The following is a 54971-nucleotide window of genomic DNA, read 5'->3' as shown; positions in this document are numbered from 1 at the left end:
CCAACCAAAACTACCTGTGTCCACTCTGTTGGTTAAGAATCGGATGATGTTTCTATTAGCTTGAGAAAACCCACTGTTCCAAGTAATAAAACATTCTGATCCAGAAGTAGCAACACTAACAGAGTCATCGGTGGCTAAGGCAATTAGTACAGTGCTGCTAATCGGCAGCGAAATATCTTTATAGTATTTATTGGAATCAAACCAAGTTAATCCCCACTGGATAGTGAAACCATTGGCGAACTTTACGAAACCAGCATTAGCATCGAGTTTAGATGCCACGATAGCCCCTTGCCCGATAAGATTTTTTATATCCTTCAATGTAGCAACTGGATTTTCTTGCCAGTTAGTTGCACCTAGGATTTTGGCAATCATAGCTGTAATCGCTGGATGAGATGAAATATCTGTGTTATGTTGTTTAACTGCTTCTGTTAACTGCTCACGTGTTACCAACGCACCCATATTAACAGTTAGCGATACATTTCCTGTATTACTAAATACCATTCCGATGGTTAATTCTTGAGATACAACTACCGAGCCACTTTCTGCCGGCATTCTGTCCGGTTCAGGGTCCGTAAGGTATGCATACAATATTTCGCCTTTATCAGGATCTTGTGCAAATAACCCAATTTCTGACATTCGGAAAGCTTCATGTATACCAGTATTAGTTATAACTGTATCAACACTTACAATTTTACCTTCTAGCTTAACTACAAAATTAGTAGTTTCCCACTTAGAGGAGATTACATCAGTTAATGCCAATGGATTCGTTGAATTAACACCACTGCCTACTTTGATTTTAGTGAATGTCAGATTAGTTTTGCCTGCATTCACCTTCGCTTGCAAATTCGCGCCAACATCAGTCATGGTTGCATTTGACCATTCTGCCATATATTCCTCCTATCTAACGCTATTATCTAGCACTACATTAATCTTAGTTTTCTTCGATTCAACAGTATAAGACGTTACATGGGTATTTAAATTAATGCGCCATACATTCGTGAAATCACACTTAATATTCACTTTCTTAGATACCCCACACCAACCGGCGAAATATTTATTAAAATTAATTCGTCGAATAAACTCAATACCATCTAGCCAGGACCGTACATTTTTAGCTGTATTAATTGCTCGTACTAGCTTAGCTATATCTGCTTCGCCGTTTAATGGAGCCGTAATTAGCGTAATCTTAAAATAGTAAGGCCTACCATCATACTCGAACCATTCTGCAATTTTCGAGTCAGAATATACTGTCTGTACAGCCCTCTCAACTGCGTAAGGTGTTCCCTTATGGCGGTGAATATCAATTGAATTCTTCACCAATTCACGCTTAGTTTCTATTGGTAATCCGCTATCATAATCATCAACATGAAGTTGATACGCTAAATGATCAATGACACTCTCTGGTTCACTATCAATAGATGACCACAATAACAGCGTATTCGTATTCATGAATTCGGCTAGTGTATCATCCCACGTTTTCGCTATGGCCTTGATTGGCTCTTTATCGATTGAGGAAGGAAGATGTTCTGCACTTGTATACTTACTATCACGTATCATTCTTCCTCACTTCCTGCGAACACTACGGCGATTGTATTGGCCACTGCCACACCGCTTTGTTCTGCAATCGGAGTAAATACAGGAGCAGTCACTTCAACGCGTTTAATTCCAGATACATCCATGAGCATTTGCACCAATCGGCTAGGTACTATATCACGGCCTAATTTAGATTTTTGCCAAATTACGTAGTCATTAACGGCTTTATCTGCCTTAGCTTTTACCACTGTTGCATCGGCGCCTTTTTCAATGTAGTACTTAGCATCGATGTTATATTGCGTAGTAGTAGGGGCTAATACAGTTAGCTTATCTGTTAACGGTCTACGTTTCTTATCGGATAAATAATCCGTAATAGTCTTAAGTAATTCTTGTCCTGGAATACCGCCACCAGATAGTAATGGATAGATATTAACTTCCCCAGGATGTGGAGAGGATACACCTACATCGGCCACAAGATGTGATGCTGATTTCGTGAAATACTCATATGCACCTTCAGGGCCAGCAACAGAAAATGATTCAGGCGCCTCATGAATACGTTCACGATAGGCTTCGTCATCCTCTTTATCGGAACCACCTTCTGATAATGTGGTGTTACTCATCGTATCCACGTACGCTATAGGGTCAATAATTGTACTTATTTCACCTGGTTTAAACCCATTACCTTGTGCGCCTGTACGTTGTGCTTCTGCTTTTACGGATCCATTAAGTTGTCCTGGTAAAATTACCAAATCCTCAACAGTAGCAAAATATTCGCCACCTTCTGTAGCAATTCTTGTACCTTTTGGAATAATAACAGAGTTCGTACGCACTGCTGACAATATAGCTTTGATAGTCGTAGTTGCTTTTGTTGCCTGTAGTCGCTCAACGGCAGCAGGAACCGCCCCAACGTGGTCTAAGTTATCACCTTCTGCATAGGCTAATAGATTTTGTTTAGCTGCATAATTGGCATCATTCAATAATCGGATAATAATTTCCGAAATTACATTTAAAAATAAAGTAACAGGGTCTCCCTCTCCCAAGGTTCGCCCTGTTATTGTTGTGTAAATATCAAATACCTTTTGTTGAACATGTTCTTTATCGGTGTTAAAGAATTCAACATTAGGTAAATCAGATAATCTCATACAGTCACCATCACTTTCGGAATCAACGCCCCATTTTGTGTGGCGGCAAATGATATATCACTAATTTTGGCACGTGGTTCGTACCTTTTAATTTGCTGGAATATGTCATTAGATAGATGCGCTTGTGCTTGATGGATAGGCATATCAATAATACGACCATCAATACCAAACTCCCTATCTAGTGGCACACTACCTCGAACAGTAGAAATAATCGTTTGCACATTCTGCAAAATCTCAGCGACTTCACTTTCAGGTGCTAGCGATATTCTATTGTCCGTAGTTGGTTTAATTTCATACGTTGCCGACATAGCTAGAACCTCCGTAATATCGTATTAACTTGGTTAAATTTATTACCATATTTGTTTAGAAGGGATTTTTCTTCTACGGTGTTCTTGTCCGGATATTCTTCAAGAGTTAAAGAAACCTCAATAGATTGTGTCTTACCATAGGCATCCGTAAATAAACTATCCTCACTCATAGACATGATAACGAAGTAGTTTTGACTAACAGGCTTACCACCGATAATAAACGGCAATACAGCCCCTGTATCACGATACTTTCTCAACTTTTTAACCGTACTATCGGGTGATTGTCCAAGTGATGCAGAAATAAGAATCTTACATGTAATTTGCTCCACGTCCGGGCCACTAAATTGTTTAACGGGCTTTTCTAACATTAGATTGTGCTTCTCCCATCTAGCACTACCCGAACGCGTAACATCTGATACAGTAAGAACATTATCTAATGCGGTATAAAAGACTATATCCGCTAAATAACCGATATACATCCATACCTCCTATTCTGGTCCTGATGTTGTAGAACCACCAGATACTACACCACCATGCACATGATGAACTAAGGAAATACCATTTACCACTACATCCCCATTACTTGAATTAATGGATAACGTACCTCCAACATTAAGAGTCATATCTCCAGGAACAGTGAGTACTCGTTTACCATTATCCGCGCCTTCTGGCGTCGGATCCGCAGTACTGAAGAATGTACCAATAATAAATCCATCAGAAAAGCCACGACCAGACCTATTTGGTAGCATAACGCACAATACCTGGTCATCGATAACTGGCATCCAATAATCTTTATCGTGTGCTGCACCTCTATTAATCACAGATAATGGAGCCGTAACAACACCTTCTCTGTCTAAACGTGTAACAACGGCTTTACCTTCTTCAGGAATTGTACTTGAAACATTCCCAATAAATATCATATCCGCTAATACAGATAATATAGAATCAGTAGCCATTTAAACACCTCCTTACATCAATCGACGTTGAATAATTGGCCCCTAGTGTATGTGTTGCTTTAGTAATTAAATAATTACCATCGAATACACCAAATCCTTCAAGCTTAACTGTAACAGATGCCATAATAAGAGGATTACCAGGGAAACTGAATGACATGGTATCAGCTTCTTTATTAGCTTCTCTAAGTTTCTTCTTAGCAAGTCTAGTCGCTTCAGCCTTGTCTTTTACTTGCTCATTAACCTCTAATACAGCAAGGTACGTATGTCCCTTACGGTCAGGATCTTCAAATGTATCCTCGATAACAGATTTCTTATCCTTATCTGTATATTTCACATGGCACGCTCTATATACCTCACGAGTTTTACTTTTGTATGAATAAGACAATGCCCTAGTAATAATCAAAGGTGGTTGTTCCCCTTCTTTAGTTTGTACAGGTTGATATTGGCCACCTGGCCTACGAATTATAACTTTAGGCTTTACATTTTCGTACTTATAATCGTCAAATATAATCAACTGCTCAGTGGACACCTTAAGAGAGAACCCCGCATCATTGCATAGCTTCTGCAAGAATGCGAGGTCTGATTCAGCACTTTGAGATGCATCTTTCAACGGCGGGTCAAAGTCCGCATCCCATACTAGCTTTAACTTATTATCTTTTGCTTTCTCAGTAGCAATCGCTTTGAGCGTTGTATCTTTCCACGATTTGTCTTTCTTTTTCTCCCGTAAGTCAGTACTACCGATAATAGCGACACCTTTGATTTTGACTACATCAGGAAGGCTACTTCCTTCGAATTCATCAATTTCAAATTTGCCGATTGGTAGCGTAAATTGTTCATCCCCTAATTTCTCCCATGCTACGGTATTAATAGCGACTTCTAGTAATGATCCTTTCACAGGATACCAATCACCAACCCATAGGCGGCCCCTATCTTCTAATGAAATAGCCACGTCATCTACAGTTCCTGAAAGGTTATCTGTAAAAGTTACATCAAGAAGGTACTTACTAATATCATCTGTAATGTCCTTTGACTCCTTACTCCCCCAATGTTGGTAACCAATTGTACACCATGCTCGCCGAGCTAGTTTCGTTTGTGGTGTTAAATCTTTCTTCCATTTTTGCACCTTGGCTAAACTCTTTTGTAAGCTCATGCACTATCGCCTCCATGGTGGTAAAAATTCTGGCAAGGAATCAGCAGGAACATCTGGGCATGTTAACACAACACCTGCGGAAAATATCGCCGTATTATGGTACTTTTGATTGGCTTCTAGCAATAAATTGATATATCGTTCGTTGCCATACACCTTATAGGCGATTAAATCCCACATATCCCCTTGTATTGTTGTATAACTAGTCATAACTTAATCTCCGTTGTCCGGCGGTATAACTGCGCATCATTTGTTCAAATTCACGCATTTTAGCATCCAATGCTGACATAATATCATCAGTTGAACTATTACTAGCATTAATGACAGGCGCGAATGTAATTTGTACAGGCGCTCCACTATTACTAGATGAGGGCGTCACAGGCACGCTAGGTGCTAATGATACAGTAGGTGCTACAGCAGTGTGTGCTCCGCTCACACCTAACATCCGTCCGGCCGTTTGCCATAAGTTCATAGCATTGGCACTACCATCAATAGGAACAATTACTTCAGGATATCCGGCTTCACCAATCAATGCAACTTCTGGCGATGTAATAACACCACCATTAGCATATGCATTACCGCCTGCAGCTTGAACACCTACTGTAAGGCCTCCACTAAATTGAGCCTTAATGCTATCCCATGCGCCTGAAATTGCATTAGATACAGCACTAGGAATTTGTTTAATCCAGTTCAATACAGCGTTATATGCATCACTTGCCCATTGTTCTGCAGCCGCTACAAATTCTGTTCCTGCATCAGCGCATGCACTAGGTAGGTTCATAATGAAACTAATAACATCGTTTACCAAACTACTAATCCATGATGTAGCCGTAGCATATGCTTCAGAGGCAAACGAGATAACCGCCGCTACGAATTCAGCACCTAATGTAATCATGTACGTAGGTAAATTAATTAAAAAATTATAAATCTCATCAACCATAGCCCCAAAAGTAGTAACGGCAAAGTTGTAGCATTTAGTAGCAAACGATACAACGGCAGATATAACTGCAGTACCAACTTGTACCATAATCGCAGGCAATCGTAAAATAATGCCTATAATAAATCCGACCGCCATACCAATATACGTTGGTAAGTTAAGCCATAAATTTACATAGGCTATTATTGCGCCCTTCAACGCATTGAATACGCTAAGGCCTAATGATAAGAACCCATTAATTACAGCCATAATACCTGATATAATGGCGCTCCAAGCAGAACTTAACGCTGAACATACGCTATCCCATATAGAACTTAGCCCGGAACATACGCTATCCCAAACAGATGTTAATGTAGCACAAATCGTATCCCAGTTAGTTACTAATAGATATATCGCTGCAATAATCGCCATAATAGCAATTACCCATGGGCCACCTATTAAAGCACTTGCCGCTTTGAAAGCACCCATTGCTGTTTCTACACCTTTAAATGCCGTAGTGATTGTGGTAATACCTGATGCCAGTTTTGTAGCCGTGCCATATAGTAATGCTAACTTTAATCCATTAGTTACTACAGCAGCAATAGCTTCCTTATTATCTCTCATGAACGTTACAACAGCTTGTAATACCGGTATCAGTGCCGGTAATATTTGCTGAGCGATTGGAATAAAGGCTTGTGCCAAGCCTAATGCAACCTGCGTAGCTTCCGCTTTCAGGATATTCATCTGTAGCCATATTTCATGAAGTGATTTAGGATCTATACCAACACCCTTTATTTGTGATGCGGCCGCTTGTGCATCTGCATAGTTCTCAAAAACTTTAGTAAGCTCCAGGCCTTTGGCGCCTAGCGTTTCAAGCATAAATTCTTGTCCTCGGCCTTGCGCTACCGCATTTTGGTAACCTTTAGCCATTGCGTCCAATTGTTGGTTCATAGGCAACAACTTGCCATTTGCATCAGTTAAAGATACACCAAATTGGCTGAGGTACCCCTGCAATGCTTCAGCATTTTTACCACCGCCCGCCAAAGTCTTATCCATTTTGGCAAAAGATTTGGCAGCTACTTCTACATCCACACCGCTTAAAGTCATAATCTTTTTAAATTGCGATGTTTCAGCAGTTGTCATATGTAATTTATTGGATAGTTGATAAAGTGCTTCACCGGCATTAACTACATTATCTATAATGGCACCAATACCAAAACCTCCAGCTGCGACCATAGCAAAACTTGCAAGCTTTCCTGTAATACCACTTACCGCAGCACTAGCTCCTTGCGCAGCTGATGCAGCACCTGCTAAAGGGCTTGCACCCCCCATTTTACTGATTGCGTTTTGATGTGCTGTCTGACTCGCAATATTAGACCGTAACTGGGCCTGTCTTTGTAGCATAGAATTTAGCTTTTGCTCAGCTGCAATTGCTGCGTTTCTATCACTAACATTACCAGTCTTTTGCGATATAGCTTGTAATTTCCTATACTGCGCCTGTTGATCCTTGATTGCATTAGATAATTTGTTGAGTTCCTGAGATGCTTTTGATACAGAGGAGGATAACCCGCCATCGAGCTTACCTTTAATGGCAATCGCCATTTCTAAGACTTTATTGGCCATTATTTTCTCCCTTTCATTGCTTTATTCTCACGCTCGATACCATCACTAATGAGCTGAACGTGGACTATGAACTCATCCACGTCTAGCTCCCGAATAAAGTAATCCATTGCCGTGCTTGTGTATTTACTACACGTAATCGCACACTCTGTAAAATACCTTTCTAGGTTAGTTATTTTTCGGAATTGAGCAAAAAATTCTGTACCTCTAAGCACACTCTAGTAAAATCAGCAGCCGGAAGACTATAAATATCATCCACTTTACAACCGCATGCAGCAGCTGCTACATGTGCTTGATACGTCATGGATAATGCTGGAACTGTGATAGTTCTATCTTCATTCTTTGCAGACTTCTCACATTTAATTAATGTATAACCGCTGATTCCTTCAAATTGTAAGGAATTACCTGCTTTTACTAATTCAATACCAGTTGTTTCGTTCATAGTGTTATGTTTACTCATTAGTGATCGTCCTTTCTACAGACTAAATACCGAGTGCAGCACGAACATCACCAAGGAAATCCGTACCATCAGAAATAGAATCCTTATATGCGTATTTATCGATTTCACGAACTACCTTACCATCTTGTTCAAGTTTCAAGTATGTTGTTTCAATTGTATTCGTTGCATCAATAGTATTGCCAGATTCATATGTGCCATTTTCTTTAGATTTAGCACGGCCACGAATAACGGCACGTGTAGGCACGATTACATATTTATCTTTACCGCTATCCCAACATTGGATAGCACCACGTACTTCTAAACGTACGCCACGTCCGCCTGTAAGACGGTGTGTAGTTTCTGTTGGAGTGTTCCATGTAAGTTTAGTTTCCATAGAGGAGTAGTGACCAATAACTGGCGCTTCTACTTCACCTGCAATACCCACACCTTTTACAGTTTGAGTCATTACAGATTCACTAGGTAATTCCACTTTGGCAACACCTAAACAGTTGTCAGAACCTTCTTCATATACACGGAAGTCATTAAGCACTTCCGGCACTTGATTGATAGATGCCATAATTAATTACCCCTTTCTATACTGTTTGAAATAGCGTTTTGAAATAGGAAACATCGTATTCAGAAATACTTTCAATTTCTTGCGCAGGAATTGGAGGCGTACGATATTTATGGAAGCGAATAATGCCATTCAACAAATCTGTTGTAGGATTTTCTGCTTCTTTAAACTCAATACGACCACCCAAGATAAAGCCACGCGAAGTAAGACCGTTAAGACGGATTGTTTCACTATCAAGAATTGTCTTGATGTTACGTGGCAAGATAGGCATATCTACTTTTTGCCAATAAGTAAGGATAAATGTTTGGTCATCCCAATCATTGAACCGTCGTACACAAATAAATGTATCCTTAACATCAGTTGTGCCAGGATATGCACCTGTGTAGTTACCCCAAGATACCCAACCATTGATATTAACAGCTGTCATAATCCCTTGAGAGTTCAATAAGTTAGCTTGGGAATGTGTAAGCATTACTTCCTTGCCATTAGCTAGGCACAAGCCTGTGATGTTCATGGATTTATTGGAAGGGGATAGCGTAGGTATATCACTATTAGATGCATCGCATTTACCAATAATGCCCATAATATGCGTAGACATATGGAACATGTAGTCACCATTGCGAACCATTGGCCAACATACAACTTCAGATTCACCTGTATAACTGTTACCTTTCTTCCATTCGTAGGCATCTGTATATTTAACAACTTGTGTAGTATCGATATCAACTAAAGTAGTCGCACCAAACAAATTATTGATAACACGAGATTTTGCTTTCATTACGGAAGCCACTGTAGGATTTTGAGAGAATCCAGGCGCAGCAATAAGACCGGGTACAATACCAAAATGATGATAAATTGTATCAATCAATTCAAATCCTGTTGCCTTTTCGTTACTATCCACACCACCGATTACATTTTTATAATCGAAGTTTTCTACATCAAGTTCATCATAAGTAAGGTTTAAGGTAGTAGCTGTATCAAACTTTCCACCTTTGATAACAGAGATAACCAATTGATTTTTGTCATCAAATGCTGCCGTGTAATCTGTGTTGGCCACACCTGTTTGACCACCACTAGATACTTGCAAGGTATTGAGCAATACTGCTGCTTTTACTACACATTTCTTTTCTGCCAATGTAGCAGTTGTTGTAGTGGATTTCTTATGCTTAGCAGGATCCAATACATTAACAAATACGATTGGAGCTACACCATATAATTTGAATTGTGCGTACATCGCTTCACATAATGTGAAATGTGCCCAATCTTCAGAGTAGCCAAGTTGTTGAACAGCTTCTTCCCAGCTGTAGCAAATAATTGGCTTGTTGACTACCGCATTAGGGTCTTCTGTAAGGTGTACAGGTGCTGTACCGAACACAATTGGAAGGCCGGCAGTAGTTTGGACAGGAGCAATTACAGAGGTAGCTTGCTCACTTGTTTTGACGCCATGATAAAAGGCCATTTACTTCACTCCTTTATAATTCTTCAATGCGTTTACATAGAATACATTTAACTGTGTACCTTGTGTTCTTACATCAAGCATTGCTTGGTTAAGTTCATCTAAAGGCACAAATAAATGCATAAAAATAGGGTCTTCCGCTTCCGGCAGTGGTGCACCGTCGCTAAATATCATGAATTGATTTAGCCGGCTACTGCGGAACGAAGGCCCGACATATACAACAGGGTTCATCGTTGTCTCCTATTCAATTGCTTTGTTATACGCGAATATCTCATTTAAGTTTCTACGAATAACTGGAATATATACTTCAAATTCAAGATACCCAACCCATTGAGGGTATGGTTGATCATCAGGAATTGTTGTATTAACAATATTATCCTTAATCTCATATTTAAGTGCTACAGGATTGTCAGACAGTAACCGTTCCCGGACTACCTCTAATAAGTGATACAGTCCAATATGTCCTTCAGTTAAGGCTTCATCATAAGTAGTGACTAATACAGTAATACCTACAGTTGAACTATCCGCATCACTAACAGAGTACGGATGCACTACTACAGCAGGGCATAACTTACGCTTGTCTTCATTCTTATCCACTCTTGGTAAGAACCCGCTCCATACTCGAATAGAGCTCGCGGTAACATCACTGGTTTCATTTAGATTGCGTAACTCATCCATGAGATATGCAGCAATACCGTCTGATACGTCTAATGGTGTCATTAGTTACCTCCTAACGCACGCTCTAATTCGTGATATAAGCGCTTCTCATACATATCCATGCCTTCCTTTTGCATGGCGTTCATTACAGTTTCATTACCAAACATTTGCGGTAAAGCTGGTCCATATATCCCCTTTAATGGGTATCGGTCCTTGCCTTGGCGTTTCATAAAGATACCGGATGTACTAACAAAGCCATTTGGTACCTTCGTTTCTGTACCTTTTTTGATTGATACAAACACACCTTTACGTTTAAGTGATTTAATTTTGAAGTACTTTTGAGCGCTAGTATAACCACCTTTGATACGCATTTCTGTGCCATCATTCAATTTATTGATAGATACACCGGACTTTACAACCGATACACCTTTGATGGCATAGATATTACGTAGTGCTTGCGTACCTGCTTTTCTTGCAGTTGTCGCTGCACGCTTTGAGGCAGCTTGACAGACACGTCGAACTCTATCTTCATTCAATGTTTCCAGTGCTTTTTCAATTGTTGCTACTGCATTTTTATCAAGTTCTAGCTCAACCATCCATCAACACCGCCTCTAGCTTCTGCTCTAAGTTCGATAGACACTAATCCATCTTCTTCCGTTGCACTTTGAACGATGTACACATCACCATCTAATCGGAATACGTTCCCCTGTGATGGAATTTCAGGGATGTCCTTTAATTTGCAATACACAAATACAGACACCCCATGTAATCCGTCATTTGATACGTGAGAGCCATTAGATAGGAACGACTCCCTCGCCGTTGGCGATTGAATAACTGCTTTAGCTACTGTGCCATTTAGATTATGCCCTTCGGCGAATTCGTCTTCATTAAGGAATACATCATCAATATCGCTCTCTAGGTAATCTCTAAATCGCATTATTTTTTCACCGTAACTTCCGCATCAACTTCAGGTAATTCCATTTCTTCTTCTGGTTCATCTGGAATAACTTCCAATGGTTCTGGTACTTCGACAGGATCATCTTCAGCAGATTCAAACTTTTCAGATTCCAGTAAGGACATAGCAATCGCTTTCTTTTTGATGTCGACTACTTCGCCCTTTCCATACATCTCGCCTTCATGTGCTAAATAACCCTTTAATACTCTGATTTTCATAAGTAGGTTACCCCCTATTTAGTTTTAATAATTGCCCAATCGTCGATAGTTTCAGGAATCAATACGCAACGAGAATATACAGACAATGTTAATTCTTGTGTAGCCTTATTAGCATAGTAGTAAGGTACATAAATACCTGCATACGTTGTAAATTGATTGTCATCATTAAGCAATGTTACCGCAGCGTGTTGTTGACGGCCACGACCAGGAACACCTAATACTGCAGCATCGTCACCAATAAAGGATTTTACTTTACCTTCATCGTCTTGATATGTTTCAAGATATGCATACACATCGATATTCAAGGACATAATACGGCCAACATATCGAACTTGTGGAGAAAGGTATTCTGGTGCGAAACTAAACATTGTCATGTTTTCACGATTAGGAATCGCTAACATTTTATTGATAGATGCGTTATCAAGAATGTATTTTTCAACATTTTTACCAACGACTAATACAGTTGGCACAATACCAGCGTTTTCTTGAATTTTTTCGGATGCCATTTTTAAATCGCCATAAATATCAGCGCCGGCTTGGTCCCATGTAGTAGTAGGTGTGATGTCTTGTTCAAATTCAAAGTCGATTTCATCAACTTGAACTGTTTCGCCATCATCTGCATAGCCTTCGATTTTACATTTACCAGTTGTAAGCAAATCTGCTGCCATTTTGTTTTTACGATTGATGATTGTGCCTTGCAAATAAGACAAGTCTTCAGCTTGCATTTGTGCCGAACGTTGTGCAGGTGTCATTGTAGATACAATATTTTCGGCAAATGCACGTTGGTCAAGTTGTTCTGGATCAATAACTGTACGAGGGCCCATCATAGGTGCTTCATATAAAGCAATTTTAGAGCCAGCACGTTTAACATTCACACCAGATGCACCACGAGATACAAAAGGTGCCAATGTACGACCACGTTTACGAGTTTCTACTGCGATTTTTTTAGAAGTTGCTACTGCTGGAATTTGTGGGAAGAAAGTATCAAGCAAAAAACTTGCCGGTGCTTTCATTCGTTCCACAGCTTGCATTAAGGAAAATGTATCTTTAAAATCAATTGCCATTATATAGTTCCCCCTATTTAATGCTAGTTAAGAATAAGTGAGCGTCTTTAAAATCCGCTTCATGATCATTAATTTTGTAAGATTGGTCAACTACCAATACTTCACGATTAAAGCGACCGGAGATGTATACAGTTAATACATTATGGTCAGTAGTTGCAGTAGTATCAGATACTACGATACCTGCAGGTTTACCAGTTGTTGTAATTTTTTGGAATGTACCAGCATTGTTTTCAAGAACTTGGCCACGTTTATAATCGCCGACTGCTACTTTTACATTTTGAGTTAATACCGGTACACCGCCACCACCTAATAGGTAATCAGCTGCGACACCATTTACTTGTTCGAAATATGCCATTATTTACCGCCTTTCTTAGCATTCGCAAATGCTACGACTTCATCAATTGCACTAGCTTTTGCTACTGCATCGTTGGTTTCTGGTGTGGATGCACCTTGAGGTGCTACTTGATCCGCACCGGATTCCATTTGGTCAATAACTAATTGTCGAATTTGGTCGACCACTTTGTTATCAGTTGAAGGAATATCAGATACGGCAGAGATGAAAGGTGTTACTTCATCTACAGTTTTACCTTCCTTAACCGCTACATCAACTAAACGATTGATGACTTCATTGTCACCTTTTAACGCATTTAACGCTTCAACACGTTCGCGTTCTGCTGTTACTGCTGCGTTTTCCGCAGGTTCATTTGTAGAAATACCGAGCAAACCTTTTAAGCTTGCCATGAATTGGTTTTCAGTCATAGGTTTCTCCTTACTTGTTAAAAATTGTTTGATTTTGGCTTCATTTTTGGCCGAATATTTGCAAGATACTTTATTTACAATAACCATTCCGTTATTCATAATTGCATTATCCATAATCGCCGTATCTACTTCATCAATTAGGCCGTAGGACTTCGCCTCGTCAGCTGTGAGCCACGTTTCATCATCCATAAGTGTTTTTACCTGTTCAGATGTCAAAACGTCACTACGGCTCAAATAAACGTTTGCAATTGTCTGTTTAACACTTGCTAAATAGTTTGCCATTTTAGTTAAGCCGTCCGCATCAAAGCTATCACCTAGATATACGGATGGATTGTGAATCATGTACAGAGCATTTCTTGGCATGATTACCTTATCAGCCGCACATGCAATGATTGTAGCTGCACTCGCGCATAAGCCATCAATGTGTGCTGTTACTTTTCCAGCATAGGCTTTGATCATATTGTGGATAGCTTGTGCCGCGAATACGTCACCACCTCCAGAGTTGATACGCATTGTTAAGTCATTGCCATTACAACTAGCCAAATCACTTGCAAATTCACGAGGTGTAATTTCATCACCCCACCAAGAGGTATCAGAAATATCACCATACAAAATCAATTCAGATTGACCGGTACCATCTTGATTTACAAAATTCTTAACAGACCAAAATTTATTCATCCTCTTCACCTCCTTTCGTTGTAGATTTAGAGCCAACGGAAGGATTTACCGCATCAGCTAGCCCCATGCCATATTTCTCCATAAGTTGTTTCTCAAATGCAAGTTGAGCAATGTTTTCTTCAAGGTCTGTTCCTGTCATTTCAGCAGCTTCACGTTCACGAGTGGAAACTCCATTTTCAACGCGAAGTGTACTACCATTCATATCCTTAACTGGGTCAAGGATGGACATAGTAGGCCCAAACCAATCAGCATTGCACCATGCTTTTCGAATCAATGGGTCATCAAAGAAACCCGGCGCTTCAATTCGTCCATTAGCTACTGCTTCCATTAACCATACCTCATAAATAGGTTGGCAAAAGTCACGAGCGAACCACTTGCGTCGTAGTTTATATTCTTCCCAAGCCTGCAACATTGCTGCACGGCTTGCAGAATACGAGGAGTTGAAGTTCTTCATCAATACTTCGTAAGGCTGGTTAAGTGCAGCACCTACTTGTTTGATGAGTTGAGTACTAAATACTTCAAAAGTAGACTGGGCATTGGAAGCATCCACGCTCTTTACATCCACACCTTTCGGTAAGGCATTTAATGTGCCAGGCCCTAAGTTGTACTCTGATACATCAACTACTGGTTCTGTTGGATCATCAACGCCATTATCGGCCAATATATCGTTTAATGATCCTGAGTTAGTAACAGCTTCAGTAAAGAATAATGCAAAATACGATTTAATAATTGCAGATGTAAGCTCTGCGTTTGTGTATCGATACACTTGCTTTAGCGTTTCAATAACTGGCGCTAAATAAGGTACCCCTCTATATTGCTCAGGTCTAGTATCGTTACTAATTTGTAGTACATTCGGAATACTAGTACGCTTTCCGTACGCTTCGACTCTTGCCCATGCAGTCAACAAGCTTGTAATTGGCTCACCAGGGACTTGATTGGATACCCAGTAGGCTACAATTGCGCCGTCAGTATCAATTTCCACACCATTCAATATGCGATTTCCGTTATCCGGATTAAGCGCTTCAACGCCAGTTGGGTCCCCTGTAACATATGTGGAACTGGTAAGTGGATTACTTACTCGATTCCCTTCAATTAACTGAAGTCGTAATGTATATGGCATATCTGGTGTACTTGGTTTACGTCTAAATACCGCAAAACTATCGCCATCTGTGAGATATCCTTGATATGATATGCTTTGCATATCATACAAATTGTTTTTTCTGTAAATATCACAGTCTTTTGATTCTGCCCATAAGTCGAACTCAGCTCGAACCTTGCGAGCCCATGCTCTAGCATCCTCTGCACTGATTCCTAAGATTTGAAATTTAGGTTTAGGGAATACATTAAGGCCTGCACCAACTGTATGAGTAGTGCTTGTATTAATTGCAGCTGTACCGACTGGCGTATTAATGGCTAAATCTGCGGATCTATCACGTAAAGTTGATAAATTCGCACCGATATCGGCCTTATAACCTAGTTTTTTAGGGTTATATCCCTTCAAAGATTTGTTATTATGAGAGGCCCCGCCCTCACTGTATCCGCTATTTTTAGCCCTTGGAGTGCTTATTTTAGCGCTAAATTTCTTGTTTTTTCTCGCCATTTTGCTCTCCTAATCTCTAAAAACTACCCGTTTTGACCTGTTTCCACGCCCATTATCAGTATCCATACCTGGTAATTTAGCGCCTCTTGCTACCAAATCATCAATCATTTTTCTTACTTCTGCTAAATTTGCCCTTGTAAGAGTCCGATTTCCGATAGTATAGCTTTGGCCAGTCAATATTGCTTCCTCAGCTTTGACGTACCACTCTAACCGTACGTCAATTAGCCTTGGCTTATTTGAATAACTAGTTGCCATACATCCTCCTAAATATCTGCTGCTTTACTAGCCCTGCGAATACGTTTCCGCATTTGTTTCTTTTTGGGAGTAGTCACTGTTGTAGTAGAATGTCCTCCACCTTTTACTACTTCCGCCAATCTATCCCAATCAGGATGGATTGAATTCATACACGCTAGGTTATATACACGTAAATCCAATGGTTCATTACGAACCCCTGCAGTAGGCTCCCATATTTCATGTATAACGCCCTTACGTTTTACTTTCTGCTTGTGTTCTGAGATAATTCCCTTGAAATATAGCTCGTCGTATCCTCTAGTGCCTAATAATTCTTCATCCAACGGAAAATGAAAGTACTTAGCACCAGGTTCTTCGATGGCCAATCTGTTCATTACCTGCTGTTTTCCATCATCAACACCCAGCATTACAAGTGGAATTTTGCTTCCAGAAGCTTTACCAATCTTATAATTTAAAGGTATGCCAGGTGTTCCAGCCGTACCTTTAATCGCGAATCGTTGCTTACTAAAGTTTTTCTCACAATATTCATACACTTTTGATGTGTAGTGACCGCCAGAATCGATGAAAGCACGTGCTACTTTAAGGCCTGTACCATTTTTAAAGTGATATATCTTATCAAGCACCGCATCAAGTGCATCCCATGTCGCATTATTATCAGGCTCTCCTAAGATTACGCCCTTACATATTCCCCAACACTCTTCACCATATCCCCAACCTGTAATTTCATACTCTAACCGATTATCTTGCGTATCGACGGCACAGGTTAGCAGTAATACACCATCTGGAAGATCTGCTCCATACTTCTCACGGCGTCTAATGAATTGTTGATAATCTTCGAAGGCACCTTGTTGTGCATATGATTCACCGAAGCGTGTATTCATAACTACCTTTTCACGAGTAGGGTCTCCTTTAGCCTCTAGCCATTCCCTCATGATGTCATTCCAAGTTAGCCATGGCGATGTAAATCCATTTACAAAAAAACTGCGTATGCCATTATGCAACGCAGCAGGGTTTTTTGATATATACTTTTGAGAAACTTTTCGCATTTCATCTTCTGAGAATGTAGACCCGCAGTCAGGGCACCGCCATTTTACATCGCTGACTATTACAATCTTCCGACCTTTAGCGTCCTTATGTTCTTCGGTTTCACATTCCATCTCGGTATGTCGTATCAAATGGTATTCTCCACAATTAGGGCACTCATGTTGCCATTCTTCTTGTGTTCCTGTTTGATACTCTACATCGATTCGTGAACTACCTTCATTCGTTGGTGTAGAAAATAAACCCATGACTCTGTTCCAGAACGTTGTCATACGTTTAGCAGCAAGGTCTACTGGGTCACCCTCTGTGCCAGCGCTATCTGGGAATCGGTCTACTTCGTCCGCAAGTAATACACGTACAGGGCGTGATGCCAACCCAGCCGGACTATTTGCACCACACATGATAAGACGTCCACCAGGAAAAAGTTTAGATAAAATTGTGTTCTTACCATCTCGTGTCTTAGTGCCGTCTTCTGATTTTGTTTCGTAAAATACTTGTGATAGTACTTTCGTATCACGAATCATCGGCGAGATACGAGACTTTGAATAATCTTGAGCCAATTCGATAGTAGGTTGAATCATCATGACCGCGCATGGATCAAGATGAGCGTATCGTCCTAGCACATTATTCATTATGTCCGACTTTCCCACCTGACTGGCACTCTTTACTACTACACGATTGATACCAGGTTGCGTAAAGGCATCCATAATATCCTTTTGGTAGGGTGCTCTACTTGTTTTCCATCGCCCCGGTTCAGCAGAAAGGCCTTGTGATAGCATGCGATAATCGTCAGCCCACTGGCTAACACTGGTTTTTGGTAATGGTTTCAACCCCATTTTAGACACATATTGCCATAATTCTTTTGCCGTTTTCATGCTATCACCTCCTTTTTTGTACTAAAAAAGCGCCTAATTTGGCGCTTTATCCTCGTCTAACTCATTGCTATCCATGAATAATGACGGCGTATATTCACTTAATTCTGATAATTTGTCCTCAATCTCTTGAGTTAACAGATTATAGGCCTCCTCTTTTGTTACATTTTGTAACTGCGGCGCCAATTTTGTTGGCAATCCTAACAATTGTGTACGTAAATTTACAAGCATTTCTGTCATGACCTGTTCTACAGTGTCTGCCGAGTATACTTCGCCGTTCATTTTGGCTAGTTTCAACTCAGCAATCTTACGTTTAGCACGTTCATTCTTGGCCTTTTCGACCTCGAATATCGCATCATCGGAACTGCTTACCTCTTCAGCAGAAGATTGGCCCTTGTATTTGACATAATTGATAACAGATTTGATAACCAAAATCTGATTTTTTTCATCCGTTGCTAAAACCCCTTCTTGGAGTAGTTGCGAAACACGTTGGCGCGAGAGTCCAAGTGCTTTTGCCAGGTTCGACTGCGAGGCCGTTGCTGTTTTCAAATCATCTGTAATTTTCACTTATCAATCAGCCTCCTTTCATTACCTGTATCACTAGCAAGGTCATAAAAAAATTAAAATCTAGGCAATTTTTGGGGTCTCGGCCACCGCATGCTTTTAATTTTTGCTAGAAGGACCCACAAAAAAATTGCTCAAAAATTTAACAAAACACTGTATAATTTAAATTTATTTTTTTTATTTTTACGACGAGACATACGGAGCTCATCTTCGTGACGGTGCCGTGCTACTTTAATACACTCTTATTCTGCTTATATTTACCGCATTCCTTATGTACCTTTGCAGTTTTTATTTTTACTAAAGAATGTGATGGCGCATACGATTTACACATATGATCAATATGAATGCCATTAGCTTTGCACCAACCCTTAACATTGTTTAAGCATCTTCGTTTCTCACAATACACATCAGTCAATCGTATTCACCTCGTTCCATTCTTCTTTTGCATAACTATATACGTTTTTATCATAGATAATATACTATATCTTGTTATTTTAATTTATAAAAACAATATCTTGTATGAAATATTTGTTCTACTTTATATTTTATAAAATAAATTTAAATTTTTCACAATTCTAACTATTGTTTTTTTACATTTAAGTGATATTATGTTGTTGAGATATTTAGACATATATAAGGATGCTCTGAGTTATTAGCTACAACTCATCTTTCTTAAAAACAAGTTAGCTTGTTCCGTCTATCGAAAAAGACCCCAAAAATTGGGGTCTTTTTCATTTTATATATTAATGCTAGTTTAATATATAATTTGCAGTTATAATGTAAATAGTGCGGGCCCGCCATAAATCTCTTCGGAGAAATTTATGAAAGGAGAGCAGGTATATGTCCAAAATATCTCAATCTGGGTCTAAACGCGGCACAAAGAAATTTGTTGCCTATGTAACAGACCCTAAGACAGGCAAGCGTCGTTATGCTCGTGACTACGGTAAACGCGCATTTGTTATTTACGTTTAGTATATAACTTGCCATTAAATTACATCCTGTTGCGATCGCACTACATTATAGGATTAGCTACCCTATAGCAAAAAGCCCCTGCTTCGGCAAGGGCTTTTTTTTGCTTTAGTGTTCTAGGTTTCACTGTGTCGTTGAGAGATAGAGTATTTGTTGTCCCATTAACTCACACTATCATTATAAATTGTCAAGAATGACATGTCTATGACAGTTTTATGACAATTTTGTGTTGAGCCCTATCACTCCCCAGAGAAGTACAGATAGTTCTTCTATTCCCCTTGCAACATACCTATGAATAGTACGCACATCGGGCTTTTCAGGAAATGATTCAGCAATTTCTTCTAATGTTTCGCCATCAATATAATAACGTCGCACGCATTCACAATACTTAAATTGTTTCTCGCTGCATTTCTCAGCATAGATGTCTAGCATGTTATTTACGTGACGCATCATTAGCGCCGTCTTCTCTTTACTTTTAACGATCGCATTTACCCTAACGATACTATTATCGTCGAACATATCCGCCAATAATTCATTGAGCCAAATATCCTCGGCTTGTGTCGAATCCGAGATAGCATTGTCTACATACGACTGTAGTTGACTGTAATGCTTTAATAACTTGATCGTGTTGTGTCGAAGTTTACGACCGAGTTGAGCATTTTCTTGTTTGGCTAATTCATAGTAAGTTTTAGTTGCCACCTCTGTGGCCAACTTAGTGATTTTCTCAATATCATATTCATTCAAATATATTTCCTCCTTTATCATTTATTTTGTGTTTTAGTCCGAATTTGTTTTTACCAGCTTCATAAGAAATAATTAATATCATCACTATTTACACTATATTGTTTACCCACAACAATTTTGCAAAATATATGAAACACTCATAATGCGAGAATAATTCTTTACAATAACCGGCATTTCTTCAATAAATTTAGAGAATTGCTCACTGGTTAGGTTTTGCATGAATTTTATTTGTTCTTCTTCAAATTCATTTTTTGCCTTTTGTGCCTCATTTATTGTTTTGTATGAGCCATAACACCATATATTATCGCTACCATTGCATTCTATTAATACTACAGTATACATTTATTACCACCTCACTCAAAAGGATTAATCGTTTTAAAAATCACAAAAGATGTGTTTTTATATCCGTTACGTTCTTCCCATTTCCTAAATACTGTTGTTAATTCTTTTTGAAGTTCATCTATATGTTCCTGTTTAACTTCTAGTAGATAATCTTCCGACCATTCCGCGATTTCATCGTCAAGATCACCATATACAATTTCTTCAATAACACGTTCTGCATCAACAGTTGGAATATAATAATATGGGTTTGCAACTCTAATTTTCGGCACTTCATCAGCTGGATAGGTTTTCGCAAATTCATTAACAGCATCTTCAATGCTTTTTTGGGGATACCCTACATTTTCACCAATACACCAGCACCATTCATTCTCATTTTTTACTAGCATTTTCACTACCTCTTAGAACGGAATATTTTCATTGGTTGTCTTTAATACACACGTTCATTTCTTTTCGATAGATATCAACATAAGTTTCATTTTTATCACCGTTGTGTGTGACTTCAATAAATTCGTCAAAATCTAGTCCTGCTACGATCGCCTTCCAGTTTTGTAAAGTTTTACAAAACCAAACAACAAACATTCCGTTTAGGTCTCCGTCAGCAGCAAGATAATCAAAGTCATCTACACCGTACAATGCTTTTTGTGCTGCTTCAATTGCTTTTTCTTGTAAAGTCGAGTTGTATCTCATTTTATGTTCTCCTTGTAACCTTTTTAGATTAGCCGCATGACGTTTTAGAGTTTCATTGGCCGTATATTGTTTTAATTCCTCACTAGCTGATAACCTTACAGGTGGTGGCGGCGGATTATTTGGTATCTCATACAATCTGCCTGGTGTCAGTCCTTGTATAGTCTGATAACTCTGCTTATCTGTGTATTTCTTAATAGTGCCTAGAATTTGTATAATCGTGTAGCATACTACTAATACAATAATTCCTAGCACTAACATCACCATAAAATGATCCATATTAATCGTCCTTTCTAGTTAAAGAAATATACCCATATTCTTAGTAATGTGTAAGATTACATAATCTTCATTATCCTGAATGATTTCATCAGCCATAGTTCCAATGAATTTTCTATTGTCGTTTTCTAATACCCCAGCCAACTGTAGCCCATCAAGAATAAACTTCTTAGCGAATGCTACATTGTCAGGATCATGTCTGGTTGATGAGTGCCATTCAAATAGTAGATCTACTTTCCCATTAACAGGTTGTATCTGCTGTGAAATGCATTGTTCTTTAACCTGCTCAGTGCATTTCTTTTTCATAGCAGCCGCCGCTATAGTAGAGCCACGCTCACAATCAATGTACTCATTTAATGTTGGGAACCGGTCATGAGATTTTTTTCGGAATCTAAACTGACATCGTAATAGAATTTTCATCGGTGAGACGCTCCATTGAATATAGCCACCGCATATTCACCACGTAGGCGGTCATATACTCTTTGACTATAATTCTTTTCAGTCCAAGCATCGCTATAATTCGTCGTAAGAATGATGGGTTTCATCCTGTTGTAGCGATCAATGATGATGCTTTCGACTTTAGACGGTACCCAATCAGATTTTGAGTACTCCGCCCCAAAGTCATCGAGCAATAGCAATGGAATATTCCGCAGTTTTTGCTCAAATCTTAGATAAGCTACATTGTCGCCTTTAGACAATGTAAGCATGGTATCTAATAAATTAGGCATAGAAATCATGAGGCACCCTTTGCCTAATGCCATAGCCTGTTTCAAGATACTCACTGCAATTGATGTTTTACCGGTGCCAGCGGGGCCCCTTAATATGAGCCCCTTGCCAGAATCAAGATTAGTTTTCAGATTATCAGAGTACTTTTTAACTACGTCGTAAGCTTCAGCGTTCTCTTTTGGAAAGCTACCGTGTTTACGTAACCAGTCAAAATCCATATCATAATACCGCTTAGGAATCCCAACTGCAGCATAGGTGGTGTTAACGTTAGTTTGAATGACGACTGGTTCATCGTAGACCGGGTAAAAGAACTCATTTTTTACCGTGGACTCGTTGATATTCTTTTTCCCAGTCGACGTCTTCGTCCTTTCTCGAATTTTTTCGAGACACGCCTCTAGCATTGCTGTTACATTTGCTTGCTCCAAAATCCTTTTGCACCTCCTGCTTTAGATTCCCTGCCGTGACAGTTTCAACATACTTGATACTATTACCGCCATTATCCGCTGTGGTATTAATAGCAACAATGACTCGATCTTTGCCGTATGATTCAACTAGATCATCTAACCGCTCTTTAATAGTAGGCGATACAACTCCAATTGATTTCATATACAATTCGTAAATGGGTTTGTTTTTTACTCCATCATCGTCAAACATAGATAGAGGATTTTCATCTTCGCGTGCGCGCGTATCTCTCTCTATATTATTTTCTTTTCTTTTCTTTTCTTTTATTAGTTGATTTTGTTGAACATGTGTTAAATTTTGTTGAACATGTGTTAAATTTTGTTTTTTTGCTTTGCGAGACTCCGCACTTTTAAGGCCTGCCAACCTACGTTTTTCGCGGATAGTTTCCTCTTTCACCTTTTTAAATTCAAATCTTCGAATTAAGCTTGGCGACCAAAAATATTCGTCATCACAGTCCAATAATTCGTAGTCATGAATCAACAAATAAATTAACAAAAATGAACAAAATGAACACATTGAATTTTGTTCCAACACGTGTTGATTTTTGTTGAACACTTGTTGAACACTTGTTAAAATTTGTTCATTATTCATCCTTAACTCATTATCCAAAGCGACGAATGTATATTTTTTTAGTGGCAATTTATAGTCATCTGCTGCGGCTAATTTTTCAATCAATATCCACCACCAGGCATATGAAATCATTCCTAATTCTGAAATCATAGCAGCGATTTTAGGATCATTACTCGCATTGATGTCATGACTAAAGTAGTATGATTGATTTTTCGCCATATCTATCACTCTTCACTGTCATTAAATAAATTATCCTGGGCTCGACGTCCCATAATAAACTTTATGCACTCATCGATCAAGTCTTGAACGGAGATAGCGAATGTAGAGTCTGCATATTCAACATTTAACCAGTCTGTTTTGAACTTGAATTCGTTAGGAGTGTTCATATCAGATACGATGCCTTCAACACCAACCTGGTTAATAAGACCTTCAATGTCGCCATACTTAAATTTAAATGTGTTTACCAAAAACGGAATTTTAAATTCTTCCAGAAATTCGAAGTTCTTCTTCACAATAGACTGCAGTTTGCTAAACGCTTGTAGGAGTTCAGGACGCGGATCATCTTTAGATTTTAGCGTGAATACATCCGTAAGGCCTGTGGCAGATGGCTTCTGATAAGCAATACTGATGTCGTTATCTTTAATTTGAATTGACTTAATAATCATAAGGGGCTCCTTTCTTGCTCTACGATTACTAATTTACCAGTAGCAGCTTGAACCGCTCGTTTGAATGTTTCTGCATCTGAGTTATTATCTGATAAATGTAGTAGCCGTATGTCTTGGCACTTAGTTAGGTCCATAGATTTGAGGAATTTAATTACATTTTCTAGTGAAAAATGAGATTGGATTAACCGTTCCATTCGCTTTTCATCAAGGTAACCGGCTTCTACATGTTGATTTAGAATTTCATAGGAATGGTTACATTCAACCATGATATGATTCACATCTTTAAATGTGTACCGACAATAATAGGTGTCAGTAATGTATAGAAGCTTTTCCTCTCCATCAGAAATTAGAAATCCAATATTAGGAACGTCATGTTCTAACTCAAATGGTAGAATGCTAAAATTACCTATCGTAAATTGAATCTTAGGCGTAATATAGATTGCTTTATGATGCCCTGCTACATATAATGCATCCGCAGTATCTTTTAACATATACACACGATGTCCTAGCTTTAATAGATCATTTACAGCCTTGCTGTGGTCTCCGTGTTGATGCGTAAGTAACGTGCCACATAGGTGTAGGAAGTTAAAGCGACAATACCGTTGAATTTCTTTAAATGATAATCCTGCATCAAGCAATAGTTCATCGCCATTTGTTGAGGTTTTGATTCGGTAGCAGTTACCTTTCGAACTACTACCGAATACTTGAATACTAATCACAATTAATCACCGAACATATTGACTGCTTCGCCAGTTTCAGGATTAACGAACTCACTGACAGGGCTAGGTTCTATGTCAATGGCTTCAGAATTTGCATTATTAGCGATTGTTTCTGCTACATCTGATTGAACATCGATAGTTTCACCTTCGAAATCAGGGGTGAGCTCGCCATTATTATCACGAAGGACGGCGCCGTCTACAGAGATTGCATTAGCCATGCTCTGCATTTCGACTGATAGAATGCCATATTTACTTAACAAGCGCTTAAGTACTGTTTTGATGGCCATTGCGTCAAAATCAGTTTTCCAAAGGCCAAAACCCCTTTTGTATGTTTGGGAATACTTTATAGCATGTGCTTCAGCATCTTCTTTAGACATATATAAATACTTTTCAAAGCCATTAATGAGTTTGAAATAAGCGATGTAGCCAACTACATTATCACCAGTTCGCTCGCCTAATTCGAATTCGCCTGTGAGTTTGTTATGGTGTTTAATTTCGCCTTCGTAGATTTCACTAGCATTAATAGTCTTATATTGACCTGTGCGCATGGCCAACTGGATATACCCTTTGTATCCCATTTGAAATTGAGCTTCATTAATTTTCTTCTTGCTATTGTAGAAAGGAACAATGTAAGCAAACCCCAGATTTTGGTTAATTGGAAGATCCAAAGTGGCCGCCATCACACCTGCAGTAATAACTGTAGTAGGGTCAGCTTTAGATAAAAGTTCATTATTGTTAGATACAGAAATCAAGCTAGACACAAAGGCTGCTGATTTTTTACCCAAGATTTCATTAAAACGTTTCTTTACCGACTCACTAGACACCATAGTTTTAAGAGATGGTGTTTGAGTTTGTGCTTTTGTTACTTCGCCCATTATGTACCTCCTATGCCACGTTTTCGCATACAGCGTGGATATCTAAATTAGATAAAATATTATGAATTTCTAAACGGCCCTTTTGAGTCCATTTAGTTGTGATTTTAGAATCTAAGCGACCATCACTTCTGCAGAATGTAAAGGTTTCGGATTTAGTGAAGCCTTTTGACATATGCTGTTTGTAGAGAATCCATTGATCACCAACCTTGCGTTGTAGTCCTGCTTCATGCAAGATTTTATTTAGCTCTTGAGCGCTCATGCCGTAGTCAGCGGCAATCTGGGTGATAGTTAAGCACGATTTACTAGACAATATTTTGTCCACGTAATCCTTAACCGGTTTAAATTCTGCTATCTGCTGTTCTTGCTGAGCAACAATAGCTTTGGTAGCATTGTGCGACTCCACCTCATTAGCATAGGCTCTAAGAGCTTCAGGTAATGACTTTGGAATGTTCATGCTATAAGCACCAGTCTTACGAATTTGAGGAATCACTTCCGACGTAATCCATCGTTTAAATTGTTTTGCCGTTGGTAGTTTACTGGATAGTACCAGGGAATAAAGTCCGCTTTCATTAATCAAAATTGTTTCTTTATTTTGATTGCCATCAAACACCATTGTCTTTGTTCTATCTTCTTCATCAGTGTGTCGGTTTACATCTCGACTACCGTTTTGGTACCCGAGAGTATCAGCGACATCTTTTGCTACAAACCACAATTCATTATCTTTTTCTAAAATACGAACTTGGCCAAATGTATCATTATTAAAAATTTGTAAGTCAGTCATACCTATACCTCCTTAACGACCAGTTGAGGTTCTGATTCATCAACGATCAATTTAATTGTTTGGCTATTAACAGGAATAAAGTCAGTAACAGCTTCGGCATTATCAATAAACACAGGAGCATTAACTTTAAAATAGCTAGTCAATGCATTGATAATATCCAGGCCTACATTAATGCGTGCTGCATTATTCATGCTGCGGTATGGCACCCCTTTATAGGTAGTTTCGCAACATTCTTCAACGTTGCCATTCAACATAACGTTGAACATTTTGAAACGAGCTAGTTTAAACCTTGTATTAATGCTTTCTTCCAACATGTTAACTTTGGCTTTTACGAACTCATCCATAAGATATGATGCTTCATCGAGTTTATTCTTTTCGGCAACAAGTTTTTGTTGTTGATTTTCTAATTCGATAACACGATTTTCAATATCATCAATCAATTTGAATTTATTCAATTCAGTCTCGAGATTTGCTTTTTTAGATTTCAAAGAAGAAAGTTCATCCTCAAGTCTTGCAAGCTCTTCAGTGTCTGCACCTGGTTCCTCTTCAATCTCAAGTAAAAATAATTGTGCTTTTAAATCGGTATACGTAGGATCATCTTCGACATTAGGTTCAGAACATGCCTCATATTCTTCGTGTTTAATATCTCGCTCCTTGCTTTGTAGGGTAATGTCATCTATTAAGCCGTCAGCTTTTGATATCATAGTTTTTTGCTGCTCTTCGTAGTTTTCTTTTAACTTAGCAGCACTATCGATAAGGCCTTTCCATTCTTCAAGCTTTTTAGATTTATTAGCGTTAAATTCTGCCTCGAGTTTTTCCTGTTTATCCGCCGGCAATTGCTGCCCGCAAGTAGGGCAAGACTCTTTACTAAACTGCTGAGAGTTAAATGTGTCGAATTCAGACGTTAGAGTTTCGATGCGTTTGGCTTCTCGCTCAATTTCTTTATTAAGCTCGTTGCTTCTATCCATGCATCTATCTCTTTCAGCTTCAGTCGCCTTCAATTTAGATAGTGACGTTTCGTATTCGCTACGCAAATGTTGTTTGCGTTTATGGTAATCGGATAGTATGTCTGAACGTCTGACATCTAATTGACGATTAATGTCACGAATTTTAGACTGCTTTTCTGTAGCACTAAAACCGTTTTTAATAATGGCCTTTTGTTTTTCAACATCATCAATGCCAGTTGATAAAGTTTTAATATCACTGATTAGTTTATCTTTATCAGCCATAACTTCAGGTTTATTTCGCACAGCTTCATCAATACGAACCGGAATCATATCAAGTTCTTTATTAATAGCTGTTTTCTTGCTGGCAATAACTTTACGTTGATCATCAACCGTCCGACCATCTAATAACTCTGCTAAACGTTTTAAGTCTTCACGGCTATTGATTACAGCAGCATCATCAATGTCGCCACACATTTCCAAGAGTAACTTACGGCGATTTTGCCAGGAATACGTTTCGTTAAAATACAAAGGATTAGTAATCAATTTGAAGATGCTTTCATCAACAAGCGAACTAACCATTTCTTTGTATTCTTTTTCTTTTTTAGGGACACCATCGACAAAATAATCTGTCGTATGACCTGTGAGGGTAACTTCGCCACCACGAGGGGATGAATACTTTTCACGATACACACGCTTAAGTTCAACTGTACCCCCTTCGTCCAAAGTAAAGGTACCTGTTACTTCATGATTAACTTTATGAACTGGCTCACCAGCTTCAAGCGTTTTAATCTCAAAGTCTGCCCTGTCCAGGCTATCTTTCCCGAACAGCAACCAACATACTGAGTCGAACACAGTAGTTTTCCCAGTGGCATTATCACCACGGATTACAACATCGCCATTAAGATTTATGGCAAAGGACTTTAGCCCTTTAAAATTTAGTAATTCTAATTTTGTGAGTTTCATATTATTCTCCTATACAACAGTGGCATCCACATCGATGGTGTGCGGCTCAATCTGTAATTGATTGGCCCATTGCATGACCGTCGAGTGAATTTTATTATTTTGTTTTAGCTGCGTATTTGCAAATAACTTCGCTTGCACTAAATGGTTAAATTTGGGCTGCCCTTTTTTTACTTTTTCTCCTGTGGTCAGTTCTAAGCAGGCCACAGGATTCATATCATCATCAGTAACAACTACAATCGCCGTCTGTCCTTGCATGACACGGCCACGATAAGAGCCCACACAATTTTTTAATTGTTTTCCAACCGTCATCAAATCAGCTGCAGTCTTAGGAACCATGAAGTGCATTCCGTTCACGTCAGCCTGTAATTGAGGTTGAGCAGGCAATATTACATCTCCGTACTCTTGCTTGTTAAACAAATTGATAAGTTCATCGTGGAACTGTTTTAGCTTGAATCGCTTTTCCCATAAAACATCCTGGTATTTTGGTCCTAGTTTTACGTACATATCAACGCAATCTGCTATATCACGGATATCCTCACCAAGTAACCACCGCAATATAGCAGGTTCATCGAAGCGTTCGATTAGTTTTTGCCACATATCTCTAGAATGAGGTGTATTTAGCTTCATAGCCTTACGAAAATCGTTAGCGTTATGAAGCTTGCCAGTATATGGGCAAGCACTTTCATAGCTGCGTTGGAGTGTAAGAATAGTACGTCTGCAGTTTTCGTCACCGAATAGATTGAGGACATCAGACATAATCACACTTAATGGATCATCAACCATACACTTTCGTAATGCTCTGCTATTGGGTGATTTATACGACTGTCTAAGCGCTGCTTGAAAGTTCATACCCTTTCTTGTAGCTGTTAACACATCCTCTTCAAATGGAATATTGGTGTATCGATACATGCTATAAGCATTAGTCCAATACCCGTACTGCCTCATTAGACTCACAATACTAGGCATATCCGGTGCAGATAATTTCAAAATCATGTTGAGTAACATTGTGAAGTGATAGCCGTTTTCTTCAGTGGCGCTAGGTGACACATATATATCCTTAGCCCCATAGCTATATGTTTCTTTCAATCGTTTTTCAAACATAACTCTTAAAGCTTTAAATGTTTTATTTAAAAACTTTCGATTAAAGTCTGTCATGGCATATGAATCACCAAAGAATTTAAGCACAGGCATAATCTCGTTCTCACGAATATAATCAACAGTGAGTTCGTGGCGAACTCTAAATCTATCAATGTATGTAGCTTTACGTTTTTTAAAGTCGAATCGCAATGTTTCCGTGCACATTCCGTGGTCATTTTTTCTACCATCAAAGAAAAGCTGTATACCTTGGTATCTAATCTTTAAATCTAAAAAATATTTATAGTTGATAACTTCTACATATGCTGTCACAGGATATACTTTCTCATCATTAATGGAATAGCAAATCTTATGATCGTAGGGATTGGATGATAGATGGCAGTTTGGACAAGTATAATATTTAGCACCAGTTACATATCCATTGTGATAGGAATACTTACGCTGCCAGCTACCGCCAAATGTAAATCCACAATCGAGATGGCAAATAGTTGTATACTCCGCACCGTAAGGAGCCTCTAGGATTACGCTATCGAACATTTTGTGAATATAGGTGCTGGATACAATCTCCACAGTGAATTCCCCCTTTAATCACCAAACATAGCAAAGAGGTCAGCGTTTTCTTCTGCACTAGTCTCAACCATTGGCGGTGTTTCATCTGTAGCTGGCTCATTAACTGGTGCAGAATCTTTACTTGTTTTGGTTTTACGAGTGCGCTTTGGCTTTTCTTCCTTTGCCACATCTTCCGCTTTTTCTTTAGAAGCAGCTGCCTTAGGAGGCTCTACCACATCAAAGGCTTTTACAATTGCATTAGATGCTTTCATGACACCTTCTGTATACGCTATACCTGCTTGGTATTCTTCAGCATTACCAGGGTCCACTTCAATGGCCTTAAGTAATACGTCTAATGACTTTTTACATATATCAGCTTGCGCTTTGAATTGTTGCTTAGCCATATTTAAGCCTCCTTCTCTGCCATGATGGATTTTAAATCGGTGATAAGGTCATCCGTTAAAGAGTCGCTAGACGGACGAGTAACACCGTGCTTGCTAAAAACAGCAATCGCCTTTTTAGCCTTTACACCATCCTCACCCATCCATGCACGGAATTCTTTATAAAAGGCTTTTTTATCTACAGGTTCAGTGACAACGTCTAATTCTGTATCTTGTTGAGGAGTTTCTACCGGAGCAGCCTCTTCAGTTTTTGTTGCTTTAGCAGGTTCAGTGTCTGCTACTGGTTTAACCTTATCTTCTTTTTTTAGTTTTATTGGATTGCCTTCGAAGTCTGTCACATGAAAGTCTTGTGTTTGTTCTGATTTAGCGACTTTATTTGGTGCTTTTTCTTCTTTCACTTCAGCTTTTTCAACCTTCACCACTTTAGGCTCGACCTTAGATGTTACAGCCTCTACATCAATAGTTTCACAAACTGTTCCCGCAGGAGCTTTACCATCATGGCAATTACCGCAGCATTGATGATTAAGTCGTTCATTCCAATCTGCAACTTGTACTGCTAGATCGTCTAATGTATTGAATTTAATAGTTAAGATATTTTGATTTTCCATGATAGTTTCTCCTTTAGAATTTAAACAGTAATTCATCATCAACTAATTTCCCTTCCACAATTTTGGGAATTCCAATCTCCTGGAGTTTACGAATTACACTGTGACTTTTAGATATATAAATAGTATTTCTTTCAATTTGTACTGCTGTTGGTTTAATTACATATGGCTCTGTTGCAAGCGCAGGCGCCACACAAATGACTTTATTGTTAATATCTATACCAACTTTGAAATATTCCGGGCCTTTTAATTTCCTGTAAGCCGGCATTGAAAGTTTGATATAGCTATTTGTAGACACTATCGCTACCTTTTGTAATGATTCGTGTTTGCCCCTGTTATCTGCAAAGAAATTAAAATCAAATGCATTTGCAGCAGGTTTAGATTTTATTGCTTTTATTTCAGGCATTTTATCTCCTCTCAAAATTTAAATAGCAACTCTAATGTCCCGTTTTCATCATTCACGGCCCCTTCAATGTTTTTAGTAATTCCCAATTCTCTGAGCTCGGCCAGAACGATACGGGATGTTGAAATTAATACTTTTGAATGTTTAAGTTCATGTGTTTTTGGATAAATAGCACCCTTAATGTTTTCTTTAGTAACTGGTAAAACATGAATTTCACGATCCGCCTTATCGATTCCAACTCTAAGGCCGATAGGTTGCCCTAGTGCTTTATAAGCGTCAATGCTTAATCCGCATGCGGAACCCCACATGTTAAATCGTATCTTCGGAGGGTACCGGCCCGTTCTATTAAAGAAATCAAAATCTATATTTTTATTAACAGTTGGCATAGTAGCCTCCTTATGTGTTACAATTTAACTAGGTTAATTTAATTTGTGCTCGTATCTCATTGCCGTGAGTGCGAGCATTTTTACTTTTACGGCGAACATGTTCATCGTGGCAATGTTTGCATACTCTAATTGCCTTACGATTAGTCTCGTCATAAATGTAGTTATGAGTGTGTGGAATTAACCTAACTCCACATTTCGTACATGTTCGAACCGGACGTCTCATCGTATTAGTACCCAAACCAGACCGCCATAAAACATAATGCAAACGGCCATCACAACAAGAATAAATAACACACCAATCACATCAATATCGTCCATAATGCTCATCCTCCTTAAATGATTTATAAAGAATAGCTACTGCTGATACAACGCATAAAAGCAACAGTAGCATAGTCGATGAGTGCAACTCGTACCCTTGCACATCTGAGCCTTCTAAAATTCCAAAACATGTGGCCAACATGATGCCTGCTAATTTTTTCATTTTTTCACTCTCCTATTCTTGCTTGGCATCGTTTCCCTAGCCATGCATTAAACGAATCTAAATGGATCAATCGTTTACCTCCTCGGGCCCCTATCTTCATCGACGGAAAATCAAAGTCAGCCGCCCATTGACGAATCACATCTTGAGGAACGCTTGCTAGTTCAGCAGCCTCAGCGACTGTTATGCATAATTTATTCCTGTCCACAATAATCCTCCTTTATATCTTCTTTATAGATGTTCATAAAATTTTCATGAATATTTTGCGTATTCTTAAATAATTGTTTGTATAATCACCTTGAAAGGAGGTGATTATAATGAAATTCAAAATGCCGGTTGCCCCATTTAAAAATATGTCTGAATTATTTACTGTAATACGAAATAATAAAGTAATCGCTGACAAAGTGTATGGATTTTTCTGTTCTAGTAAATATCCAAACTCCATTCAAACATTAGAATTTTCAGATATAATAGAAGGCGATATCTTGGTTCATAACAAAAAGAACTACCATGTTATAGATGTAAAACCTTTGGGAATGACTGATGGCGCCATTTTAAAATATGAAACAGACTATCAGCGTGCTCATAAACGCTCTAATGCAACCAATATATTTAACATTGGCACTATAAATGGAAATTCTATAATTGGTTCACAAGAAAATGTTTCAATTTCTATAGATCAATCCATAAATTCAATTTCAAATCTAATTGACAATGATAAAAATATATCTATGGAAGAAAAAGAAGCGTTTAGAAAAATGCTCCATTTGCTAGAAACAAACTTAAGTAATGATATTCCCGTGCCAAAAGGTCTATTATCAAAATTTTCTAATGTGCTCCACAAGCATCAACATATTGCTATCGCAGTTATGCAGATGCTATTTACTTTTGTCACTGCCCAGAGCAAATAATTCATCTATATCTTTTGCACATTTATTTTGAATTGATAAGGCTAATTGATAAATTAATGATGCGTCTTTCCAAACAGATAATTTATTATTTTGTGATTCTTCTAGATTAGTTAGTGCATCAGATAACACAATTATTTTGTCAGATAACTCCATGATTATTTGTGGATCATCCACTTGTTTTTGCAACTCCGTCAATAGTTCCAGCTGTTGGCGGAGTATTTTAATATGTTTTTCCTCTTTCATTTAATGCCCCTCGCTACTGCCACTAACTTTGTTGGTGGCTTATATGTTTTGCCAATTTATGAGTTTTTAACCGTAGAGCTAAATCAGTTGTTGGTGTTGTACATATTTTCTCCTTTGTTAATTAAATATTTATCTTCACCTCCCGTTCATGTATAATTTTGATGAAAGGGAGTGATATAAATGAATAGTTTACAAATCACAAAAATTTGTAAAATACTAGGTGAGTTATTAACTGGACAAGAAATAACAATAATGTTTGCTAATTTAGGTATTAACTGTGAACTTCCTGATATCGATACAAAATGGAAACGTATTTATAATGGAGTCGCTAATGAATGTAATAAGAACAATTCCTACGATCCAATGATAAAAATAATTGAATACATTATGTCTCCGTCACTCTTCGTAGAAAGACAAAATGATTTTACTGATGCATTAGATTCATTAAATACACTTTTAAGTTTTATCGGGCTTAAACTTCTTCCTACAGGAAAGGTAATAAAAGTAACCCCTGCAACAACGCTAGACGAGGCTACCGAGGTTGTAAGTCGATTGAAAGCAGATCTGCATAGATTTTCAATTCATCCTCAGATACTTGCGTTCTGTAGACCTGAAATTATTTCAGAAAATCTATTCCATTTGATATTTGAATCTTGTAAATGCCTATTAGCAGAATTGCGCTCTATATCAGGATTAGATTTAGATGGGAGTACTCTAGTAAATCGATGTTTTGAAGGTTCGAATCCGATAATCGTTATGAATAGATTTCAAACTGATGATGAAAAATCAGATCACAATGGTCTCCGTTCGTTGCTAAATGCAATTGTTTATCTATACAGGAATCCCAAAGCACATACACCCAAATACCTAAGTAATGATACTTATCAATCAACTATTGAGGCATTAATTATTATTTCCAGAGCACGATATGCGCTCGAAAAGTGTGTCAGAAATTATACTCATAAGATTAATTGATTCTGCATTAACAAGATTTGCAGCCCCGTCTAAAAATATTTTTAATTTCGACTCAATGCCAGGTATATACATATCTGCATCGTCCCGATTTAAAAATATCAATCCATCTTTGATGCTACGTGATAGATTGCCGTTCAGGTCTATTACGTAGTATTTTTTATTGTCGAATTGTGTTGACAACAAAACTACTTCTTTGATTCATCTCTCCTCCTTTCTTGCAATATGTTGAATTTAATTCAACGCTTAGCTAAAAAAAATAGAATCTCGTTCATCCGGCGTAAGGTTTAATGATTCACATATAGTGATAATTTCGCTATTCTTGAACTCATTTTTACCAGAGATTTTCATTGCTAATCCGTATGGCGATATGCCTAATCGTTCAGCTAAAACCTTTTTCTTTATGCCGGTATCATAAATCTTGCGAGACAGCATTTTGCCGTTAAACCCCAACATTATCACCTCCTTTTTGTTGAAATATTTTCTACAGTCATATATTAGCATCATGTAGAAAAAATGTCAACATTTTTATATGAAAAAGTAAAAAAATGTTGAAATTTAAGAACTTATTATATATACTATATTCAAGGAGGACTTTTAATATGAATAAGACCATTTACGACAGAATTAGAGAGAGGCGGATACAATTGGGGCTATCACAAGAAGATTTAGCTATAAAAATGGGATATAAATCCAGGTCAACTATAAATAAAATAGAGTCTGGAGCTGTAGATATAGCGAGAAATAAAATTGAAAAATTTGCTGAAGTATTAAATACGACCCCAGCATATCTAATGGACTGGAATGACACTCCTAAAGAGTACTATATAGATCCGGAGGTATCAAAATACGCACAAGCGGTAAAAGATAATCCGAACTTACGAATCTTATTTGATGCTAGCAAGGATATGTCTAAGGATGATATAGATTTTGTAGTTAATATGATTGAGGGATTAAAGAAAAGAGAAGGCAAATAACATGGCAAATTATGAAAATATAATAAATTCATGTGTTCGTGAAATGCAAGCTATGTCATTTATCGTTTCTAGCATTTCCATCTTGCTCGCATTATTAATATATTACTTTACACAGAATGGATATATTTCTTTGATGTTACCTATTACTGTTAACGGTATTTTTTTGATGATTTTTACAAATCAAGTGCAAAAAAACATGCGTAAAAAATTCCATGTATCGTGATATAAAATATCCCTACGAAGGGGCTGATTCCGTGAACATTAATTTAATCTATGTAAAATTACGTAAAACTCAAACTGCCATTCTAAAACTAAATGAGGATGGTACGTATACTATCCTCGTCAATAGCAACAAGCCACGAGATATGCAACGCAAGGGGATATTGCATGAATTAGGGCATATTATACACGATGATATGTATAGTATCGCTAATGTTGATTTAATTGAACGCATGGCCAATGCAAGGGAAGTTGACGATGTAGATGGTATTAATTTTTATCATCATGTCTTATGACAAAAGGAGCGGACATTATGTTTGATGCTTATAAAATCATTGCTATTGAAAACGAAACCACAGTATTAATTAATTATGGCCTAAACGACGGTGCCAAGGAGGGCGATGTTTTGCGAATAATTGAACCTGGTGAAGACTTAATTATAGATGGCGTAAACTACGGAGCGTATGACGGTATAAAAGCTGTTATTGAAATTACAGCCCCTTATGCTCAATTCTCTGTATGTCAGCGCATTGTTAGACGTACTAGCACTCTATTTAGTCCGGTATCTGTACTTCAAAAAACTATTGCTCGAACCGTCCCATTAAATGTCAATAAAGATGATATTTCTGACAATCTTTCCGCACCTACAATAACGCCTATAAAGATAGGTGATACTGTTTTACTCACAAGAGAATAAGTATTGAAAACTTATTTTATATGATGTATACTAATGATAGTGAACTGTCCCTTTCCACATTGCGTGACTGTTGGACACTGGAGCCCTTGCTATCATTGGTAGCAGGGCTCCTTTTATTATATAGGAGGCTGAATTTTGATAATTTATGACAAGCCTTTTAAAACTTACGAGCAACAAATTGAATTATTACGTACTAGAAATCTAAACATAAGCAATCAAGAATTTGCGATTCATGCTTTAGATACAATATCTTATTATGATCTAATTAATCGGTACCAAAAACATTTTATACCGGACGGAGAGCATTTTATTGAAGGTACTACTATAGAACAATTATATAGCCTTTCTATGTTTGACAGATCTATACAAGCATTCATTTTAAAGTATAGTATGTTTATTGAAAATATATTTAAAACAAAACTAGCTTACACTTTATCTAGAGATTTTGGTGTAGATATGTCAGTGTATTTAGCAAAGTCAAAATATAAAGAGTCTTATCAAAATCCTAATAATGTATTGACGTTTGACGCTGTTCAACTCGAATGTTTCAAAACAAGAAATGATGATAAAATCGCAAACAACCCTACTTTATATTATCGTGAACACCATAACCACATTCCACCGTGGATACTATTAAAGAACCTATCATTTAGTAATTCTATTAATCTCTTTAAACTGTTAAAGAACGCCCAACGCGACGACGTTGTAAACGAATTGTTGCCTAACGAACCTGACAGGATAATTCCACTTAACGATAAAACTAATTTTATTATTTGCGCATTAGAGGCCATTAGAGTGTTTCGAAATGCAGCAGCGCATAATCTTGATTTCACTGCGCTTAGAACTGATGAGACACGAAAAATCCCTTCTAGTACATTGTCAAAATGTTTACCCGGAAAAATTTTAATAAAGAAAAAAAAGAAGAAGATCGAGAAAAACGAAAAAGTATATCTTAAGGGTGTATATGGTGTAATGTTATCGATGATGGTTTTACTAAAAACTGATTATCTTAAAAAACAATTTATTGTCGACTTCTTATCTGTATTTAATGGTATTGACGAGGGCGACCGGGAAATAAGGCCTTTTTTATTTCAGTGTTATGCGAACATCGCAGACATGCCGGCAGATACACAGAATAGATTTTTAATCTATCTGGGGCAAACGTAGAAAACCCCGCCTCTCTCTTATACAAAAAAATAAGCCCTCACCGCAGTGAGGGCTACTAAAAACTACATACCTTAGAGGTACTTCATTTTTACTCCAATAACATTATACCACAAAACCTCTAAGGCTTATTTCTTATACCCAAATTTAAGCCAAGGAGGTTATTTTTATGGCTAAAAAAAGATCCGATGGCCGCTACCAGGTATCGAAGATGATAAACGGTAAGCGTAAATACTTTTATGGCAGCACAAAGAAAGCTGCTGCTGAAGCTATGGAGAAATACGTAAATGCTAATCAATCATGTGCCAATTTCGATGACACGATCTCATTAAATACCTGGATTAATATATGGCTACAATTAAAAGAAAAGAGTATAACACCAGCTACCTATCAAAGTTATACTGGCATCATTAATCGTTATATTAGAGACAAAATAGGTGGCGTAAAGCTGGCTGAGATTAAACCAAATACATTACGGTATGTCTTTGAATCTATGGATGGTTTATCCTCTCGAACTATATCCTACACCATGACAATACTGAGCTCGATATTAGAACAGGCTGTAAAGGATGATATCATCCCTAAAAATTACATGAAAAATATAGACAGACCAAAACATGTTAAAGTCCGCCATATGGTAACGTTGTCTGCAGATGAAGTTAAGAATTTTTTATCTAATATATCTAATTCTGAGCATCATGCATTGTTTAAATTAGCATTTGCAACCGGTATGCGGCGCTCTGAATTACTAGGCCTAAGATGGTCTGATATCGACTTTAAGAAATCGACCATATCCATTTCACAAACAGCACTCAAAATCGGATCAACTGCAGTTATATCAAATACAACTAAAACTACATCATCAAAACGGATAATAGCCATTGATACGGATACAATCCAAGAGCTTATGAAGCATAAAACAACCATAGATAAGCGGCGAATTAAGACCATGAACTGGATAAATAATAATCTAGTATTCCCTGGTATTAAAGGTGCTCCTCGCTGTCCTGATGAAGTTAGCAAGTTATGCAAGAAATACGCCAATTTGATTGGCAAGCCAACTTTTACCATGCATGGCACCAGACATACTCACGCCACTCTTCTTATCGAAAATGGAGCAAATATGAAAGCCATACAGGAACGCCTAGGCCATGCTTCGTTTCAAGAAACAATGGATACTTACTCTCACGTCACGCCTAAAATGGAAGATGATATCGTGGAACGCATCTCTAAAATATTCTGATGTCAAAATGATGTCAAACCACATAAGACTTTATGATGTCAAACAAAAATAAGGGCTTGCAGAATTACCTGTAAGCCCTTATTTTATTAGCTTGGTGCGGTTGGCGGGACTTGAACCCGCACGAGCGTTAGCTCACCACCCCCTCAAGATGGCGTGTCTGCCATTCCACCACAACCGCATGGAATACAAATGGTGCCTCAGGACAGAATCGAACTGTCGACACACGGATTTTCAGTCCGTTGCTCTACCAACTGAGCTACCGAGGCATGATTTTTTGTAAAAAAAAATGGCGACCCCGATCAGATTTGAACTGACGATCTTCGCCGTGACAGGGCGACATGTTAACCGCTACACCACGGGGCCGCGTATCAACTCGCGTTGACTACTTGTACATAATATCATGGATTTTAGAGCAATGCAACTATTTTTTTAAAAAATATTATTACAAATCTATGAAAATAATTGATTATATTTGATAATCGTTATTTTATAGCTTTTATAAAAGTATCTCTATATTATATTACAGGAATCCACCCTTTATCGTCATAATTCGTCAGTTTTCGTAATAGTACAATTTTCTCTCTAAGCTATAATAGGTATACCCTTTACTAGAAATCATCCTATTCTTTACTCAATATGCTACAATATGTATATATTCAGTATGAAAATGCCTCTATAGAAACATGAAAGGATTCGCTGTGAATAAGTTCAATTCAAAAGGTGTTATTATCGCTCTTATCATAGCTATTGTAGGAGCGATGGCCGCAGCATGGTATTTCTTATGGTATGTACCACATACACCAGCCTACACATTAAAAATCATTCACCAAGCAGTACAAGATAAAGATGCAGACGAAGCATTACGCCACATAGATATAAAATCCATTGTAAAAAACATTGTAGAACGAGAAGGCAATAAATATGTCGATACATCTACCCCACTTGGTAAAGCTACAATAGCAGCTACCAAAACATTTGGACCAGCTCTTATCGAAGACGTAATACGAACATATATCGAAGATCCTGACAGCTTTAAATCTGAATCACCTACCAATAATACCACTACAGCAAATGATGATAATAAGTCTATGGTAGATCGTCTTGTAGAAGGTCGCCTATTTAAGGAACATGATGTAGAGGTTAAAAACCTAAAGTCAGAAGATAATGGTGATAAGGCTACTGTAACTGTAACAATACAAAATAATAAAAAGAATATGACAAAAGATATAAAAGTTTTGATGCGTCATTTAGGAGATGGAACATGGGTAATTTACGATATTCCTGATATTGAAGACCTATATACTATCACTAGAAAATAAATATCTTTGTCTTTTCTAACATTTTAAATTGCAGATCTTAGAAAACGTAAAAAAGAGCTATGTCGTTTTTCTAGATGAGCCATTTACATTGTAAAACTAACAAAGGACAGTATCTACTGAAAAGTATATACTGTCCTTTTATTATCCTATGGTCTTAACAATCGTAAGTTCTCTTGTAGGACGAAATTATACACAACTTAATTAGCAAATATAACTAAATCCATTGAAATGAGATTTTATCTATCAAAATCTACAATAGCCAAGGTTACAGTCACTTGTGAGATAAGACGTTGTGCATCATCTATCATATCAAAGCGCCATACGTGGGATGTTTTGCCTTTCACTAGTAGTGTTCCTAAGGCTGTTAAAGTTCCTTCGCATGTTACAGGACGCAAGTGATTCGCAGTTATAGACTGACCTACTCCAAATTTATGAGAGCCTACCAGCTCATTGCTCATCATACCTGCAATAATTTCTGCAAAAGCTAATGTAGCACCACCATTTAAATAGCCTTGCGGTTGTTCATGAAATTCATTTAAATTCATTTTTGCAATACATGTAGTATCGCTCGTCATACGAGGTACATCGATTTGTAAGGATTCAATTAGATTCATAGTGTTCGTTTCTCCATACAATAAGTTTCTAGCCGGTCATCAAAAACTGTTACACCTAGTCCATCACCATCAGGGACCTGCATAACACCATTTTTAAAGGTTAAATCTGGGAATATAAGATCTTGTTCAAAATATCGACTTGAATCGGATAAATCTCCTGCCATATAAGAATCTCCTAAAGCGGCTAGCTGAACATGAAGCATTTTAGAAACCCCTGACTCTACCATGCTACCAATCCAATATGGAATATGACGTTCTCTACATAGATTAATAGCTGCTTTTGTTGGAATAAGCCCCCCCATGCGCCCTACTTTTATATTAAGCACATCAATCAAACCATATTCGATAGCATAGGACAAATCATCATATCCTAAAATGGACTCATCCAAACAAATTGGCGTATAGATTTTCCAATCACCATGATTAAGACGCTCCCACTTCCAATCTTTATAAGATTGAAGGTTTGCCATCGCAAAGGGCTCTTCAATACAAGCTAGACCTAAATCATCATACTGACGGACCTTATCTATTTCTTGATATGAATAGCTTCGATTTGCATCAGCCGCTAAAACTAAATCCGGATACTGTTTGCGAACTAAAGCTACGCGTTCATAACCATCTACAGGATTTACCTTTAATTTAATCCGCTTACAACCATTTACTACATGATGCGCTACAACATCAAGTAATTGGTCTATCGGCACATCACCGACAACGACACCACTTTCAATAGTCTCTTGTAAAGGTTGATCCATAATATAAGAAACAGAATTTACACCTATCCGTTCGCAATGAAGATGAATGAGTGCATTTTCTAGAGCCGCAATAGCCATAGGCATATTGTCTCGATTGAGCCAAAATTGTAATTGTCGTACATAGGTCATCAGTGGCTTAGGTCGCATCAAGCGCAGATTAAAGATATAATCATCAACTAAGGTTTTCCAACAAGTTTCTACGGTCTCAAATGTATAGAATGGCTCTGTGAAAGCTACGCATTCCCCATATCCTACATACCCTTGTTGGTCTTCAATGCGAACAACGATAGTCTCTCTTTCTTTCACCTCGCCCTTGGCAGTCTTAAAATTGAACTTCAGTGGCAATTTAAGGCGATATGTAGTTATACTTTTAAAGTTTAAAATATCATTCATAGGCGCCTCAATTTTCAAATTTCAGTTTATTACGCAATATTTTGCCAGTTCCATTTCGAGGCAATGCAGTTAATACTTTTACATATTTTGGAATCTTATATTTTGCTAAAGAGTTCGTCATAAAGGCTAGAATATCCTCTGGTGGTAGACTTTTACCATCATGAAAGGCCACAAAGAGTGCTGGCACTTGTCCCCATTTAGCATCAGGTACAGGCACAACGACACATTCCTTTACCGATGGCAACGTATAGACCAAATCCTCTAGTTCTTTAGGGTAAATATTTTCACCCCCAGAAATGATAAGATCTTTACGGCGATTCAAAATATAAACGAAACCGTCCTCATCGATGTAACCAATATCATCTGTATTAAAGTCTCCATCGATAGGTTCCTTGTTGATATAACCAGTCATAACCATAGGGCCCGTCAAATGAATTTCGCCTACCCCATCCGCATCAGGGTTATCGATGCGAACCTGCATGCCAGGCAATGGCTTACCTACAGATTCTCGTTTATGAGGATACTCCAATACAGAGAAGGTCACGCTTTGACTAAAGGTTTCCGTCATGCCGTAGGTCTTATAGATAGGCAAAGATTTCTTTTCACAAGCATCGATTAGCGCCAGGGGAATGAATTCTCCACCGAGCAAGATAACACGTAACACATGGTGCGTAATATGCGGCTCTAATTGAGTCAGAATGGTAGGCACTAAGGACATCATATTGATTTGCTCAGATTCTATGAGCTTTAGAACTTGAGCTTCATCATATTTAGGCAAAATAGTGACAGCCGTCCCATTATAAAGAGACCTCATCAAGATAGATAAACCACTTACATGAAACAGAGGTAGTACCATTAGCCAATTATCCTGCTCTGTTTTCCCTAGTACCTCTTGGGATGCTTGTACATGAGCTTTAATTTGCCCCCATCGAAGCGGTACAGACTTAAATTGCCCCGTAGTAGCGCTCGTATTCATGATAACAGCTATGTCTGCGTCCGCAAAGGTCCAATCAAAGAAGTCCTCGACCGCTAAATCCGATAGAATACTTTCTAGAGTTTCAAACTCAATTGTAACAATTGAATTAGAAGCCTCCGAATCAACGAAATGAGATAATTGATTACGTCGTTCTTTACTATGTAATACGGTGGTAACACCTAATTGATCCAATTGGTTTTCTATTTCCTTTAGCTTAAGATGTACATTAAGTAAAAGTACCTCTTTATGAACTAGCATAGCAGCCAACACATACATTGCCATGGTCACAGAGTTATCAGACAAGATAGCCACACGAGATGCGTCTAAAGGCACTAAATTACGAGCTACATGGAGTACACCACGGTATATATCGTTATAGGTATATTCATTTATACATTTACGATTAGGGTAGTGCTGTGCACCATAACGTAACCACTCCATCATCTCACCTCGTATCTAAACCTAATCACTAATAAGTAATCACTAATTACCAATAAATAGTAAATAATAAGTAAAAACTAAAAAAATAATAATTGAAATATGATAAATAAAGAAATATTACAAGAAAGGCGCCTCCTATAGAGGCGCACTTGTCGTTTTAACCGTTAATATAGTCCGTCATATAGGACTATATCGACTCCCAATTAAGGGAATTTAGGGAATTGTTTGAAGTTAGGTTTCCGTTTTTCTTTGAACGCGTCACGACCTTCTTTCGCTTCATCAATTGTATAGTACATCAATGTAGCGTCCCCTGCGAATTGTTGTAAACCTGCAAGGCCATCTGTGTCGGCATTGAAAGCGCCTTTCAACATGCGCAAAGCCATTGGAGATAATTCAAGGATTTCGCTACACCATTGAACTGTTTCTTCTTCCAATTTGTCAAATGGTACCACAGTATTAACCATGCCCATTTCATACGCTTGAGCTGCTGTGTATTGACGGCACAAGAACCATACTTCGCGTGCGCGTTTGTGACCAATCATGCGAGCCAAATAACCTGCACCGTAACCAGCGTCGAAGGAACCTACACGAGGACCAGTTTGACCGAATTTAGCATTTTCAGAAGCGATTGTAAGGTCACATACGATGTGTAACACATGACCGCCACCGATAGCATAACCATTAACCATTGCAATAACAGGTTTAGGGATGACGCGAATTAAGCGTTGTAAATCGAGAACGTTCAAGCGAGGCACATTGTCTTCACCTACATAACCACCGTGACCACGTACGCTTTGGTCACCGCCGGAGCAGAATGCCTCTTTATCTTCGCCCTTACCGTGGTTAGCACCAGTCAATACGATTACGCCTACTTCGTTATCTTCACGAGCTACTGTGAAAGCATCAATTAGCTCCATTACCGTTTTAGGACGGAATGCGTTGCGCACTTCTGGCCGGTTAATAGTAATCTTTGCAATGCCATTATATGTTTCGTAAATTACATCTTCATAATTACGATCCAATACTTTCCAATCAAATTTGCTCATGGACTTAACCTTTCTTCTGTAAAAAATCCAATACCGCTTGTTCAAAAATTTGCGGTTTTTCTATATGTACATTATGCCCCGCCCCGTTGACGATGACATGATTAAAACTTGGCAACTTGCCAAATACGTCTCTTCCTATTGTAGTATATTTTGTATCTAATGCGCCACTCACATATAAACCTTTAACAGAGAATTTTTTTAATTTATCCCCTACATAAGGCATTACGCCCTGCCCTGACCCACGCAACGTACAAGCTAATGCATATGGGCTATTATTGGAACGACGTAGATAGATTAATTCTTCTACCCCCTCTGAAAGCTGTTTTTGACTCTCAAAAATAGGTACTTCCGCCCATCGTGCAGCAAACCAAGCACCATCATGCTCTTCGATATGAGCTGCTAAGTCTTCATCCGCCTTGCGGCGTGCTGCTCGCTCAGCGTCAGAAGCGATGCCTACCGAGCCACTTTCAAGAATAAGACCTTTGATTTCACGTTCATACTCCAACGCATAGGAAAGTGCAATACGAGCACCCATGGAATAGCCCATGAGGTAATAGCTTTCACCAACCATGTAATAGATAACTGTGTGTAAGTCCTTTATCATTTGAGGAATGGTGTAAGCCTGATTCTCATCAGGAATATCTGAATCGCCATGTCCGATTAAATCAATACGAACCACTCGATACCCCGGCAGATTAATAGAATCCCAAGTATAGCTTGATTCAGAGAAGCCGTGGAAACATACAATAGGTTCCCCTTCACCTACCACAGTCAAACCGTAGCGATACTCTCCCAAGTCAAAATACATGCGCTGAGCTGGATTACACAAAGCATTATCTACAATACTGCAAAAATACTGACTCATAGTAATGCCTCCATATCAACTGAAACTTTTGTATATTTCCTATGTAACTGACGACTATATTCCCGGTCTGTTGGTATTTCAATAATATGAACGCCAGATTCCTCGCTAACTTTAGCTAATACAGGGACCAATTCATCAGGACTAGAGATTTTAGTGTACCCACAGCCATAGAGTTTAGCAGCCCCACTATAATCTAAACCTTGTGACGTAGAGAACAAATAATCAAAATATTTCGTTCCCTTTTGCGGTAAATATTCAAAAATACCGCCTCCATCGTTATTATGCAAAATAATCGTCAAATTGAGATTGTGCGTTTTAGCGACCGCTAAACCGTTTAGATCATGGAATAAAGACAAATCACCCGTTACGAGATATGTAGGCTGATGATTCGTTGCAAGTCCAAGCGCAGTGGAAACTGTACCATCGATACCATTAACACCACGATTACCGTAAAGAACGGCATCTGACTCCCCAGAAAACCAAAAGTAATCAAAGTCGCGAACGGTCATGCTATTCGCCACAAGTACTTGGCTATTGTCAGGAATATGCTGTTGCAACTCGCGTATCGTGCGTCCTTCAAAGCAACTTGGTTCTTCTATAGCTGTACTTAGTTGAGCTTTACCAGCTACTTCTAAACGTTTCCATCTATTAAGATATGCATTAGATTCGTTCTTTACAGCGAACAAATGCGTAAACATATCGATGCTTGCTTGCATATGCATGGTGGTTTTCCCCGTTGGATTCATCGAGTCCATCGTGGGATTTATCTCAATATATTCCACATTATCCCAACTTGCCACCATTTGCTGTACCCGTTTCGATACAACGATTTGGCCAAACTGAATCACGCAATCTGGCTTTAGTACAGGCCATAGGTCTTTATCCGCTAAAAACGCATCATACGTAGAAATGACAACATCAGAGAAATGTTTTTTCTGAATCATATCTGTATCATTGTTACGATTGCTAGCAACTTCATGATTGGCAACAATAGCACCAGTCTTATGACAGCGTCTTACATTGGACAATGGATCCGCCAAGATAGGAGCTTGTAAATTCTCCGCAAAGGAATGAATAAACTCAACTTCATCTACATCAATTTGTGGGCCAGCTAAAATAAGGACTCTCTTATACTGTGCAAGCAATAGACTTCTATTCTGATAGCTAAACACCTCGCCGTAATTAGGTTTAAATACTTTGTAAGGGCTACGTCCCGCTTCAAAGTGCTTACGGTCCAGTTCAGGCACTAATGGCTCAAAGAGGGGTACATTGATATGCACTGGCCCCTTTTTGATATCCATAGCTTTCATATATGCCTTGCGCGCTACTTGTCGTGGATATGTGTAATAATGTTCCTTTTGAGGCACCGCTAATTCTTCATAATAGTTTACAGCTGTACCAAAGATTTTTTGTTGATCTACTGTTTGTGGAGCCCCTGTATGTAGCAAGGTATAAGGTCTATCGGCAGACAATACAATAAGAGGTACCCCACTATATTGAGCCTCTAAAATAGCGGGCAAATAATGAGCCACTGCGGAACCGGATGTACAAACTAACACAGTTGGTTCTTTATGAGCCTTTGCAATGCCAAGCGCCATAAAGCTAGCAGAGCGCTCATCTATATTCATATATGTTTCAAAGCCTTCATACTCCGTGAAAAGCATAGCCATCGTCGTAGAACGAGAACCAGGGCTAAACACAGCATGCCGGACTCCGAGTTGGTAAAACTCATCTACCAAGGCAGCAATATATTCGTTCATTATATTCCCTTTCAACAACTTCTAAGGGTTTGGAAATTTATTATAACGCATCCAAAATGGTGCGCATTTTATTATTAGTTTCTGCGTACTCTTCATCCGCATCAGAATCGGCTACGACGCCACATCCTGCATAGGCATAAAGAACCTTATCCATAATGAGGGCAGATCGAATAGCAACGATGACAATACCGTCCCCCATATCTTTCATAAAGCCAAAAGGTGCTGCATACATGCCGCGCTCATGAGCTTCGTACTTTTGTAGCAATGCCAACGCCTTTTCTCGCGGTTCACCACCGAGAGCTGGTGTAGGATGGAGCAACTTTGCCCATTCCACGAGGGATTTTGTGCTATCCTTTGCAGTAATAATGGTGCGCAAATGATATAGATGCGCCAGCTCCATGATACCCGTTTCACCTATTATAACCTCCGGAGTAATAGATTTCATGATATCCACAATACGGTCACGGACGATATTATGTTCAAAAAGATTTTTCTTATCTGTTAACAGTTGTTCCTTAGTCCACGCATTTGGTCCATGTTTAGGCGCTGTCCCCGCCAAGGCATAGCTGAGAATTTCACTACCTCGATGGCGAACTAGAATCTCTGGCGATGCACCCACAAAGGTGCGTCCATCCTTTTCGTAACCAAAGATAAAGCAATTTGGATTATTATCTACTAAATTTGCTAAAATACTTGCCACATTGTATGGTGTTTCACTAGTAAACTGTACCTCTCGAGAAGAAACGACCTTCGTCATTTCACCACTACTAATACCATCAGCGATAGCGTTCATCAAACTATCCCAAGCCGCCTTATCATCACTGGTTTCCTTGTAGTTATGGCGAACTCGAGGCACCTCGAAATCCGTAATAGGGACGCTTTCACCAGAGTGCAAGTAAAAAGACTCCCCATTTTCTACAATATAGTAATGGGTGAAAGCAATCATTTCATGACCCATGCCAGCCCATTTAGGGTCCTTAGAGTTTTCAAAAAAAGTATCTCCATAAAACACGTAAGCGTAATTATGGCGATCTTCATCATCTTTGACCATCGCCAAACGTTTAGCGCCTACAACGATGCGGTCACTTTGACGATCCACCCAAAATACGCGTTCTTCGTTTGGAAAATTCAGCCAAAAGGCTACCGGACTATTCAGTTCTAACGGTTCTTTATTATATATCATAGTTGTATATCGCTATTAAGAAATAAAATAGACTATAGTAAAAACACCTAACGTGTAGAAGATTTACTTCTACACGTCAGGCGTCATCAATAAGTTTCAAAATTTTTGAGATGAGCCTAACGCCATCACACGTCGATGGGCCCTCTTTATATCTAATTTATTATATCATAGGTAACAGTTAAAAGGTAGAAAATAAAACCTCTACACCGCATGCGTCGTGCATGAATGTAGAGGTTTTCATTATATTCAAAATGTTGTTACTTTATTTAAAAGCCTTAGCCCCAATATCTGTACGATATTGCATGCCTTCAAAGTCGATATGCTCTATACGTTCATAGGCTCTATCAAGTGCCGTTCTAAGGTCTTTGCCAAGTCCGACAACACCAAGCACACGACCGCCATTAGTGACATAATTTTCACCAACAAGCTTTGTACCAGAGTGGAATACAATGGTTGTGTCATATTGTTTAATATCCCCACTGATGACATCGCCCTTAGATGAAGTTTCAGGATAGCCCTTAGAAGCAAGGATAACGCAAGCCGCTGAGGAATCTTTCCATTTCACCATATTAGAGGTTAATGTGCCCTTAGCACAGGCCATCATAATCTCACCTAAATCACTATCCAGTAGCGGCAATACAACTTGTGTTTCAGGATCACCAAAGCGCGCATTGAATTCTACCACCTTAGGACCTTCGTCAGTAATCATAAGCCCCGCGTAAAGGCAGCCTACATACGGCATGCCTTCTTTTTCCATAGCCGCTACCATAGGTTCTAAAATGGTTTTCATCGCTGCGTCCCGCAATGCATCTGTAAGAACGGGGGCCGGTGCATAGGTCCCCATGCCACCTGTATTAGGCCCTTTATCACCATCAAAAATACGTTTATGATCTTGAGAGGCAATCATAGGAACTACGGTCTTGCCATCTACAAAGGCTAATAAACTAGCCTCTTCGCCTTCCATAAACTCTTCGATAACAACGGTGCTGCCTGCATCACCGAATCGATTACCACTGAGCATATCTTCTACGGCTGCATTCGCTTCATCGATGGTCATGGCTACTACAACACCCTTCCCTGCCGCCAAGCCGTCAGCTTTAACAACAATAGGAGCTCCTGTTTGAGCAATAAAAGCTTTCGCTTCATCTACCTTGTGGAATACACCATATGCAGCAGTGGGAATATTGTATTTTTTCATGAGGTCTTTAGCAAATACCTTTGAGCCCTCTAGTTGAGCGGCTGCTTTGGATGGACCAAAAACTGGAATCCCCGCCTTATTAATTACATCTGCTAAGCCCGCTACTAAAGGAGCCTCAGGCCCAACAACAACTAAATCAACTTGATTATCTTTCAAAAAGCTAATTAAATGATCGCTTTGTTGCCAATCGATGCCAACTAGCTCTGCACAATCTGACATAGCCGCGCTACCAGTAATAGCATATACCTTTGTTACGCTAGGGCTGATGGACAATCGCCACGCCAATGCATGTTCACGGCCGCCGCTACCGATTACACATACTTTCATAAGTCCTCCATCGGCGCCTAAACGCCATCAAATCCATAATAATATAAACACATAACTGGGCCACTCCAAGCATCAATAATTCTTGACCGTTCATTAGATATTTTACCCTGATAGTGTTTAACAATCCGCTAAAAATTCTTAACTAGTTAATGTTTAAAGTGACGAATGTTTGTAAATACCATCGCAATGCCCGCTTCATCAGCCGCTTTGATGGACTCTTCATCGCGAATAGAGCCACCTGGTTGAATAATAGCTGCAATGCCATGCTTTGCCGCTGTTTCTACGGTATCTCCAAATGGGAAGAATGCATCGGATGCTAATACAGCGCCTTTAGCGGCTTCCCCGGCTTGTTCAAGAGCAATTTTTGCAGAACCTACGCGATTCATTTGACCGGCCCCAACTCCAAGAGTACGCTTTTCATTAGAAATCAAAATCGCATTGGATTTTACATGTTTTACGAGTTTCCATGCAAATTCAAGAGCTTTCCATTGTTCCTCTGTCGGTTGTACCGTCGTAACAACTTTATAATTAACGCGGTCTTCTAGGATATCGTCTTCTGTTTGCACTAATAAACCACCAGACACCTTCTTTACTGTCACTTGACCAGATTCCGGCTTAGATAGTTCAATGAGACGAATATTCTTCTTAGCTTCAAGGATTTCTAATGCTTCTTTTGTGAAAGCTGGCGCCATAATAACTTCTAAGAAAATTTTGCTCATTTCCTCCGCTGTACTTGCATCTACTTCACGGTTTAAGGCTACGATGCCACCAAAGGCGGATACGGAATCAGCTTCGTAAGCATTTACATAGGCATCATGTAATGTAGCTGCAGTAGCGGCACCACATGGGTTCGTATGCTTAATGATGCATGCAGCTGGCTCAGTAAACTCCCATACCATATTCCATGCCGCTTCCATGTCTACAATATTATTATAGGAAAGCTCTTTGCCATGTAATTGTTTCAAGGCCCCCATGCCATGAGCTGTACCAATTTCTTTATAGAATGCGGCTTGTTGATGCGGATTTTCCCCATATCTAAGATCTGTTACCTTCTCATAAGCACTCAAATATTCTGGAGGTGTAGGGCCTTCATTCAAGATTCCACTCATATAATTAGCGATGGCCACATCGTAAGACGCCGTATGAGCAAAGGCTTCTTTGGCAAGTCCAAAGCGATATTCCTTAGTCAATTCACCTTGATCCTTGAGCATCTCTAAGATTTCATCGTAATGATTTGGATTTACTACGATACCCACAAAGGCATGATTCTTTGCTGCAGAACGAACCATCGTAGGACCACCAATATCGATATTTTCGATGGCCTCTTCTAAGGATACATTAGGTTTTGCAATGGTTTCGCGGAACGGGTAAAGATTGACTACAACAAGGTCGATTGGTTCAATACCATGTTCTGCCATAGCTTGTTGATGCTCCGCATTATCACGGATCGCCAAAATACCACCATGCACCTTAGGATGTAATGTCTTTACGCGGCCATCCATCATTTCAGGAAAATCAGTCAAAGACTCTACCGATTTTGCCGGAATACCTGCTTCGGTTATGGCTTTAAGGGTCCCACCTGTGGAATAAATGGTTACCCCTAAATCAACTAAACCTTTCGCAAAGTCTACAATACCTGTTTTATCAGAAACACTAAGTAATGCATTTTTAATCATCTAACGTCTTCCTTTGCTTACACATCAATCATCAATATATACAACACGACCTTTTATAGTGAGCTTATCCTCACAAAATAGTCGTAACGCCTCTTTATATGTTTTATGTTCAATAGGCAATAATCTATCACTCAGGGTATCCTCTGTATCCTCCGGTAATAAAGGAACCGTATTCTGCATAATGATAGACCCCGTATCCATTCCCGCATCAACAAAGTGTACCGTACAACCGGTTACCTTTACTCCCGCATCAATAGCTTGTTGATGTCCATGTAGTCCCGGAAAGGATGGCAACAAGGCAGGATGGATATTTAAAATTCTATGCTCATAGTGCTCAATCAATGGAGTCCCTACAATGCGCATATATCCAGCCAAAACGATACCATCTACCTTATAGGGCTCTAACGCATCTAACTGGGCTTGTTCAAAGCTAGCTTTAGAGTCATAGTCTCTACGCTCGATGACAATGAGTGGAATATTCCAAGGTTTAGAACGTTCAACGATACCTGCATCACCGTGATCTGTAATGATAACTACGAATTCACCATTAATATACCCTTCTTGCATGGCTTTATAAAGGGCTTCCCCATTGGATCCTCTACCGCTTGCGAATAGAGCTAGACGCTTTTTAGCTACGGAACTAGTCATTAAATACCGCCCCTTTTACAACAACTGGACCGTCACCGCTAACGATATGACCAATTTCATATACCGCTTCATTACGACTTTCAAGATTTGCCTTTACTCGATCCACATCCGCAGCGTCCACTATGAGAATCATGCCAATGCCCATGTTAAAAGTACGGTACATTTCATGCCAATCTACATTGCCCCATTCTTGTAGTTTTTCGAATACAGGAAGACGAGGCCATGTATCACAATCGACCTCTGCCGTTACTCCCGCAGGTAAAACGCGAGGAATATTTTCATAGAAACCGCCGCCCGTAATATGAACCATTCCTTTTATGAGTTCTTGTTCAATCAACGGCAGTACCGCTTTTGGATATAAGCGAGTAGGCGTTAATAATTCTTCGCCTAAAGTTTTACCAAATTCTGGAATTTCTGTATCAATAGACAACTGTTTATGATCGAATACAATTTTACGAACCAAGGAGAAGCCGTTGGAATGTACTCCAGAAGATGGCAAGCCCAAAATCACATCACCAGCTTTAATACTTTCACCAGTAATCAATTTAGGACGATCTACGATACCAACGGCAAAACCAGCTACATCATAATCCTCATCATCGTAGAAACCTGCCATCTCAGCAGTTTCACCGCCTAGTAAAGCGCAGCCTGATTCTTCGCACGCCTCAGCTACACCACGTACGATATCCGCCACTTTTACAGGCTCTAGTTTGCCAACCGCAATATAATCAAGGAAGAATAAAGGTGTAGCACCTTGTACGAGGATATCATTAACACTCATAGCTACACAGTCTTGACCGATAGTATCATGTTTATCCATCATAATAGCGAGACGTAATTTGGTGCCTACCCCATCTGTACCAGATACGAGCATAGGATCAGACATATCATGACCAGATAAGGAATAGAGTCCCCCAAAACCACCTAAATCACCAACAACACCCGGTGTATACGTGCGTTTAACAGATTCTTTCATCAGTTCTACGGCGCGATTACCTGCATCGATATCAACACCTGCATCACGATAGGTTAAACTAGTTTTATTCGAGCACATATTTGACCCCTTCCTCTTGGTCCGCAGGAACCGCTACACTATAATCACCATTGAAACATGCAAAACATAAATCATCTGGCTTTACATCAGATACAGCACGACATAGGCCTTCACGAGACAAGTAATGTAATCTATCAGCCTTGATAAAATCTCTAATTTCATCCACTGTATGAGTAGCTGCTATAAGTTCTTTACGCACCGATGTATCAATGCCATAGTGACAGGAATACTCAATAGTTGGAGAACTAATACACATATAAATCTCTTTAGCACCAGCCTCTTTTAGCATTTTTACAATGATACCACTCGTAGTACCGCGCACAATAGAATCATCAATAAGGACGATACGCTTACCTCCAACAATATGTGGCAATGCATTTAGCTTCATACGAACAGCTAATTCTCGTTCCTCTTGATTTGGTTTAATAAAGGTACGACCGCTATAACGGTTCTTAACTAACCCTTCTGCAAAAGGGATACCCGATGCACGAGCATAACCTAATGCAGCTGTTGTACCGGAATCCGGAATGGACATTACGATGTCCGCATCATACTTAGTTTCGTTATATAGTTCGCGGCCCATATTTAGCCGAGATTGATATACGGATTGACCATCGATATGACTATCGCCACGTGCAAAATAGATGTATTCAAAGACGCAAAGTTTTTTATGGATTTTTTCTGGTTCCGCATAGATAGTACTACGCACACCAGAGTCATCGATGATAACCATTTCACCAGGATCTATATGACGAATAAACTCTGCCTTAATCGCATCAAAAGCACAGCTTTCACTAGAGAGCACATAACCATTTTCAGTTTTACCTAAACAAAGTGGTCTAAATCCTTGAGGGTCTCGTACACCTACTAAAGAGTCGTTCGTAGTAATGACTAAAGAGAACGCCCCTTCAATTTGACGCGCCGCATCGGCAATCCGTTCCGCTTGTGTTTCTGCTTTAGAACGGGCTATCAAGTTTACGATAACCTCAGAATCCATCGTCGTTTGAAAGATGGAACCATCGGCTTCAAGACGTTTTCGAATAGATAAGGCATTCGTTAAGTTTCCATTGTGAGCCACCGCAATTTGACCGCCTTGGTAGTGAATAACCAAAGGCTGGATATTACGCGGATTATTGGACCCGGTCGTAGAGTACCGCACATGACCAGTCCCCATATAGCTTGGCAAAGATGGTAATTCTTTGATAGCCTCGGTCAACAAGCCCATGCCTTTTTTCAGCTCTACATCATGACCATCGGTAACAGCAATGCCCGCACTTTCTTGACCACGATGTTGGAGAGCAAATAGCCCCCAATATACATAGCGTGCTACATCAACGGTCCTATCATAGATGCCGAACACACCACACTCTTCGTGCCATTTATCAAAAACAGAATCGTAGTTCATCTTCCCCCCTATTAGGCACGCTCACCTGTAAGACGGAATAACATTTCCTTATATGCTTCTTCAATATTACCAAGATCTCGACGGAAACGGTCTTTGTCGAGTTTTTCACCAGTTGTAGCATCCCAGAAACGGCATGTATCAGGAGAAATTTCATCACCCAATAAAACTTCACCATTATGGGTACCAAATTCTACCTTGAAATCTACAAGGGTCACATTTTTAGTAGCCAAAAATTTCTTCAATATATCATTTACCTTTAAAGTAATTGTAGAAATTACATCAAGTTGCTCTTGAGTAGCCCAACCAAGTGCTGTGATTTGGGATTCATTGGCAAATGGATCGCCTAGTTCATCGTTTTTATAGCAGAATTCAAGAATTGGATGTTTAAGTGGTGTACCTTCTTCAATGCCAAAGCGTTTAGCCATAGAGCCAGCCGCAATATTACGAACGATAACTTCAAGAGGAACTATTTTCAATGTAAGTACTGTTTGGTT

68 protein-coding genes and 3 tRNA genes (1 of these 71 running past the window's edge) are annotated in these 54971 nt (G+C 38.9%); 10 read left to right on the top strand and 61 right to left on the bottom strand.

Annotated elements, in window-relative coordinates; translation table 11 throughout:
• The 24 genes from HMPREF0873_RS10015 to HMPREF0873_RS08460 all read right to left on the bottom strand — a co-directional run.
• On the bottom strand, positions 1 to 888 hold an 888-nt coding region (locus HMPREF0873_RS10015), incomplete at its 3' end, for a hypothetical protein (protein ID WP_008715581.1).
• Between the two features lie 9 nt (positions 889 to 897).
• Positions 898 to 1557: a phage tail protein I gene (locus tag HMPREF0873_RS08570; protein ID WP_008715580.1), complete on the bottom strand. Its 660-nt coding sequence runs from the start codon at positions 1555 to 1557 to the stop codon at positions 898 to 900.
• Entirely contained in the window at positions 1554 to 2675 is a 1122-nt protein-coding gene (locus tag HMPREF0873_RS08565; protein WP_008715579.1) for a baseplate J/gp47 family protein, read from the bottom strand. The genes HMPREF0873_RS08570 and HMPREF0873_RS08565 overlap by 4 nt, the downstream gene beginning before the upstream one ends.
• Positions 2672 to 2983, bottom strand: a complete 312-nt coding sequence (locus HMPREF0873_RS08560; RefSeq protein ID WP_008715577.1) for a GPW/gp25 family protein — start codon at positions 2981 to 2983, stop codon at positions 2672 to 2674. Before HMPREF0873_RS08560 ends, HMPREF0873_RS08565 begins: the two co-directional genes overlap by 4 nt.
• A gap of 2 nt (positions 2984 to 2985) precedes the next feature.
• On the bottom strand, positions 2986 to 3462 hold the full coding sequence (locus HMPREF0873_RS08555) for a phage tail protein (protein WP_008715574.1): 477 nt from the start codon (positions 3460 to 3462) through the stop codon (positions 2986 to 2988).
• A gap of 9 nt (positions 3463 to 3471) precedes the next feature.
• Positions 3472 to 3939, bottom strand: a complete 468-nt coding sequence (locus HMPREF0873_RS08550; RefSeq protein WP_008715572.1) for a phage baseplate assembly protein — start codon at positions 3937 to 3939, stop codon at positions 3472 to 3474.
• A complete protein-coding gene (locus HMPREF0873_RS08545; RefSeq protein WP_008715570.1) occupies positions 3929 to 5089 on the bottom strand; it encodes a phage late control D family protein in 1161 nt (386 codons plus the stop codon). The genes HMPREF0873_RS08550 and HMPREF0873_RS08545 overlap by 11 nt, the downstream gene beginning before the upstream one ends.
• A 3-nt stretch (positions 5090 to 5092) precedes the next feature.
• Entirely contained in the window at positions 5093 to 5296 is a 204-nt protein-coding gene (locus HMPREF0873_RS08540; RefSeq protein WP_008715569.1) for a tail protein X, read from the bottom strand.
• Positions 5289 to 7625 carry a hypothetical protein gene (locus HMPREF0873_RS08535; protein ID WP_008715567.1) on the bottom strand — a complete coding sequence of 779 codons (2337 nt, stop codon included), beginning with the start codon at positions 7623 to 7625 and terminating at the stop codon, positions 5289 to 5291. The genes HMPREF0873_RS08540 and HMPREF0873_RS08535 overlap by 8 nt, the downstream gene beginning before the upstream one ends.
• Positions 7626 to 7794: 169 nt before the next feature.
• On the bottom strand, positions 7795 to 8082 hold the full coding sequence (locus HMPREF0873_RS08530; RefSeq protein ID WP_008715565.1) for a hypothetical protein: 288 nt from the start codon (positions 8080 to 8082) through the stop codon (positions 7795 to 7797).
• A gap of 22 nt (positions 8083 to 8104) precedes the next feature.
• A complete protein-coding gene (locus HMPREF0873_RS08525; protein ID WP_038125816.1) occupies positions 8105 to 8638 on the bottom strand; it encodes a phage major tail tube protein in 534 nt (177 codons plus the stop codon).
• Between the two features lie 16 nt (positions 8639 to 8654).
• Entirely contained in the window at positions 8655 to 10094 is a 1440-nt protein-coding gene (locus tag HMPREF0873_RS08520) for a phage tail protein (RefSeq protein WP_008715560.1), read from the bottom strand.
• On the bottom strand, positions 10095 to 10322 hold the full coding sequence (locus HMPREF0873_RS08515; protein ID WP_008715557.1) for a hypothetical protein: 228 nt from the start codon (positions 10320 to 10322) through the stop codon (positions 10095 to 10097).
• 9 nt (positions 10323 to 10331) lie between these two features.
• On the bottom strand, positions 10332 to 10811 hold the full coding sequence (locus HMPREF0873_RS08510; protein ID WP_008715556.1) for a hypothetical protein: 480 nt from the start codon (positions 10809 to 10811) through the stop codon (positions 10332 to 10334).
• Positions 10811 to 11344 carry a hypothetical protein gene (locus HMPREF0873_RS08505; RefSeq protein ID WP_008715554.1) on the bottom strand — a complete coding sequence of 178 codons (534 nt, stop codon included), beginning with the start codon at positions 11342 to 11344 and terminating at the stop codon, positions 10811 to 10813. The genes HMPREF0873_RS08510 and HMPREF0873_RS08505 overlap by 1 nt, the downstream gene beginning before the upstream one ends.
• Entirely contained in the window at positions 11332 to 11685 is a 354-nt protein-coding gene (locus tag HMPREF0873_RS08500; RefSeq protein WP_008715551.1) for a hypothetical protein, read from the bottom strand. Before HMPREF0873_RS08500 ends, HMPREF0873_RS08505 begins: the two co-directional genes overlap by 13 nt.
• The gene (locus HMPREF0873_RS08495) at positions 11685 to 11921 is read right to left on the bottom strand and encodes a hypothetical protein (RefSeq protein ID WP_008715550.1); all 237 of its coding nucleotides are present in this window, start codon (positions 11919 to 11921) and stop codon (positions 11685 to 11687) included. The genes HMPREF0873_RS08500 and HMPREF0873_RS08495 overlap by 1 nt, the downstream gene beginning before the upstream one ends.
• A 14-nt stretch (positions 11922 to 11935) precedes the next feature.
• Positions 11936 to 12985, bottom strand: coding sequence for a major capsid protein (locus HMPREF0873_RS08490; protein WP_038125815.1), 1050 nt, complete (start codon positions 12983 to 12985; stop codon positions 11936 to 11938).
• 13 nt (positions 12986 to 12998) lie between these two features.
• The gene (locus HMPREF0873_RS08485; RefSeq protein WP_008715546.1) at positions 12999 to 13340 is read right to left on the bottom strand and encodes a head decoration protein; all 342 of its coding nucleotides are present in this window, start codon (positions 13338 to 13340) and stop codon (positions 12999 to 13001) included.
• On the bottom strand, positions 13340 to 14422 hold the full coding sequence (locus tag HMPREF0873_RS08480) for a head maturation protease, ClpP-related (RefSeq protein ID WP_038125813.1): 1083 nt from the start codon (positions 14420 to 14422) through the stop codon (positions 13340 to 13342). Before HMPREF0873_RS08480 ends, HMPREF0873_RS08485 begins: the two co-directional genes overlap by 1 nt.
• Entirely contained in the window at positions 14415 to 16022 is a 1608-nt protein-coding gene (locus tag HMPREF0873_RS08475) for a phage portal protein (RefSeq protein ID WP_008715541.1), read from the bottom strand. The genes HMPREF0873_RS08480 and HMPREF0873_RS08475 overlap by 8 nt, the downstream gene beginning before the upstream one ends.
• A gap of 9 nt (positions 16023 to 16031) precedes the next feature.
• Entirely contained in the window at positions 16032 to 16277 is a 246-nt protein-coding gene (locus HMPREF0873_RS08470) for a DUF6148 family protein (protein WP_008715540.1), read from the bottom strand.
• Positions 16278 to 16285: 8 nt separating this feature from the next.
• Positions 16286 to 18190, bottom strand: coding sequence for a phage terminase large subunit family protein (locus HMPREF0873_RS08465; protein WP_008715538.1), 1905 nt, complete (start codon positions 18188 to 18190; stop codon positions 16286 to 16288).
• A 33-nt stretch (positions 18191 to 18223) separates the two neighbouring features.
• Complete coding sequence (locus HMPREF0873_RS08460) at positions 18224 to 18754, bottom strand: hypothetical protein (RefSeq protein WP_008715536.1); 531 nt, start codon at positions 18752 to 18754, stop codon at positions 18224 to 18226.
• An 837-nt stretch (positions 18755 to 19591) separates the two neighbouring features.
• On the opposite strand from HMPREF0873_RS08460, the gene HMPREF0873_RS10115 reads away from it, so the two are divergent.
• Complete coding sequence (locus tag HMPREF0873_RS10115) at positions 19592 to 19723, top strand: hypothetical protein (RefSeq protein WP_008715535.1); 132 nt, start codon at positions 19592 to 19594, stop codon at positions 19721 to 19723.
• Between the two features lie 210 nt (positions 19724 to 19933).
• Here HMPREF0873_RS10115 and HMPREF0873_RS08455 read toward each other — a convergent pair whose 3' ends face one another.
• The 19 genes from HMPREF0873_RS08455 to HMPREF0873_RS08370 all read right to left on the bottom strand — a co-directional run bounded on the left by HMPREF0873_RS08455 (position 19934) and on the right by HMPREF0873_RS08370 (position 32599).
• Complete coding sequence (locus tag HMPREF0873_RS08455) at positions 19934 to 20464, bottom strand: hypothetical protein (RefSeq protein WP_008715533.1); 531 nt, start codon at positions 20462 to 20464, stop codon at positions 19934 to 19936.
• Between the two features lie 102 nt (positions 20465 to 20566).
• Entirely contained in the window at positions 20567 to 20806 is a 240-nt protein-coding gene (locus tag HMPREF0873_RS08450; protein ID WP_008715532.1) for a hypothetical protein, read from the bottom strand.
• Between the two features lie 11 nt (positions 20807 to 20817).
• Positions 20818 to 21192 (bottom strand): hypothetical protein, encoded by a 375-nt coding sequence (locus HMPREF0873_RS08445; protein ID WP_038125811.1) that lies wholly within the window; start codon positions 21190 to 21192, stop codon positions 20818 to 20820.
• 28 nt (positions 21193 to 21220) lie between these two features.
• On the bottom strand, positions 21221 to 21769 hold the full coding sequence (locus HMPREF0873_RS10095; RefSeq protein ID WP_232192023.1) for a DUF6275 family protein: 549 nt from the start codon (positions 21767 to 21769) through the stop codon (positions 21221 to 21223).
• 18 nt (positions 21770 to 21787) lie between these two features.
• A complete protein-coding gene (locus tag HMPREF0873_RS09825; protein WP_008715526.1) occupies positions 21788 to 22186 on the bottom strand; it encodes a prophage Lp2 protein 24 in 399 nt (132 codons plus the stop codon).
• Positions 22183 to 22710, bottom strand: coding sequence for an ATP-binding protein (locus HMPREF0873_RS08430; RefSeq protein WP_156778344.1), 528 nt, complete (start codon positions 22708 to 22710; stop codon positions 22183 to 22185). The genes HMPREF0873_RS09825 and HMPREF0873_RS08430 overlap by 4 nt, the downstream gene beginning before the upstream one ends.
• Before the next feature lie 94 nt (positions 22711 to 22804).
• Positions 22805 to 23743: a Lin1244/Lin1753 domain-containing protein gene (locus tag HMPREF0873_RS08425; protein WP_008715522.1), complete on the bottom strand. Its 939-nt coding sequence runs from the start codon at positions 23741 to 23743 to the stop codon at positions 22805 to 22807.
• 5 nt (positions 23744 to 23748) lie between these two features.
• On the bottom strand, positions 23749 to 24189 hold the full coding sequence (locus HMPREF0873_RS08420; protein ID WP_008715520.1) for a hypothetical protein: 441 nt from the start codon (positions 24187 to 24189) through the stop codon (positions 23749 to 23751).
• Positions 24186 to 24908 carry an MBL fold metallo-hydrolase gene (locus HMPREF0873_RS08415; RefSeq protein ID WP_008715518.1) on the bottom strand — a complete coding sequence of 241 codons (723 nt, stop codon included), beginning with the start codon at positions 24906 to 24908 and terminating at the stop codon, positions 24186 to 24188. The genes HMPREF0873_RS08420 and HMPREF0873_RS08415 overlap by 4 nt, the downstream gene beginning before the upstream one ends.
• Before the next feature lie 2 nt (positions 24909 to 24910).
• Positions 24911 to 25783, bottom strand: a complete 873-nt coding sequence (locus HMPREF0873_RS08410; RefSeq protein ID WP_008715515.1) for a recombinase RecT — start codon at positions 25781 to 25783, stop codon at positions 24911 to 24913.
• Positions 25784 to 25793: 10 nt separating this feature from the next.
• Positions 25794 to 26564, bottom strand: a complete 771-nt coding sequence (locus HMPREF0873_RS08405) for a phage antirepressor KilAC domain-containing protein (protein WP_008715513.1) — start codon at positions 26562 to 26564, stop codon at positions 25794 to 25796.
• Between the two features lie 2 nt (positions 26565 to 26566).
• On the bottom strand, positions 26567 to 28474 hold the full coding sequence (locus HMPREF0873_RS08400; protein WP_008715511.1) for a hypothetical protein: 1908 nt from the start codon (positions 28472 to 28474) through the stop codon (positions 26567 to 26569).
• Between the two features lie 9 nt (positions 28475 to 28483).
• The gene (locus HMPREF0873_RS08395) at positions 28484 to 30139 is read right to left on the bottom strand and encodes a PcfJ domain-containing protein (RefSeq protein ID WP_008715509.1); all 1656 of its coding nucleotides are present in this window, start codon (positions 30137 to 30139) and stop codon (positions 28484 to 28486) included.
• 14 nt (positions 30140 to 30153) lie between these two features.
• On the bottom strand, positions 30154 to 30522 hold the full coding sequence (locus HMPREF0873_RS08390; RefSeq protein ID WP_008715507.1) for a hypothetical protein: 369 nt from the start codon (positions 30520 to 30522) through the stop codon (positions 30154 to 30156).
• A 2-nt stretch (positions 30523 to 30524) separates the two neighbouring features.
• Positions 30525 to 31127, bottom strand: a complete 603-nt coding sequence (locus tag HMPREF0873_RS08385; protein WP_038125807.1) for a hypothetical protein — start codon at positions 31125 to 31127, stop codon at positions 30525 to 30527.
• 13 nt (positions 31128 to 31140) lie between these two features.
• Positions 31141 to 31530 carry a hypothetical protein gene (locus tag HMPREF0873_RS08380; protein ID WP_008715502.1) on the bottom strand — a complete coding sequence of 130 codons (390 nt, stop codon included), beginning with the start codon at positions 31528 to 31530 and terminating at the stop codon, positions 31141 to 31143.
• A gap of 11 nt (positions 31531 to 31541) precedes the next feature.
• Positions 31542 to 31913, bottom strand: coding sequence for a hypothetical protein (locus tag HMPREF0873_RS08375; protein ID WP_008715500.1), 372 nt, complete (start codon positions 31911 to 31913; stop codon positions 31542 to 31544).
• A 304-nt stretch (positions 31914 to 32217) separates the two neighbouring features.
• Positions 32218 to 32394, bottom strand: a complete 177-nt coding sequence (locus tag HMPREF0873_RS09970; RefSeq protein WP_008715498.1) for a hypothetical protein — start codon at positions 32392 to 32394, stop codon at positions 32218 to 32220.
• 4 nt (positions 32395 to 32398) lie between these two features.
• Positions 32399 to 32599 (bottom strand): helix-turn-helix domain-containing protein, encoded by a 201-nt coding sequence (locus HMPREF0873_RS08370; RefSeq protein WP_008715497.1) that lies wholly within the window; start codon positions 32597 to 32599, stop codon positions 32399 to 32401.
• A 109-nt stretch (positions 32600 to 32708) separates the two neighbouring features.
• Here HMPREF0873_RS08370 and HMPREF0873_RS08365 point away from each other — a divergent pair, with 109 nt between their 5' ends.
• The gene (locus HMPREF0873_RS08365) at positions 32709 to 33302 is read left to right on the top strand and encodes a hypothetical protein (RefSeq protein WP_038125804.1); all 594 of its coding nucleotides are present in this window, start codon (positions 32709 to 32711) and stop codon (positions 33300 to 33302) included.
• On the opposite strand, the gene HMPREF0873_RS08360 is transcribed toward HMPREF0873_RS08365, so the two are convergent.
• A complete protein-coding gene (locus HMPREF0873_RS08360) occupies positions 33270 to 33545 on the bottom strand; it encodes a hypothetical protein (protein WP_008715492.1) in 276 nt (91 codons plus the stop codon). The two genes, HMPREF0873_RS08365 and HMPREF0873_RS08360, sit on opposite strands and share 33 nt — an antisense overlap.
• Before the next feature lie 180 nt (positions 33546 to 33725).
• On the opposite strand from HMPREF0873_RS08360, the gene HMPREF0873_RS08355 reads away from it, so the two are divergent.
• The gene (locus tag HMPREF0873_RS08355; protein ID WP_008715490.1) at positions 33726 to 34520 is read left to right on the top strand and encodes a TIGR02391 family protein; all 795 of its coding nucleotides are present in this window, start codon (positions 33726 to 33728) and stop codon (positions 34518 to 34520) included.
• Positions 34521 to 34763: 243 nt separating this feature from the next.
• On the opposite strand, the gene HMPREF0873_RS08350 is transcribed toward HMPREF0873_RS08355, so the two are convergent.
• A complete protein-coding gene (locus tag HMPREF0873_RS08350; protein WP_071985148.1) occupies positions 34764 to 34973 on the bottom strand; it encodes a helix-turn-helix transcriptional regulator in 210 nt (69 codons plus the stop codon).
• Positions 34974 to 35119: 146 nt separating this feature from the next.
• Here HMPREF0873_RS08350 and HMPREF0873_RS08345 point away from each other — a divergent pair, with 146 nt between their 5' ends.
• The 6 genes from HMPREF0873_RS08345 to HMPREF0873_RS08320 all read left to right on the top strand — a co-directional run bounded on the left by HMPREF0873_RS08345 (position 35120) and on the right by HMPREF0873_RS08320 (position 38817).
• Positions 35120 to 35494, top strand: a complete 375-nt coding sequence (locus HMPREF0873_RS08345) for a helix-turn-helix domain-containing protein (RefSeq protein ID WP_038125803.1) — start codon at positions 35120 to 35122, stop codon at positions 35492 to 35494.
• A 1-nt stretch (position 35495) separates the two neighbouring features.
• On the top strand, positions 35496 to 35717 hold the full coding sequence (locus tag HMPREF0873_RS08340; RefSeq protein ID WP_008715486.1) for a hypothetical protein: 222 nt from the start codon (positions 35496 to 35498) through the stop codon (positions 35715 to 35717).
• Positions 35718 to 35748: 31 nt separating this feature from the next.
• Positions 35749 to 36009 carry an ImmA/IrrE family metallo-endopeptidase gene (locus HMPREF0873_RS08335; RefSeq protein ID WP_038125802.1) on the top strand — a complete coding sequence of 87 codons (261 nt, stop codon included), beginning with the start codon at positions 35749 to 35751 and terminating at the stop codon, positions 36007 to 36009.
• Positions 36010 to 36026: 17 nt separating this feature from the next.
• The gene (locus tag HMPREF0873_RS08330) at positions 36027 to 36410 is read left to right on the top strand and encodes a hypothetical protein (RefSeq protein ID WP_156778342.1); all 384 of its coding nucleotides are present in this window, start codon (positions 36027 to 36029) and stop codon (positions 36408 to 36410) included.
• Positions 36411 to 36545: 135 nt separating this feature from the next.
• Positions 36546 to 37577: an Abi family protein gene (locus HMPREF0873_RS08325; protein ID WP_008715479.1), complete on the top strand. Its 1032-nt coding sequence runs from the start codon at positions 36546 to 36548 to the stop codon at positions 37575 to 37577.
• A gap of 166 nt (positions 37578 to 37743) precedes the next feature.
• A complete protein-coding gene (locus HMPREF0873_RS08320) occupies positions 37744 to 38817 on the top strand; it encodes a site-specific integrase (protein ID WP_008715477.1) in 1074 nt (357 codons plus the stop codon).
• Between the two features lie 92 nt (positions 38818 to 38909).
• On the opposite strand, the gene HMPREF0873_RS08315 is transcribed toward HMPREF0873_RS08320, so the two are convergent.
• The 3 genes from HMPREF0873_RS08315 to HMPREF0873_RS08305 form a co-directional block, all read right to left on the bottom strand.
• Positions 38910 to 38995 (bottom strand) — tRNA-Leu (locus HMPREF0873_RS08315).
• A gap of 12 nt (positions 38996 to 39007) precedes the next feature.
• Positions 39008 to 39083, bottom strand: a tRNA-Phe gene (locus HMPREF0873_RS08310).
• A gap of 21 nt (positions 39084 to 39104) precedes the next feature.
• Positions 39105 to 39180, bottom strand: a tRNA-Asp gene (locus HMPREF0873_RS08305).
• Between the two features lie 320 nt (positions 39181 to 39500).
• Here HMPREF0873_RS08305 and HMPREF0873_RS08300 point away from each other — a divergent pair.
• Positions 39501 to 40136 carry a hypothetical protein gene (locus tag HMPREF0873_RS08300; protein ID WP_008602793.1) on the top strand — a complete coding sequence of 212 codons (636 nt, stop codon included), beginning with the start codon at positions 39501 to 39503 and terminating at the stop codon, positions 40134 to 40136.
• A gap of 236 nt (positions 40137 to 40372) precedes the next feature.
• Here HMPREF0873_RS08300 and HMPREF0873_RS08295 read toward each other — a convergent pair whose 3' ends face one another.
• The 13 genes from HMPREF0873_RS08295 to purC all read right to left on the bottom strand — a co-directional run.
• Positions 40373 to 40750, bottom strand: coding sequence for a PaaI family thioesterase (locus HMPREF0873_RS08295; protein WP_038125800.1), 378 nt, complete (start codon positions 40748 to 40750; stop codon positions 40373 to 40375).
• Positions 40747 to 41898: an o-succinylbenzoate synthase gene (gene menC / locus HMPREF0873_RS08290; protein ID WP_008715474.1), complete on the bottom strand. Its 1152-nt coding sequence runs from the start codon at positions 41896 to 41898 to the stop codon at positions 40747 to 40749. Before menC ends, HMPREF0873_RS08295 begins: the two co-directional genes overlap by 4 nt.
• A gap of 7 nt (positions 41899 to 41905) precedes the next feature.
• A complete protein-coding gene (menE, locus tag HMPREF0873_RS08285) occupies positions 41906 to 43318 on the bottom strand; it encodes an o-succinylbenzoate--CoA ligase (protein WP_038125799.1) in 1413 nt (470 codons plus the stop codon).
• 200 nt (positions 43319 to 43518) lie between these two features.
• A complete protein-coding gene (gene menB, locus HMPREF0873_RS08280) occupies positions 43519 to 44361 on the bottom strand; it encodes a 1,4-dihydroxy-2-naphthoyl-CoA synthase (protein WP_004693709.1) in 843 nt (280 codons plus the stop codon).
• Between the two features lie 4 nt (positions 44362 to 44365).
• Positions 44366 to 45226 (bottom strand): 2-succinyl-6-hydroxy-2,4-cyclohexadiene-1-carboxylate synthase, encoded by an 861-nt coding sequence (menH, locus tag HMPREF0873_RS08275; protein ID WP_008715469.1) that lies wholly within the window; start codon positions 45224 to 45226, stop codon positions 44366 to 44368.
• A complete protein-coding gene (menD, locus tag HMPREF0873_RS08270) occupies positions 45223 to 46986 on the bottom strand; it encodes a 2-succinyl-5-enolpyruvyl-6-hydroxy-3-cyclohexene-1-carboxylic-acid synthase (protein WP_008715467.1) in 1764 nt (587 codons plus the stop codon). Before menD ends, menH begins: the two co-directional genes overlap by 4 nt.
• 40 nt (positions 46987 to 47026) lie before the next feature.
• Positions 47027 to 48169: an isochorismate synthase gene (locus tag HMPREF0873_RS08265; protein ID WP_008715464.1), complete on the bottom strand. Its 1143-nt coding sequence runs from the start codon at positions 48167 to 48169 to the stop codon at positions 47027 to 47029.
• A gap of 262 nt (positions 48170 to 48431) precedes the next feature.
• A complete protein-coding gene (gene purD, locus HMPREF0873_RS08260) occupies positions 48432 to 49694 on the bottom strand; it encodes a phosphoribosylamine--glycine ligase (RefSeq protein ID WP_008715463.1) in 1263 nt (420 codons plus the stop codon).
• Between the two features lie 146 nt (positions 49695 to 49840).
• Positions 49841 to 51370 (bottom strand): bifunctional phosphoribosylaminoimidazolecarboxamide formyltransferase/IMP cyclohydrolase, encoded by a 1530-nt coding sequence (gene purH / locus HMPREF0873_RS08255; RefSeq protein WP_038125797.1) that lies wholly within the window; start codon positions 51368 to 51370, stop codon positions 49841 to 49843.
• A gap of 24 nt (positions 51371 to 51394) precedes the next feature.
• A complete protein-coding gene (gene purN, locus HMPREF0873_RS08250) occupies positions 51395 to 52018 on the bottom strand; it encodes a phosphoribosylglycinamide formyltransferase (protein ID WP_038125796.1) in 624 nt (207 codons plus the stop codon).
• Positions 52011 to 53072 carry a phosphoribosylformylglycinamidine cyclo-ligase gene (gene purM, locus HMPREF0873_RS08245; RefSeq protein WP_008715461.1) on the bottom strand — a complete coding sequence of 354 codons (1062 nt, stop codon included), beginning with the start codon at positions 53070 to 53072 and terminating at the stop codon, positions 52011 to 52013. The genes purN and purM overlap by 8 nt, the downstream gene beginning before the upstream one ends.
• Positions 53059 to 54477 (bottom strand): amidophosphoribosyltransferase, encoded by a 1419-nt coding sequence (gene purF / locus HMPREF0873_RS08240; protein WP_008715459.1) that lies wholly within the window; start codon positions 54475 to 54477, stop codon positions 53059 to 53061. Before purF ends, purM begins: the two co-directional genes overlap by 14 nt.
• 11 nt (positions 54478 to 54488) lie before the next feature.
• On the bottom strand, positions 54489 to 54971 hold the 3' portion of the coding sequence (gene purC, locus HMPREF0873_RS08235; protein WP_008715457.1) for a phosphoribosylaminoimidazolesuccinocarboxamide synthase. The gene runs 246 nt beyond the window's last position; only the last 483 of its 729 coding nucleotides appear in the window; its start codon lies off the right edge, out of view; it ends in the stop codon at positions 54489 to 54491.

The organism is Veillonella sp. 3_1_44 (assembly GCF_000163715.1).
GTDB classification, from domain to species: domain Bacteria; phylum Bacillota; class Negativicutes; order Veillonellales; family Veillonellaceae; genus Veillonella; species Veillonella parvula_A.
Note: the sequence above shows the minus strand (reverse complement) of the source record. Positions and strands in the feature narration are given on the sequence as shown.

Coding starts and splice junctions, on each gene's coding strand:
- HMPREF0873_RS08570 (WP_008715580.1), bottom strand. CDS start 1,557: ATGATACGTGATAGTAAGTATACAAGTGCAGAACATCTTCCTTCCTCA.
- HMPREF0873_RS08565 (WP_008715579.1), bottom strand. CDS start 2,675: ATGAGATTATCTGATTTACCTAATGTTGAATTCTTTAACACCGATAAA.
- HMPREF0873_RS08560 (WP_008715577.1), bottom strand. CDS start 2,983: ATGTCGGCAACGTATGAAATTAAACCAACTACGGACAATAGAATATCG.
- HMPREF0873_RS08555 (WP_008715574.1), bottom strand. CDS start 3,462: ATGTATATCGGTTATTTAGCGGATATAGTCTTTTATACCGCATTAGAT.
- HMPREF0873_RS08550 (WP_008715572.1), bottom strand. CDS start 3,939: ATGGCTACTGATTCTATATTATCTGTATTAGCGGATATGATATTTATT.
- HMPREF0873_RS08545 (WP_008715570.1), bottom strand. CDS start 5,089: ATGAGCTTACAAAAGAGTTTAGCCAAGGTGCAAAAATGGAAGAAAGAT.
- HMPREF0873_RS08540 (WP_008715569.1), bottom strand. CDS start 5,296: ATGACTAGTTATACAACAATACAAGGGGATATGTGGGATTTAATCGCC.
- HMPREF0873_RS08535 (WP_008715567.1), bottom strand. CDS start 7,625: ATGGCCAATAAAGTCTTAGAAATGGCGATTGCCATTAAAGGTAAGCTC.
- HMPREF0873_RS08530 (WP_008715565.1), bottom strand. CDS start 8,082: ATGAGTAAACATAACACTATGAACGAAACAACTGGTATTGAATTAGTA.
- HMPREF0873_RS08525 (WP_038125816.1), bottom strand. CDS start 8,638: ATGGCATCTATCAATCAAGTGCCGGAAGTGCTTAATGACTTCCGTGTA.
- HMPREF0873_RS08520 (WP_008715560.1), bottom strand. CDS start 10,094: ATGGCCTTTTATCATGGCGTCAAAACAAGTGAGCAAGCTACCTCTGTA.
- HMPREF0873_RS08515 (WP_008715557.1), bottom strand. CDS start 10,322: ATGAACCCTGTTGTATATGTCGGGCCTTCGTTCCGCAGTAGCCGGCTA.
- HMPREF0873_RS08510 (WP_008715556.1), bottom strand. CDS start 10,811: ATGACACCATTAGACGTATCAGACGGTATTGCTGCATATCTCATGGAT.
- HMPREF0873_RS08505 (WP_008715554.1), bottom strand. CDS start 11,344: ATGGTTGAGCTAGAACTTGATAAAAATGCAGTAGCAACAATTGAAAAA.
- HMPREF0873_RS08500 (WP_008715551.1), bottom strand. CDS start 11,685: ATGCGATTTAGAGATTACCTAGAGAGCGATATTGATGATGTATTCCTT.
- HMPREF0873_RS08495 (WP_008715550.1), bottom strand. CDS start 11,921: ATGAAAATCAGAGTATTAAAGGGTTATTTAGCACATGAAGGCGAGATG.
- HMPREF0873_RS08490 (WP_038125815.1), bottom strand. CDS start 12,985: ATGGCAATTGATTTTAAAGATACATTTTCCTTAATGCAAGCTGTGGAA.
- HMPREF0873_RS08485 (WP_008715546.1), bottom strand. CDS start 13,340: ATGGCATATTTCGAACAAGTAAATGGTGTCGCAGCTGATTACCTATTA.
- HMPREF0873_RS08480 (WP_038125813.1), bottom strand. CDS start 14,422: ATGAATAAATTTTGGTCTGTTAAGAATTTTGTAAATCAAGATGGTACC.
- HMPREF0873_RS08475 (WP_008715541.1), bottom strand. CDS start 16,022: ATGGCGAGAAAAAACAAGAAATTTAGCGCTAAAATAAGCACTCCAAGG.
- HMPREF0873_RS08470 (WP_008715540.1), bottom strand. CDS start 16,277: ATGGCAACTAGTTATTCAAATAAGCCAAGGCTAATTGACGTACGGTTA.
- HMPREF0873_RS08465 (WP_008715538.1), bottom strand. CDS start 18,190: ATGAAAACGGCAAAAGAATTATGGCAATATGTGTCTAAAATGGGGTTG.
- HMPREF0873_RS10115 (WP_008715535.1), top strand. CDS start 19,592: ATGTCCAAAATATCTCAATCTGGGTCTAAACGCGGCACAAAGAAATTT.
- HMPREF0873_RS08450 (WP_008715532.1), bottom strand. CDS start 20,806: ATGTATACTGTAGTATTAATAGAATGCAATGGTAGCGATAATATATGG.
- HMPREF0873_RS08445 (WP_038125811.1), bottom strand. CDS start 21,192: ATGCTAGTAAAAAATGAGAATGAATGGTGCTGGTGTATTGGTGAAAAT.
- HMPREF0873_RS10095 (WP_232192023.1), bottom strand. CDS start 21,769: ATGGATCATTTTATGGTGATGTTAGTGCTAGGAATTATTGTATTAGTA.
- HMPREF0873_RS09825 (WP_008715526.1), bottom strand. CDS start 22,186: ATGAAAATTCTATTACGATGTCAGTTTAGATTCCGAAAAAAATCTCAT.
- HMPREF0873_RS08430 (WP_156778344.1), bottom strand. CDS start 22,710: ATGGATTTTGACTGGTTACGTAAACACGGTAGCTTTCCAAAAGAGAAC.
- HMPREF0873_RS08425 (WP_008715522.1), bottom strand. CDS start 23,743: ATGGCGAAAAATCAATCATACTACTTTAGTCATGACATCAATGCGAGT.
- HMPREF0873_RS08420 (WP_008715520.1), bottom strand. CDS start 24,189: ATGATTATTAAGTCAATTCAAATTAAAGATAACGACATCAGTATTGCT.
- HMPREF0873_RS08410 (WP_008715515.1), bottom strand. CDS start 25,783: ATGGGCGAAGTAACAAAAGCACAAACTCAAACACCATCTCTTAAAACT.
- HMPREF0873_RS08405 (WP_008715513.1), bottom strand. CDS start 26,564: ATGACTGACTTACAAATTTTTAATAATGATACATTTGGCCAAGTTCGT.
- HMPREF0873_RS08400 (WP_008715511.1), bottom strand. CDS start 28,474: ATGAAACTCACAAAATTAGAATTACTAAATTTTAAAGGGCTAAAGTCC.
- HMPREF0873_RS08390 (WP_008715507.1), bottom strand. CDS start 30,522: ATGGCTAAGCAACAATTCAAAGCGCAAGCTGATATATGTAAAAAGTCA.
- HMPREF0873_RS08385 (WP_038125807.1), bottom strand. CDS start 31,127: ATGGAAAATCAAAATATCTTAACTATTAAATTCAATACATTAGACGAT.
- HMPREF0873_RS08380 (WP_008715502.1), bottom strand. CDS start 31,530: ATGCCTGAAATAAAAGCAATAAAATCTAAACCTGCTGCAAATGCATTT.
- HMPREF0873_RS08375 (WP_008715500.1), bottom strand. CDS start 31,913: ATGCCAACTGTTAATAAAAATATAGATTTTGATTTCTTTAATAGAACG.
- HMPREF0873_RS09970 (WP_008715498.1), bottom strand. CDS start 32,394: ATGAAAAAATTAGCAGGCATCATGTTGGCCACATGTTTTGGAATTTTA.
- HMPREF0873_RS08365 (WP_038125804.1), top strand. CDS start 32,709: ATGAAATTCAAAATGCCGGTTGCCCCATTTAAAAATATGTCTGAATTA.
- HMPREF0873_RS08360 (WP_008715492.1), bottom strand. CDS start 33,545: ATGAAAGAGGAAAAACATATTAAAATACTCCGCCAACAGCTGGAACTA.
- HMPREF0873_RS08355 (WP_008715490.1), top strand. CDS start 33,726: ATGAATAGTTTACAAATCACAAAAATTTGTAAAATACTAGGTGAGTTA.
- HMPREF0873_RS08350 (WP_071985148.1), bottom strand. CDS start 34,973: ATGTTGGGGTTTAACGGCAAAATGCTGTCTCGCAAGATTTATGATACC.
- HMPREF0873_RS08345 (WP_038125803.1), top strand. CDS start 35,120: ATGAATAAGACCATTTACGACAGAATTAGAGAGAGGCGGATACAATTG.
- HMPREF0873_RS08340 (WP_008715486.1), top strand. CDS start 35,496: ATGGCAAATTATGAAAATATAATAAATTCATGTGTTCGTGAAATGCAA.
- HMPREF0873_RS08330 (WP_156778342.1), top strand. CDS start 36,027: ATGTTTGATGCTTATAAAATCATTGCTATTGAAAACGAAACCACAGTA.
- HMPREF0873_RS08320 (WP_008715477.1), top strand. CDS start 37,744: ATGGCTAAAAAAAGATCCGATGGCCGCTACCAGGTATCGAAGATGATA.
- HMPREF0873_RS08300 (WP_008602793.1), top strand. CDS start 39,501: ATGAAAGGATTCGCTGTGAATAAGTTCAATTCAAAAGGTGTTATTATC.
- HMPREF0873_RS08295 (WP_038125800.1), bottom strand. CDS start 40,750: ATGAATCTAATTGAATCCTTACAAATCGATGTACCTCGTATGACGAGC.
- menC (WP_008715474.1), bottom strand. CDS start 41,898: ATGAATGATATTTTAAACTTTAAAAGTATAACTACATATCGCCTTAAA.
- menE (WP_038125799.1), bottom strand. CDS start 43,318: ATGATGGAGTGGTTACGTTATGGTGCACAGCACTACCCTAATCGTAAA.
- menB (WP_004693709.1), bottom strand. CDS start 44,361: ATGAGCAAATTTGATTGGAAAGTATTGGATCGTAATTATGAAGATGTA.
- menH (WP_008715469.1), bottom strand. CDS start 45,226: ATGAGTCAGTATTTTTGCAGTATTGTAGATAATGCTTTGTGTAATCCA.
- menD (WP_008715467.1), bottom strand. CDS start 46,986: ATGAACGAATATATTGCTGCCTTGGTAGATGAGTTTTACCAACTCGGA.
- HMPREF0873_RS08265 (WP_008715464.1), bottom strand. CDS start 48,169: ATGATATATAATAAAGAACCGTTAGAACTGAATAGTCCGGTAGCCTTT.
- purD (WP_008715463.1), bottom strand. CDS start 49,694: ATGAAAGTATGTGTAATCGGTAGCGGCGGCCGTGAACATGCATTGGCG.
- purH (WP_038125797.1), bottom strand. CDS start 51,370: ATGATTAAAAATGCATTACTTAGTGTTTCTGATAAAACAGGTATTGTA.
- purN (WP_038125796.1), bottom strand. CDS start 52,018: ATGACTAGTTCCGTAGCTAAAAAGCGTCTAGCTCTATTCGCAAGCGGT.
- purM (WP_008715461.1), bottom strand. CDS start 53,072: ATGTGCTCGAATAAAACTAGTTTAACCTATCGTGATGCAGGTGTTGAT.
- purF (WP_008715459.1), bottom strand. CDS start 54,477: ATGAACTACGATTCTGTTTTTGATAAATGGCACGAAGAGTGTGGTGTG.